The following is a 57,671-nucleotide window of genomic DNA, read 5'->3' on the forward strand; positions in this document are numbered from 1 at the left end:
AAAGTGCATTCAATCGCAACCGGGCATTCCCGGATAACAGGTGCATTGACGGTATTAGCCTGCTCATGCGTCAGATCAACATGGTCAAATTTGCTGAGCTCCTGTCCGGAATGCGCACCAACGTAGGTGACGGCGTCCATTAGTGAACGGCCTGGGATATTAATGACGAAATCACGAACCGCTTTGATCTGGTTGACGGCAAACCCTTTGCTGCTGAAGCCCAGCATCATCATGTCCTTAAGTGAATAAGAAGAGGAGATCGGCGTCACATTCGGCTTACCGTCCGCATCATAAAAGCTTACCAGGATAACCGGGAACCCGTAGTACATTTTCTCATAATCAACAGCTACCTTTTCCATTTGTGCAATCCTCCTGAATATGTATACCGCTATAGAGCGGCTTCTATACAAAGGATAGCGCAAGCCGGAAAGAAGCAAGAGTGACCAGACGCACAGGTCTAATTAGGTTGAACTTAAACATCTCAATAGAGGAAGAAGTGGCGGAGGAGAATTTTGGAACTGGAGGAGCGATAGTGACCGCCTGAAAGCTTTTCGAAGAAAAGCTAGCTACGGAAGCATATGCTGTCTGCGGATTTCAACCGCGAAGAGCGGTCTAATCAAGAAATCTGCAGACAACAGCGGCCGGAAGTCCAAACATTCTCTGGAGTCTCGGCAAAGCCCGAAATAGAGAAAACACAAGTTCAACTATATTAGCTGTTCTCCGATTGCAAAGCCGGACCAGGCTACTTCTCCCCGAACAGCAGACGCTCCTCATCCCGGCTATGAACAGCATTAACAACCAGCAGGGCGTGGAACTGTTGAATCACTTCCGGTGTGAGTCCTTCCTGCGCAAGCCGGGCTTTGGTATCCCTGACAATAATCCGCATTAATTCATGATCACGGGCAAGCCGGATAACTGCGTCCTTAAGGCTCGGCTGCTTCTGTTCCATTTCCTGATAGAAGCCGTCCTCCTCCGCATCGGCGTGGCTGAGAATCCGAGTCTCCCAGTATTCCAGCAGATGCTCGGCTGCCTGACGGGCAACTTCGAATTCTTTTGCCTCAAGCAGCTCCTCTACTTCCTCAGTTTTGCTTATTGCACCGGCCAGACCGCCCTCATGAATGGCATGATGGGCATGCTGCTGGCGTAATGAAGGTCCTCCCATGTCGTTCATCCTCTCCTTAATTTTGAATCAGTATAGCATATTCGCGGGTAGTGAAATCCCCGGTAAGGTATTCCCCGTTCAACATAGAGGGAACTCCCTAGTACGGGCTTCCGGCAGCGAACTAAGAGGGCTATAGCAGCGCTTTTCCCGGTTATGGGGAAGGCTTATTTGACGTTTCAGCAGATCAAGGGAATTCCCGAGGCGCAATAGGTGTTTCCCTAATGGGAACTGCCGGCCTGCAGATCCATAATGGTATTAATTGAATGATTGAATAGATTTGCGCTACCATGTCCTTCATTCTGCAAAGGAGTGTTCGTAACCGATGAAGAAGAAATTCGGCCTTAACTTTTTTAAACCAATTGAGAGCTATTCCGGGAAATGGTCCATTCTTGAAGAGAAAAATAGAGATTGGGAAGATATGTACCGCCAGCGCTGGTCTCACGATAAAGTCGTCCGTACCACACACGGAGTTAACTGTACCGGCTCCTGCAGCTGGAAGGTGTTCGTGAAGAACGGAATTATCACCTGGGAAAATCAGCAGATCGACTATCCTTCCTGCGGGCCGGATATGCCGGAGTTCGAACCCCGCGGCTGTCCGCGCGGAGCTACCTTCTCGTGGTATGAGTACAGCCCGCTGCGTGTGAAATATCCTTATGTACGCGGCAAGCTGTGGCGGCTGTGGCAGGCGGCTCTGCAGGAGCACGGCAACTATATTGATGCCTGGGCAAGTATTGTTGAAGATCCGGAGAAAGCGAGCCAGTATAAAAAAGCGCGCGGCAAAGGCGGACATATCCGCGTAGCCTGGGACGATGTGCTGCATCTGATCTCGGCACAGCTGATCTACACGATCCGCAAATACGGACCGGACCGGATCGCCGGCTTCACGCCGATTCCGGCCATGTCGATGGTCAGCTATGCTTCGGGCGCCCGCTTTATCTCGCTGCTCGGCGGCCAGATGCTGAGCTTCTATGACTGGTATGCCGATCTGCCTCCGGCTTCCCCGCAAATCTGGGGTGAGCAGACGGATGTGCCGGAGTCCTCTGACTGGTACAATTCCGGCTATCTGATCATGTGGGGCTCGAATGTCCCACTGACACGGACACCGGATGCACACTTTATGACTGAGGTCCGCTACAAGGGAACCAAGGTTGTCTCGGTTGCGCCTGACCTGGCGGAGAATGTGAAATTCGCCGACAACTGGCTGGCTCCGAATCCGGGCACGGATGCGGCAATAGCCCAGGCCATGACGCATGTCATTCTAAGTGAATTCTACCAGGAGCGGCAGGAGCCGATGTTCCTGAATTATGCCAAGCAATATACGGATATGCCATTCCTGATTCTGCTTGATCCGCATGAAGATGCCTGGAAGGGCGGACGCTTCCTGCGGGCAAGCGACCTCGGAGACAGCACGCCGCATTCTGACTGGAAGCCGGTCATCTATGATGAGGCAGCCGGTAAAGTGATTGTCCCTAACGGCACGATGGGCCAGCGCTGGGAGGAAGACAAGAAGTGGAACCTGATTCTTGAGAATGAAGACGGCAGTAAGGTTAAGCCGGCCCTCAGTATTGAAGGCCATGGCGAGGAATGGACAGAAATCGTATTCCCGTTCTTCGACAATGCCGGCAACGGCACGTTCCGGCGGGTGATTCCGGCCCGCAAATTGCAGCTTGCTGACGGAACCGAACGTTATGTAGCGACTGTCTATGATCTGATGCTTAGCCAATACGGGATTGCCCGCACGGACAGCCCGCTTAATGCCAAAGACTATTATGATGAAGCATCCCATTATACTCCGGCATGGCAGGAGAGCATTACGACAGTGAAAGCCAGCGTCGTGGTGCAGATCGCCCGCGAATTTGCCCAGAACGCCATTGATACAGGCGGCCGTTCCATGATTATCATGGGCGCAGGTATCAATCACTGGTTCAACAGTGATACCATCTACCGTTCCATATTGAATCTGGTGATCCTGACCGCTTCGCAGGGCGTTAACGGCGGCGGCTGGGCGCATTATGTCGGGCAGGAGAAATGCCGTCCGATTGAAGGCTGGTCAACCGTGGCTTTTGCGAAAGACTGGCAGGGTCCGGCGCGGCAGCAGAATGCGACCTCATTCTTCTACTTTGCAACCGAGCAGTGGCGTTATGAAGAGAGCGGCACCGATTCACTGAAATCTCCGACAGGCGGTGAGCTTGCTTACCAGCATCCGGCTGATTACAACGTACTGGCGGCACGCCTCGGCTGGCTGCCGTCCTTCCCGCAGTTCAACAAGAACAGTCTGCTGTTCGCGGAGGAAGCAGCACAGGAAGGTAAAACGTCCAACAGTGAGATCATCGGCCATGCGCTGGAGGAGATCAAATCACGGAAAACCCGCTTTGCAGTGGAAGATCCGGGCGCACCGGAGAACTTCCCGCGCTCGCTCTTTATCTGGCGTTCCAATCTGATCTCAAGCTCCGCCAAAGGCCAGGAGTACTTCATGAAGCATCTGCTGGGCGCTTCGGACGGACTGCTTGCCGAGCCGAATGAAGAGCAGAAGCCGGAGGAAATCATCTGGCGCGAGGATGTGGAAGGCAAGCTGGATCTGATGGTTGCGATGGACTTCCGGATGACGACCACTCCGCTCTATGCAGATATTGTGCTGCCGGCGGCAACCTGGTACGAGAAAACGGATCTTTCGTCCACGGACATGCATCCGTTCGTTCATCCGTTCAACCCGGCGGTTAATCCGCTGTGGGAATCGCGTTCGGACTGGGATATTTACCGGCAGCTGTCCGAGGTCTTCTCCGAAATGGCGAAAACCCATCTGCCGGGCGTATACAAGGATCTCGTCTCATCGCCGCTCGGACATGACTCGATCAGTGAAATTTCCCAGCCGATGGGTCTGGTTAAAGACTGGGCAAAGGGTGAAGTTGAGGCTATTCCAGGCAAGACGATGCCTAACCTGAGTATTGTAGAGCGTGACTATACCAAAATTCACGATAAATATATATCGCTGGGACCCAATCTGGCCGTCGGAAAGGCCGGCGCGCACGGCGTCAGCTTCTCGGTGGCAGAAGAATATGAGGAATTAAAGAAGCTTAGCGGCGTTTACTTTGATGAATCGATCAAAAACGGCCTGCCGAAGCTGCAGACAGCCCGCCAGGCGGCAGATACGATTCTGCATCTGTCCTCGGCCACCAACGGACGTGTATCCCAGAAGGCCTACGAATCGGCCGAGAAGGATCACGGGGTTCCGCTGAAGGATATTTCAGCAGACCGTGCGGCGGAGAAGATTACCTTCCAGAGCATTACTGCACAGCCGCGAGAGGTCATTCCGACACCGGTGTTCAGCGGCTCGAACAAGCAGGGCCGCCGTTATTCGCCGTTTACTACGAATATCGAACGTCTTGTGCCGTTCCGTACACTGACCGGAAGACAGCATTTCTATATTGATCATGAAATTTTCCTGCAGTACGGGGAATCCCTGCCTGTATTCAAGCCTACACTGCCGCCGATGGTCTTCGGACCGCGTGATAAGGCAATCAAGGGCGGCCAGGATTCACTGGTGCTGAGATATTTGACGCCGCACGGTAAATGGAATATTCACTCCACCTACCAGGATAACCAGCATATGCTGACCCTGTTCCGCGGAGGCCCGACGGTATGGATCAACAATGACGATGCGGCAGCCCATAACATTGCCGATAATGACTGGCTGGAAGTATATAACCGTAACGGGGTTGTTACTGCACGGGCGGTGGTCAGCCACCGGATGCCAAGAGGCACCATGTTCATGTACCATGCCCAGGACAAGCATATTCAAGTACCGGGATCGGAGATTACCGATACCCGCGGCGGAAGCCATAATGCGCCAACCCGGATTCACCTGAAGCCTACCCAGATGGTCGGCGGATACGCACAGCTCAGCTACGGTTTCAACTACTATGGTCCGATCGGCAACCAGCGGGATGTCTACGTAGCCGTACGCAAAATGAAGGAGGTTAACTGGCTTGAAAATTAAAGCGCAAGTTGCAATGGTAATGAATCTGGATAAATGCATCGGCTGTCATACCTGCAGCGTTACCTGCAAGACGACCTGGACCAACCGCAAGGGTGCGGAATACATGTGGTTCAACAACGTGGAGACGAAGCCGGGGATCGGCTATCCGAAGCGCTGGGAGGACCAGGAGCTCTACAAGGGCGGCTGGCAGCTGCGCAAAGGCAAGCTTGAGCTGAAGTCCGGTAACAAGCTGTCCAAGATTGCGCTCGGTAAAATCTTTTATAACCCGGATATGCCGGAAATGAAGGATTACTACGAGCCATGGACCTATAACTACGAGCATCTGACTAATGCAGGCGAACAGAAGCACTCACCGGTGGCACGGGCCCATTCGGCTGTAACCGGCGAGAAGATGGATCTGGAATGGGGCCCGAACTGGGAGGACGATCTGGCCGGGGCACATGTTACCGGCCCGCTTGACCCAAACATCCAGAAGATTGAGGAAGAGATTAAGTTCAACTTCGAGAAGTCGTTCATGATCTACCTGCCCCGCCTCTGTGAACATTGTCTGAATCCGAGCTGCGTTGCTTCTTGTCCTTCAGGAGCGATGTACAAACGGGACGAGGACGGCATTGTCCTGGTTGACCAGGAAGCCTGCCGCGGCTGGAGATACTGCATGACCGGCTGTCCGTACAAGAAGGTCTACTTCAACTGGCAGACCAATAAGGCCGAGAAATGCACCTTCTGCTTCCCGCGTGTGGAGGCAGGGCTGCCGACGGTATGCTCTGAGACCTGTACCGGACGTATCCGCTATCTGGGCGTGCTGCTCTATGACGCTGATAAGGTGCTTGATGCGGCTTCTACACCAAATGAGCAGGATCTGTACAAGGCGCAATGCGACCTGTTCATGAACCCGCATGATCCGGAAGTGATTGCCCAGGCGAGAAAAGACGGTATCTCCGAGGATTGGCTGGAAGCTGCCCAGAATTCTCCGGTCTACAAGCTGGCGATTGAGCACAAGCTGGCCTTCCCGCTGCATCCGGAATACCGGACGCTGCCGATGGTCTGGTATGTACCGCCGCTTAGCCCGATCATGAACTACTTTGAAGGCAAGGATTCACTGAAGAATCCGGATATGATTTTCCCGGCGATTGAAGAAATGCGCACACCGATCCAATATCTGGCTAATATGCTGACAGCTGGCGATACGGAGACGGTAAAAGAAGCCCTGCAGCGGATGGCAATGATGCGCTCATACATGCGCGCCCAGTCATCAGGCCAGGAGTTCGATCTGAGCCGTCTCGACCGTGTCGGCATGACTGCACAGCAGACAGAGGAAATGTACCGGCTGCTGGCGATTGCCAAATATGAGGACCGGTTTGTCATCCCGACCTCACACAAAGAGCAGCATATGAATCCTTACCGTGCACAGGGTTCTGCGGGCTATGGCAACGGAATGGGCGATATGGGCACAGGCTCCGGCTGTGACGGCTGCGGTGCCGCCAGCTCCATCGCTGAAAGCCTGAAGACCGGTAAAGACATGTACGAGGAGAATTTCTACGGGGGGATTTGGCGTGATTGATCTGACCCAATTGTACAGATATAAAGAATCCTTCGGGTATTTCGCCCTGCAGCTCATGTATCCCGAGAAGCTGGATTTTCATCCGGCTTTTCTGGAGGAAGCGTTCAGCCAGGATCATCCCGGCTATGCCCATGTGCACATGTACTGGACACTGATGCAGAACTACAGCCTGGAGGAGATTCAGGAGAGCTACGCGGCCACCTTTGATTTTCAGAAGGACTGCGCTTTGTATATGACTTATTTCAAGTTTGAGGATGCCAAGGAACGGGGACAGATGCTGGCTAAGCTGAAGCTGCTCTATGAAATGTTCGGACTGGAGATGCCGGAAGGGGAGCTGCCTGATTTCCTGCCGCTGATGTGCGAGTTTCTATATGCCGCCGAATGGCTGGACAATCCGGATGCACCGGAGAACTTCCGGATGCTGATAGCGATCCTGGAGGATGGCACATTCCATCTGCTTAAGGCGCTTGAGAAAAGCAACAGTCCCTATTTCCATCTGGTGAAGGGGCTGCGCGTAACATTTAAAGCTTGTGCTGAACAGGAGGCCCTGAGCCAATGAATATGTACGGTCAGTTTTTATGGGTCATTTTCCCTTATATGTGCCTGGTGGTTTTTATATTCGGGCATATCTTCCGGTACCGCAAGGACCAGTTCAACTGGACGGCCAAATCCAGTGAATTTATTGAGAAAAAGCAGCTGAAGTTCGGCAGCATCCTGTTCCACCTCGGGATTATGCCGGTTATTCTCGGCCATATCGGCGGCCTTGCCGTTCCTAAGTCATGGCTGGAGGCAGTCGGCGTCAGTGATCATATGTATCATATCGGAGCTGTGTATATCGGCGGAATCTTCGGTTTTGCTACACTGGCAGGCATGCTGATTCTGACCTCGCGGCGCTTTACGATTAAGAACGTCCGCAGGCTCAGCTCCGCATCTGACCTGATTGTCAATTCGTTGCTTCTGTTCATAGTGTTCATGGGGATGTACTCTACCATTGTTACGAACGCTGTACAGCCGGAATTTGATTACCGTGACACGATTTCCGTCTGGTTCCGCGGACTGTTTATGTTCCGTCCGGACCCGTCCCTGATGACGGATGTACCGTTCTCCTTCAAGCTGCATATCCTGTCGGGCTTTGCCATCTTTGCCTTTTGGCCGTTCACCCGGCTGGTCCATGTCTGGAGTGTTCCGTTGAATTATATAGGCAGAAGTTATATTCTATACAGAAGAAATAAAACGAATTAAAGGAAAGAATAACGGTAGTTCTTTCCCTGTTCAATTAGGAGTGGAAACGATGAGTAACAAGGTGGATTACCAGGGGGAGCTTGACGAGATCCGCATGGCGCTGGGGTATGACTTCATATCCCTGGCGCTTGCTGAACCGGCTGAATACGATTATGTGATCCGTTGGAAATACGCCTCCGGGAATACGAATGAACGTTACAAACGGATCGTTCTGCAATCAGGCAGAGGGATTGCGGGAATTGTGTTCAAGACCGGAAAACCGTTTCTGCTGCCTTCTGTAGAGAATGATGTACAGCCGGACTCCTTATTTACTTTTCCTATTACCAAAATGGAGAATTTAAGCAGTATAGCTGCTGTACCCGTCTGGAGTGATGCCCGTGTAGCCGGTGTGCTGCTGGGCGGATTCCGGGGAGAACGGCAGGTTACCCCGGAGATGGTGCAGGCACTGGAATTTACAGCACGCAGAGGAATCGGAGACTTGAACGGGAAGGAATTGTTGCTGAGTTGATTACACCCGGTAAAGATCTGACCAACCAGCTGATGAGCAGGCTGTTCGAGAACAGCACAGAAGCCATGTTCTTTTTTGACCGGGAAGGCAAGGCGCTCGCGATGAACCCGGCTGCCGAGAGAATTGTCGACCAGGATATTCTGAACCAGCTCAATCAGGGAAATCCCCTGGCATTATGCGGGACTTGCCGGGGCTATACAAGCGAGACGGAGCTGCGCACCTGTCTGAACTGTTATTTTAATACACCTGATACGGATAACTTTACCTCTTATCAGGTTTATCTGGAGACGAGGGATAAGGGGATCGTCCCGTATGCTGCCAGTTTTCATACCATTGATGCCGAGCAGGGAATTCGCGTCTTTATGCTCAGGGATTTAACGAGACAGTTCAAGACCCAGGAGAAGTTCTACCAGAACAAAATGATGAAGCATGTAATCGAAGCCCAGGAGAATGAGCGCAAACGGATCTCCCGGGAGCTGCATGACAGTGTAGCCCAGGAATTAATGAGTGCGGTTATTGACCTGCGGGTGCTTAAGTATATGACTGCTGACGAGCAGCTCCTGCGGAAGGTGAAGCAGACCGAGGTATCCATGACCCGGCTGCTCAGCGATATCCGCAATCTGTCTGTTGAGCTGCGCCCGGCGGCGCTCGATGATTTCGGGCTGGAGGCAGCCTTCCGTTCCCATTTCAAGCGGATGGAGCAGAGCTACGGGCTGATGATTGAGTTCGAATCCCTGCTGTCCGAGAAGCGCTACGGCAGTGAGATTGAAACCGTCGTCTACCGGGTATGCCAGGAGGCCGTGCTGAATGCGCTTAAGTATGCCCAGGTGGATAGTGTTAAGGTTACGTTATCTGAACGGGACAGCTTCCTCCGGCTCCAGGTCGAAGACCAGGGCATCGGCTTTCATCCCGGCGACGAGCCCGCCGGAACCGGTCTTGGCCTCTTTGGCATGCAGGAGCGTGCAGAGCTGGTCGGCGGAACGTTCAGCGTAGAATCGCAGCGGGGCCGGGGGACGAGGATTCTGCTGCTGGTTCCTGCAGGTAAGCTACAAGGGAAGGAAGGTGCGGCTGAATGAAGATCGTTATTGCTGATGACCATGCCATTGTCCGGAGCGGTTTCGCGATGATCCTAAATTTCCAGGATGATATCGAGGTGATCGGTACGGCGGCGGATGGCAGAGAGGCCTATGCGCTGGTAGCCAAGCACCGGCCGGATATCCTGATTATGGATCTCAGCATGCCTCCGGGCGAGAGCGGGCTGATTGCAACCGGAAAGATCAAGGAGGATTATCCGGATACCCGGATTCTGATTCTGACCATGCATGATGACGAGGAATATCTGTTCCATGTGCTGAAGAACGGAGCATCAGGCTATGTGCTCAAAAGTGCTCCGGATGAGGAGCTGCTGCTGGCTATCCGGACTATATATGAAGGCGGAACGTACATCCACCCGAAGATGGCTACCTCACTGGTCCGTGAATTCATCAAAAAGGACAAGAATGTAACGACAGAGGATCTGTTCGAGCTGTTATCCAAGCGGGAGCTGGAGATCCTGCCGCTGATTGCCAAGGGCTACGGCAACAAGGAAATTGCCGAGAAACTGTTCATTTCGGTGAAGACGGTTGAAGCACATAAGGCGAAGATTATGGAGAAGCTGAATCTGAAGAGCCGGCCCGAGCTGGTTGAATATGCTTTGCGTAAAAAAATGCTGGATTTCTGACCGGCGAATGGAGGCGTAGCGGCATGTCTGAGATTGCAGGCCTGCAGTTTTCAACACCCGCCATGCGCATTCTTGAGAATGAACACCGCTATTTATCCTATCTGATGGGAGAATGGCATGCTGCCGTGCTCTGGTTCGAACAGGATAACATCAGTCTGGATGAAGGCAGGTTAAGACTACAAGAGCTGCGCGTGGCGATTATGGATTTTGTGATAACCCTAAAAAAGCATACCGAAAAGGAAGAAGAGCATTTCTTCCCGCTGCTGGGCCAATATATCGGCTTTGATCAGGGCCCGCTCGCCGGGATTCAGGAGGAGCACCGCGAGATTGACGGTTACATCGGGCATTTCCTGCATCATACCGGAGAAGAGGCTCAGCTGCTCTCGGCTGAGGATCTCCGGGCTGCCGCCAGGGATGCAGGGGAAGCATTTGAGGTGCTGACCGTGCATTTTGTCAAAGAAGAAACGGTAGTGTTCCCGATGGCTGAGACCCTGCTGAGTCCCCGTGACCGTGAGCGGCTATCCGGTAAACTGAATACACTGATTACTTGAGATAACAGCTGTTCCTTCCCGGAGCAGCTGTTTTACTGTACGTGTGCGGCAGAGATGCCGCCTTATTTTATTTTCAGGGTTTACCCTGACAGGGACAGGGTACTCCCCTATATCTGATACGGGGGAGCGGCAGATACAATGAGATCAGGAAACTTCACTATATACAATCAGGAGAATAATTGGCGAAAAAGGTGAGAATGAAATGATCAAAAAAATGCAGTTGCCGCTTCAAACACTAAACCTGATCACCGGATTTATGGTATGGGTAATAATCTCTTCCCTCATGCCCTTTATTTCCGAGGATATCAGTATCCCTTCAGGTAAGCTGGCTATGGTTACTGCCATACCGGTGGTTCTCGGCTCGGTCCTGCGGATACCGCTGGGCTATTATGCCAACATTTTCGGGGCGCGCGTCATCTTTATGTGCAGCTTCATCCTGCTGCTGTTCCCGGTCTACTTCATCAGCGAAGCGACCACGATGGCGCATCTGATTATCGGCGGAACCTTCCTTGGGATTGGAGGCGCGGTATTCTCAGTAGGGGTAACCTCGCTGCCCAAATATTATGCCAAGGAAAAGCACGGGCTGGTGAACGGGATCTACGGGATCGGAAATCTCGGGACTGCGGTTACCACGTTCTCAGCTCCCATGGTCGCTGCACAGATTGGCTGGGGCCCTGCGGTGAAGCTGTATCTGATTCTGCTGCTTATCTTCATCGCCCTGAATTTTTTTATCGGGGACCGTCATGAGCCTAAGCTGAAGACACCGATTATCGAACAGATTAAAGGGGTAGCCAAAAATGAGAAGCTCTGGCTGTTCTCGTTGTTCTATTTCATTACCTTTGGTTCCTTTGTGGCGTTTACGATCTATCTGCCGGGCTTTCTGGTGTCCAGCTTTGGGCTGGAAAAGGTTGATGCGGGCATGCGTACAGCCGGATTTATTGCTGTAGCTACCTTCTTCCGCCCAGTCGGCGGCTGGCTGGCTGACAAGTTTCAGCCGCTGTTTCTGCTGATCGGTACCTTCAGTGTCTACACTGTTGCTGCAATTATATTGGCTTTTATGCCTTCTATGGGGCTCTATACCGCCGGGTGTCTGGCTATTGCCGTATGTGCAGGAATCGGAAACGGGGTTATCTTTAAGCTGGTTCCGCTGTATTTTAACAAGCAGGCGGGGATTGCCAACGGAATTGTATCGATGATGGGCGGTCTGGGCGGCTTTTTCCCGCCGATTATGCTGTCGATCATTTATGCGGCAACCGGCCAATATTCTATCGGCTTTATGCTATTATCCCAGGTTGCACTTGCCAGTCTGGTGCTAGTGGTATGGCTGTATTATCAGGACAGGCTGGCGCTTACCTCGGAAGTGTTCAATTCAACCGGCCAGGGCATTATGGTTACAGATATAACAGGACAGATTAAGTCAGTGAATCCTGCCTTTACAAGGCTTACAGGCTTCACTGAGGCTGAAGTGCTCGACAGGCAGCCAAGCGTCCTGAAATCAGGCCGCCAGTCCAAGGATTTCTATAATCTGATGTGGAATGAGATCAGGGAGAAGGGCATGTGGCAGGGAGAAATCTGGAATAAGCGCAAGAATGGCCAGGAGTATCTGCAATGGCTCAATATCAGCGCTGTGAAGGATGAGACAGGCGAAGATGTACGTTATGTAGGCACGTTCAGCGATATTACGAATAAATAACCCGCCGCAGGGCCGGGTTCCAGTATAGCAAGGTTAGGAGCAGATGAAGGTGGAGAAGACTAGAAATCCAGTCAGTGTGTCAGAAGCAGTAGCCAGAGTAATTGCCAAAGCCGGACGTACCGGCACGGAAACTGTACCGCTTGCCGAAAGCTATGGACGCATTCTTGCTGAGCCGCTGACCGCGACGCATGATGTGCCGCATTTCACACGCTCGCCGTATGATGGCTACGCCATCCGGTCAGGTGATTCTGCTGAAGCCTCCGGCGGTAACCGTGTACCATTCACTGTGGTGGATCATATCGGTGCAGGCCAGATATCAGAGGTGCATATAGGCGCATATGAAGCAGTCCGGCTGATGACAGGGGCTGCACTTCCGGCAGGTGCGGATGCGGTAGTTATGTTCGAGCAGACAGCCGAAGACGGTCCGAAGGGCTTTACGATCCGTAAAGCCTTTGCTGCCGGAGAGAACCTGTCCCTGCAAGGCGAGGATATGCAGGCCGGGGAACAGATAATTCCGGCAGGCAGCTTCATCCAGCCCGGCACGATAGCACTGCTGGCCACGTTTGGTTACGCGCAGGTCAAGGTAGCCAGACGTCCGGTTGTCGGCATTCTGTCGACGGGAACAGAACTGCTGGATGTTACTTCTCCGCTCGAACCCGGTAAGATCCGTAACAGTAACGGCCCGATGATTGCTGCCCAGTTAGCCCGGATGGGCATTCCGTTCAAAATGTACGAAACTGCCGCAGATCAGCTGGAGGAAAGTCTTCTGACTGTACAGCAGGCACTAACGGAAACGGATTGTCTGATTACTACCGGCGGGGTATCCGTCGGTGATTATGATTATCTGCCTGAAATCTATTCGCGGATCGGGGCAGAGGTGCTGTTCAACAAAGTGGCGATGCGTCCGGGAAGCGTAACTACGGTTGCTGTCTCGGCGGGTAAATACCTGTTCGGATTGTCGGGTAATCCATCAGCCTGCTTTACCGGCTTCGAGCTGTTTGTCCGGCCGGCACTCCTGCAAATGACCGGAGCGGAGAAAGTGTATCTGCCCTATACAAAGGCAGTGCTTGCTGAGGATTTCTGCAAAGCGAATCCGTTCACCCGGTTTATCCGGGCGGTGTACGACGGCTTCTCGGTGCGGCCGGCCGGATTTAACAAATCCAACGCCGTATCCTCGATCGCACGGGGGAATTCCCTGATTGTGCTTCCCGGAGGAACAAGAGGCTATACCTCGGGAACGGCGGTAGATGTACTGCTGCTGGGTGTTGAAGAAGGAACTGATGAATGGCTTGTGTAAGCATGCAGGAAGGGAGAACCAGACAGATGAGAACATTACCCGTACAAGATCAATTGCGCCGTCCGATCCGCGACTTACGGATCTCCGTAACAGACCGGTGCAATTTCAGGTGCTCCTACTGCATGCCCAAAGAGCTGTTCGGGGATGACTATGCTTTTCTTCCCGCCAGTGAGCTGCTTAGCTTTGACGAAATTCGCCGGCTGAGCATGCTGTTCGTCTCTCTCGGCGTAACCAAAATCCGTCTAACCGGCGGTGAACCGCTTTTGCGGCGTGATCTTCCTGTGCTTGTTGAAGGCCTGCGTGTGATGAACGGGGTGGAGGATATGGGCTTGACCACTAACGGAGTACTGCTGGGACAGCAGGCAGAGCCTTTATACGCAGCAGGACTGCGCAGGCTCAATGTCAGCCTCGATGCACTTGACCCTGACTTGTTCGGGCAAATGAACGGTCGGGGCTTGAAATCCGGGGTTATCCTGAAGAATATCGAACATGCTGTACATACCGGGTTCGAGGTTAAGGTGAATATGGTTGTGCAGCGGGGGGTTAACGAATCGCAGATCGAACCGATGGCGCGATATTTCAAGGAAAAGAAGATCACACTGCGGTTCATTGAGTTCATGGATGTCGGCAATGACAACGGCTGGAGCTTCAAGAAGGTGGTCACCAAAAAGGAAATACTGGAGCGCCTCCAAACCAGCTTCGATATGGAGGCGCTTGGACATCGTTACTTTGGTGAAGTTGCTGAACGTTACCGTTACAAGGACAGCGGGGCAGAGGTCGGATTTATCACTTCTGTCTCGGAATCGTTCTGCTCCTCCTGCACACGGGCCAGATTGTCATCCGACGGTAAATTCTACACCTGCCTGTTTGCTTCCACCGGTCTTGATCTTAGAGCCATGCTCCGCAGCGGAGCAGATGATGACAGCCTGCTGAAGGCTATCCGGACAGTATGGGAGCAGCGGAGCGACCGATACTCCGATGAACGGACAGAGCAGACTGCCCGCAGCAGAACTAAGATCGGTATGTCCTATATAGGAGGCTAGCTTTAACTGTAATCATCCTCTCAATATGATCTATCTATCACAACATGTTACCCGTAATCCCTTGTCCGTAAAACACATTCATAAGACTGGAGACGATTGTACCTATGAACGGAGCTGAGCTGCTGATTCAGATGCTGATCGAAAAAGATGTGGAGACGATATTCGGATACCCGGGCGGTGCGGTACTGCCGTTGTATGATGCGTTATATGATTGTGACAGGATTCAGCATGTTCTGGTCCGTCATGAGCAGGCGGCGGTCCATGCGGCGGACGGCTATGCCAGGGCAACCGGACTTACAGGTGTGGCGCTGGTTACCAGCGGGCCGGGTGCTACCAATGCAGTGACCGGTATTGCTACCGCGTTCATGGATTCAGTACCGCTGATTGTTTTTACCGGTCAGGTGTCAACAGAGCTTATCGGTCTCGACAGCTTTCAGGAAGTGGATATTTACGGGATGACAATGCCGATAACCAAACATAATTATATTGTCAGGGAGGTCGCTGACCTGCCGCGAATTATACATGAAGCCTTTTATGTAGCGGCAACCGGACGGCCCGGACCGGTACTGATTGACCTGCCCAAGAATGTGATGAATGCGGAAGTGCCGGACAGCCGTTATCCTGCTGAGACGATGAATCTGCCGTATATACGCGGTTATCAGCCGGACCATTCTATCGCTCAACCTGATATTCTGCTGGCTGCGGAGCAGCTAAGTAGCGCGAAACGGCCGCTGATCCTGATTGGGGGCGGATGTATGACAGATAATACACCTGCGCTGGTCCGGGCATTTGCGGAGCAGTATCATTTACCGGTGGCCAGTACACTGATGGGGCTGGGCGCTTTCCCTTCCGGTCATCCACAGCATCTGGGCATGGTCGGGATGCATGGCAGTGTGGCTGCCAACCGTGCACTGCAGAGCGCTGATGTTGTGCTGTGCCTCGGCGTCCGGTTCAGTGACCGTGTCACCGGCAACCGTAAAGCCTTTTCACCGGATTCCTACAAAATCCAAGTGGATATTGACAGCTCCGAGCTGAACAAGAACATAGAGATTGACCTTGCCATTACCGGCTCCTGCGGTGAAATGCTTGAACGGCTAACAGGTAACATACATACGGCAGTATTGATGGACTGGGAACGGCAGATTCAGGACTGGCGCGGCCGGTCAGCGAAGGTGAAACGCAAGACAGAGCAGAAGCTTGCCCCTCATGAAGTAATCTCCTGTCTGCAGAATGCCTCAGCCGGCGACGCAATTATCGCTACCGATGTAGGCCAGCATCAGATTTGGACAGCAACGCATTATCAATTTACCCGGCCTCGTTCATTCCTGACTTCAGGAGGACTAGGCACAATGGGGTACGGCCTTCCAGCGGCAATCGGGGCAGCAGTTGCTTATCCGGACCGGCCAGTCGTCTGCATTACAGGGGATGGAAGCATTCAGATGAATATGCAGGAGATGATGACAGCCGTTGATTTGGGCCTGAATGTCAAGGTAGCCATCTTCAAGAACGGCTATCTCGGGATGGTGAGACAGTGGCAGCAGCTGTTTCTAGGCAAGCGATATTCCTCAGTGCGGATCAGCTCACCGGATTTCGTAGCCCTGGCCAAATCCTTCGGCGCACATGGCTTCAGTGCCCGCACACTAGATGAGGCGGAGCAGATTATTGATCTGGCGCTTCATACGGACGGTCTTGTTATCATGGAGTTCGATATTACCGAAGAGACGAATGTGTACCCGATTGTCCCTCCGGGATCAAGTAATCAGGATATGATTGTGGAATAGTCTGTTAATGAAAATATAAAGAAGGCTGCATGTCTATCGAAACACCGATAGACATGCAGCCTTTTCTTTGTTATCGTGCACGTTCTAAAAGTATAGGATTAGCACACCTGCATATAACATGGCCGAAAAGAAGATTTCCGTTATACCGGTACGTTTTGCGGTAATTCCCGTCTTAGGCAGGATAGCTGCCCGCAGCAGCAGAATAAGCAGAGGCACTAACAGCGAGGGGAAGAGCAGCAGGCCTGCCGCTGCAAGCAGCAGATGATAAGCAACTGATACATAATAATAACGGATATTGTTCCGTTCGCGGATAATCGTTTTGACATACAGGGCAGTCCCGGTAAAGTACAGTGCAGATAAGAGGAACAGCTCTGTTGCCGTACGCCAGCTCTCTCCCTGTCCGGCATAGAAGACCGGATAAATGATCAGGGAAAAAGCTATAATCGCTGAAATGTCGTTTACAAGTGCACGTTCATTTTTTCTTTTGGCAAAATAGAGATTGACCGCGAAGAGCGGCAGCAGCGGCAGCACAAACCAGATCAGCTCAGGCTCGGCGATAATCAGATAACCGGCAAACGGAATCAGCAGAAGCCCGTACAGCTTGAGCGGCTTGGCATAGCGCTGGAATCTGCCGGTTTTGACCCCCTGCAGCAGCGGAAAGCTGAACAGATAGATTAGCAGCCAGCAGATGAACAGCGGGATATGTATGGCTTTTCCTGCAGATGAAGCAATGCCGAACAGAAAGGGAAGGATCAGCATCGCCCACGCGCCGTGCTGGTTAGGGATGTATTGTTTCATATAAAGTACTCCTCCGTTTACCGGATTTTCTTCTATTATATAGGTGCGGACAAAACGGCTTGAGTGACCCGGCACACAATACCGCGATCTCACTGATATTTGTTAGAAAATTATCCATTGACATAGATGCCGATCACTCCTTTATCGACGCAGTTCACATCATATGTTATTATGATACCCTGATAACGTGTTAACGAACTAAAGCGTGTATGGACATTTAATATTACTAGGGGGATTAGAGAGATGAGACGCAAGGGAGTATGGGTTTTATTAACAGTAATGATTATAGCGGTGCTTGCAGGCTGCTCCGGATCGGGGAAAGATGATAACAAGCTGGTTATCGGGATTGATGACAAGTTTGCGCCAATGGGCTTCCGTGATGAGAACAATGACATTGTAGGATTTGATATTGATTATGCCAAGGCTGCTGCCGAAAAGATGGGCAAAGAGGTTACCTTCCAGCCGATCGACTGGTCGGCCAAGGAATCCGAGCTTAACAGCGGACGCATCGACATGATCTGGAACGGCTACACTATTACCGATGAGCGTAAGGAAAAGGTACTGTTCACCAAGCCTTACCTGGAAAACAGCCAGGTGGTAGTAGTGCTTGCCGATTCTCCCCTGACTACAATTGCTGATCTGGCCGGCAAGGAGCTTGGACTTCAGAGCCTGTCGTCCGCCGCTGATGCACTGGATGCCAGTCCGGTCAAAGCAAAGGTTGCCGGTGTATCTGAATTCCCGGACAACGTGCTTGCCTTGACTGACCTGAAATCAGGACGTCTTGACGGTGTAGTTATTGATGAAGTTGTAGCCAGATATTACATGTCGATTGAGCAGAATACATATAAGCTGCTGGATGAATCCCTCGCCCCTGAACAATACGGTGTGGGCATTAAGAAGGACAATCAGGCTTTGCTGGATGAACTGCAGAAGGCACTGGATGAGCTGAGCAGTGACGGTACAGCGGCTGAAATTTCTACTAAATGGTTTGGCGAAAATAAAGTATTGAACTAGACAGCTTCCTTAGGAGTCGGTAGACGAAATGAGTATTGATTATATTATCCAGATTGCCGGGCCGATGCTTGAGGGGGCGCGCACAACCGTGCTGCTGTTCCTGATCGTCATCGTTCTGTCCATCCCGCTCGGGATGCTGGTTACACTGATGGCCAAAAGCCGGATTAAACCGCTGTCCTGGCTGGCCCACACTTATATTTATGTTATGCGCGGTACTCCGCTGCTGCTGCAGCTGCTGTTTTTCTGCTTTGGACTGCCGCAGATCCCGGTCATCGGCGAGTATCTGGTTATGGACCGTTTTGTCGCAGCTGCCCTCGGCTTTATCCTGAACTATGGAGCCTATTTCGCAGAAATATTCCGCGGCGGACTGCTGTCCATTGATAAAGGACAGCATGAGGCGGCCAAGGTGCTCGGACTCAGCAAATTTCAGACCTTGCGCAAGGTCATTCTGGCCCAAATGTTCCGGGTTGCCCTGCCGGCAGTGGCGAATGAGTCAATTACACTCGTTAAAGATACAGCACTGCTCTACGCTGTAGCCGTACCGGAGCTGCTGAATTATGCCAAGACTGCAGTAAACCGGGATTTTACAGTGACTCCGTTTGTTGTAGCAGGAATCATCTATTTGCTGATGACACTCGTGCTGACGCTGTTCTTCAAGCTGCTTGAGAAACGTTTCAAATTTGAGTAGAAGGGCTGTCCGATTATGAGCAGTATTATTGAAGTAAAAAAACTACAGAAATCCTTCGGCAGTCTGGATGTGCTGAAGCAGATTACCTTTGAAGTCAACCCGGGAGAAGTTGTGGCTGTAATCGGACCATCCGGCTCCGGTAAAAGCACCATGCTGCGCAGTCTTGTACACCTCGAAGAAATCACCGGGGGCAGCATCCTCATACATGGCAAAACGCTGGCGGAAAACGGAAAATATGCCGGAAATACAGTCATCAGAGACATTACTGCAACAATGGGCATGGTGTTCCAGCATTTCAATCTCTTTCCTCATCTGACGGTACGGGGAAATCTGGAGCTCGCGCCAAGAACACTCAAGCGGGAGAGCAGCCAGATTATTGCTGCCAGAAGCATGGAGCTGCTGACCAAGGTCGGTCTGGCTGACAAGGCGGATGTATATCCGTCCATGCTGTCAGGCGGACAGAAGCAGCGGGTGGCTATCGCCAGGGCACTGATGCTGAATCCGGATATCCTGCTGTTTGATGAGCCGACCTCGGCGCTTGACCCTGAGCTGACCGGCGAGGTGCTGCGGGTCATCCGCCAGCTGGCCGAGGAGAATATGACGATGATCATCGTGACCCATGAGATGAGCTTTGCCCGTGATGTGGCGGACCGTGTATTCTTTATGGACAACGGGGAGATCGCCGAATCCGGCACACCGGAGCAGATCTTCGGCAGCCCGCGGCTGGAACGGACCCGGACTTTTTTGAATCAGGAGTAGTAATAAGCGGTACTAAGAGAGTGCATAGCGCAGGCTATGCACTTTTATTTGTCATTTTCTGCATGAATGAGCATGCATTGTTTTGACAGCGGGGACCGGGAGTGAGAAAATGTATTTTCGGGACAACGGTGACAGGACAGGAATACCGTAACTGAGCCGCTGCAGAAATTTGTTTTTGGAGGTATAACATGAATCAGCGTTTTCGTATTACCCGTTCAATGCAGGAGGACACTGTTGTACAGGCGATCACCCTGGAGGAATGCAAACAGTATTTTGCCGGGAGAGCTGACTTTTTTTATTCGCCAACCTTTAGTGTTATAGGACCGGAGAGCACTATGACCATTGAGGGCGATTTCTTTATGTGGAAGCATGGTGAGGCGGAAATTCCTTTCCGGCTGTATTCAGGAGACCTTTATGTGGCGGTAGCTGCTGAGGCTGTCGTTCCTTTGATGATTGAGATTGCCACTGATCTTGAGGCGGATATAGTAGAAGGGTAGACAGTGTAGTGCACCATTAACATTCTTATACAACAGAAGGAGATTAATATGCAGCTGATAGAACCGCATCATATACAGTCGCGGATTAATGAATTATCCGGACAGGATCTGTATCTTCATCTTGAGCTTACAACAGGAGCCTATGCTAACCACCTGGACAGCAGCCGCCATCCGGCATCCGCATTTATCAGTAATGCCGTCATCCGCTATACTCAGGGCTCCATCTCCGGCACAGGCCCGTACCGGGTCGGATTAAAGACCGGTCAAGGCTGGATTTATGCCGAAGGGCTTACTCATATAGATGAGCTGGATACGAAGCGTCTTATTCTGGCCGGACATGACAGCATGGGTAAGCTGGTTGTTGCTCTGCAGCTGAGTCTGGAGGCGTTCTGATGATAATGGAGGAGAAGACAATCATGAATACTAATCTAAGTGTTCAGCACATATTGGCTGTGCTCCCGCATCCGGATGATGAGTCCTTTGTTGCAGCGGGAACATTGGCTAAATACATAGCTGAAGGCGCACAGGTTACCTTTGCCTGCCTGACTCTTGGTGAAATGGGCCGTAACATGGGGATTCCGCCTTTTGCCAACCGGGTGACTCTGCCTGCTATCCGCAAAGTTGAATTAGAAGATTCCTGCCGCGCTATTGGTATCCAGGACCTCAGAATGCTCGGTTTCCATGACAAGATGATAGAATTCGAGGATCGGGAGCTGCTGGACGGGGCTATTATGGCATTGCTGCAGGAGCTGAATCCGGATATTGTGATTACATTCTATCCCGGCTACAGTGTACATCCTGACCATGATGCAACCGGGGCAGCTGTTGTCCGGACTATAGGCCAGCTTGCGGAGGAAGAACGGCCGGTTGTGCTCTGCAGCGCATTCTCCAGCAATCATGAGCAGATGATCGGCAGAGCAGATGTAACGGTAGACGTTACTGCGTTCCTGGCTTCTAAGATGGCTTCTATTCAGGCTCACCGTTCACAGTTCCAGGCAGCTGAGCTTGTGGGCAACCGGGTCCTGACCCAGGAGGAAATCATCAGCCGTTACGGCACTGAGCAGTTTTGGACTTACCGGTTCAGCTAAGCTTATCTGGATGCCGGCAGGCTGGGAGTCTTGGGCTCGAATTGGCTCCATGGAATAAGGTTCTCCATGACAATAGCCAGTATCACGCCAACGACCAGACCGTTGGAGGCGACCGGAGTCAGCAGCGGAGGGAAGTCGGCAAAGGCAGCTGCGGGAATATTCATAATTCCGATTCCGGTCAATACCGGCAGGGCGACCCGGTAGATTGTTTTGGAATTTAGTGCGGTCCGGCCCAGGGTGTTCAGCGCCGTGCCGAACATCTGCAGGTAAGCGACAAACAGCACTGCGCTGCCGACAGACATTGGAAGCAGCGCCAGCCAGCTGCTCAAGCCCGGAATGATGCCGACCAGCATAAGCAGGGCTGCCCCGATGATCAGAGCTGACCGGCGCAGCACTCTCGTATTCTCCAGAAATCCGATAGAGGAGGCGAATGTGCCGAACGGAATCAGACCGAAGCAGGCACCGGCAACCGAAAACAGATTAGTGAACAGCAGCGAGCGGACATACTGCTTCTCAGTAGCCTGCTGCTGGTACAGCTTATCTGCGGCCAGCAGGCTGGTTAATGTATTGGTCATGTTAACAAGCCCGGCAAGCAGGCCGACAATGACGATGCCAGGCTCAAAGGACGGCTTGCCCCAGGGCAGCCATTGCCAGACAGCCGCCGTACTTACTGCTTCGGCACTTCCAGTGCTCCCTGGGCTGCCGAAACAGATGACGTAGGCAATCCAGCCGGCTATGATGCCAAGCAGCAGGGAGAATTGGCTGAGCTTGCCTTTGGCCTTCAAATGGATGAAGGATACGAACAGAATGATGACGAGCGACAGTCCGGCGAGCTGTAAGTCCCATTTGCCGCCGGTGCTGTAGCCGATCATACCTTTAAAAAAGGTATTGGCCAGCTGAAAGGTGAGCAGCAGCAGATAGATACCCATCACGACCGGGTTGAACAGCCGCTGCAGCAGTTTAAGAAAGCCCAGTAGTGCAAGCAGACTTCCGGTTATGCCGGCCAGCAGAAAACCGCCGGTCAGGCTCGCTGCCACGGATGCAGGATTCATGCCCATTGCCGGAGCAGAAGAGATAATTCCCAGCACCAGCCCCCACCAAATGCCAGCCGGACCATCCATCAGGGCATAGCGGTGTCCCCATAAGGCTTGGACCATACATAGCAGGCCGGTCAGAATAAAGGAACGCTGCATAGAAGCGGTAATGTCGCCTGCAGTCATTCCCAGCGCATGGCCCACTGACAGAGGGACCAGCACGGTATTGGTAAACAAAAAGAAAAGCCATTGCACGCCTGCGGGCAATAAGCTCAGGTGGTCTTTGAACTTGTTCCATTGCATGATCTTTACCAGCTTTCTGCGTAAGTTTACATAAGCATGGTATCATGGAGTGAGCTATATGAATAATATTATAAAAATAGAAAAAGTATATGATAATCATATACTTTCGTTTTATTAAGGAGCTGAGTCTATGGATATCAGGCAGCTGCGGTATTTCATAACCCTTGCGGAGGAACGTCAGGTAACCTCTGCGGCGCTGAAGCTGCACATGTCCCAGCCTCCGCTGAGCCAGCAGCTGAAGCTGATGGAGACGGAGCTTGGTGTGCAGCTGTTTCACCGGAACGGCCGTCAGCTGGAGCTGACGGCTTCCGGGAGAACGCTATATGAGCATGCCCTGACGATTACCCGTCTGATGGATGAAGCGAAGGCAGAAACGCGTGAGAGCGGACAGGGTATCCGCGGCAGGCTGGCAATCGGGGTGAATACCTTGTCCGATTCCCGTCTGCCCGGCGCGCTCAGCCGGTTCCGCAATAAGTTCCCGAAGGTAACGTTCAAAATCCAGCAAAATGAAACCAATACACTGATACAGCTGGTCCGTGATAAGCTGCTTGATCTGGCAATTGTCCGTCTGCCAATTGATCTGGAGGATTTTGACTGCCTGATGCTTGGGGATGAACCGCTATATTTCGTTACTGGTAATACAGTCGCGGATACGATGACCTTGCCGGAGGAAAGCGTATCTTACGAGGACATTACCGGATACCCGCTGCTCCTTCCGAGTACTGAAGGATTAGGCCTGTATAACCTGATCCTGGAGCATTTCCGCTCCCGGGGACTGTCCCCGCGCATTATTGGAGAATGCTCTGACATCGGAATGCTTATCGGGCTGGTAGCTTCCGGGTTCGGTGCTTCCATTTTGCCGGAGACCTCACTAAGCAGACATGCCAGCCGGAGCATCCGCTATTACCGGATTGATGACCCGCATGCGGTATCCAGCTCTGCTGTTATCTGGCTGAAACGGCCGTTCCTGAGCAAGGCAGCTGTCAACTTTATCGGGACCCTGCGCGCAGGCGCTGCCGGTTCAGAAGGATCAGCAGAAATGCAATAGTTGCAAGAATAATGGCAAGGAGCCGTAAGCCGCCGGAGCTGAGCTGCCCCCCCATAACCAGGCCTGTCAGCAGGGAAGACAGGATGGTCCCGAAATACCTTGAGGTATTGAATACACCGGAGGCAACACCGATCATTTCTGGCGGTGAGCTTTGAAACAGAGCGGCCTGCAGTCCCACGCCGCTGAGCCCGCTGCTTAGGCCGAAAGCAGCCAGAGCTATACATATGCCTGCAGCCGGGGAGTCTTCATTCATCATTACCAGCCATAGAGAACCGAACGTCATCAGGGAAGCAGACAGCATTAGAGCTGGTCCCGGCCCTGAGCGGTCTACCCAGCGTCCGGCAACCGGGGCAGCCAGGAGTGAGCATAAGCCGAGGCTTAGCATAAAAAGGCCTGTCTGGATGACACTGACTCCCCTTACCGTCTGCAGATAAGAGGGAACTCCGAAGAACAGCGCATAGAACAGTACATTAACCAGCATGTACTCTATATTGACCCGGGTCATTGCGGGATAACGGGCAAAGGTGCGCAGGGGAATGAAGGGGGAAGCCGATTTCAGCTCATTCCATACAAAAACGGTAAGCAACCCCAGTCCGCCTATTACCGCAAGGATCTGCCATAATGCTGCGGTTCCGAAAGATTCAAAGGACAGTACACCGAGGAGCAGGGATGTCAGCCCGGCTGCAAAAAGGAGGATTCCCTTAACGTCCATGATTTCCAGCCATTTAGTAAACGGCAGGTCTTTAAGCAATGAAGCCTCCGGATGATCCTCAGGAATACTCCGCCAGGCCAATACAAAGCCGGCAGCTGTAAAAGGAAGGTTGACCCAAAAAACAGCTTCCCAATCCCACAAGGCTATAATAACGCCCCCGACAAAAGGTCCGACTGCCGCAGCGCCTGACAAAAAGACGGACAGCACAGACAAGGCAGCAGCCTGATTCTCCTTAATATGTATCCGCACAATAGCCATTCCGACTGCAACCATCATACTTGTCCCGACGGACTGGATAATACGGAAAACAATCAGCCAGCCAAATCCCGGCGAGAAGGGGGCCAGCATGGAGGCTGCAAATGCAACAACAAGCCCCGCGAGGAAAATGCGGCGGCGGCCAAACAGGTCGCTGGCTTTGCCCATAACCGGCTGGGCGATACTGCTGGCAATGTAAAAGGCAAACACTACCCAGGATACAGAAGTATAATCAAGCTGATAGACCTCCTGCAGTCTGGTTAATGCAATTGAGATCATAGAAGAATTCAGCGGATTCAGCAGGACTCCCAGTCCAATTGCAATCAGTAACCACCTGCTGTTAACCTTCATATTAAAGTCCTCCTCTTAATTAATGTATAGTCATCGTATCTGAAATCCAATATTTACTCCAATGCATTTTGTGTTATGATTTCAGTGACTGAAAGGAATGAAGGGAGGCGCTATGGAGCTTCTACAACTGCAATATTTTGTAACGGTAGCCCGGTTAGAGCATGTTACTGAGGCTGCGCAGAGCCTGCATGTTACGCAATCCTCGCTGAGCAGAACCATTGCCCGGCTGGAGGAGGACCTTGGTGTTCCGCTTTTTGACCGGAACGGCAGGCGGTTGAAGCTGAATGAATATGGCAGCAGATTTTTACAGCGTGCGGAGCGTGCTTTATTTGAACTAAACCAGGGCAGGCAGGAGCTGCAATCCCTTGCAAGCCTCGAACCGGATACGCTGGAGCTCGCTGTGACCGCGGCGAGTACGCTCCCTAATATTCTTCGGGTCTTTCGTCAAAAGCGCCCGGACATTCGTTTTCATGTCCAGATGCTGACAACCCGGGAGATGACCGACTGCCTGCAGAGGGGCGAAGTGGATTTCTGCCTGTCTTCACCAGCCTTTGAAGCGGAGGAGATTGAGACACGGATTGTATATATTGACCCGCTTCTGGTTGCAGTACCGAAGGGGCACCGGCTGGCAGAGCGGTCTGTCATCGGCTTGGCGGAACTGAAGGATGAACCTTTTGTCGGCGTCAAAAAAGGTTACGGAACCCGGGATCTGGCTGATTCCGTATGCGGCGCAGAGGGATTTACACCGCATTATGTGTATGAAGGAGATGAGCCGTCGAGGCTGATTCAGCTGGTGGAAGCGGAAATCGGCATTGCGTTTATTCCCGGAACGGCACAGGATGTACGCGGAGCGGTTAGCTATCTTCAGGTAGATAACGGCAGTCTCGTGAGAGAAATCGCTCTCCTGTGGAATAAAGGAAGATATCTTTCGCCGGCAGCCTGCGATTTTCGTGAAGTTGTAACCGGTTATTTTGCCGGATTGCAGTAGGCGTATAATCTTGAGAGATTTATTATTAATATTTAGCAGGTGGTGCAGACAGTGGACAAGACAGTGGATCAGCAAATATATGTCCGTTTCCCCGAGAAAGCCGATGCTGCGGCTCTAACGGATATTTACAGGCGTAACCGGGCATTTTTCGAGAAATATTCTCCCAGCGCCATTGATGAATTTTATACTGAGGAGTATCAGCTTCAGCTTATTGTGAACAGCAAGTCAGACCGTGAGACAGACCGGAGGTATGACTTCGTAATTTGCCGGCGGGAGGATGGCAGAGTGATCGGCAGTGTCGGCCTGTCTTTTGTAATGAGAGGCGCTTTACAGAGCTGCATGATCGGCTATAGCCTGGATCAGGATTACAACGGCAGGGGGTATATGACCGAGGCAGTGAACATTGTTGTGCAATACGCCTTTGAGGAGTTGAAATTTCACCGGATTACGGGGGAGGCTTCCCCTAAGAATCCCGGTTCAATCCGTGTTCTGGAGAAAGCAGGCTTCCACAAGGAAGGCATCGCTGTCCGCAATGTCAGAATTAACGGCGTGTGGGAGGACCATCAGGTGCTGGCGATACTCAATCCTGCAGATTAGATCAGAACCGGATTTCCTCCGGCAGTTAATGGTACAATAGCTATGTCTGCTGTAACAAACACCAACCGGAGGGATGCTTAATATGAGCGGGTTAAATCAAGAGTATATCGTTATTTCAGGGGCAAGGGAAAATAACCTCAAAAATGTTTCGCTAAGCATCCCCAAACGGAAAATCACTATTTTTACCGGTGTCTCCGGCTCCGGCAAGTCTTCGATTGTCTTTGATACGATTGCCGCGGAATCCTCACGGCTGCTGAATGAGAACTTCAGTATGTTCGTGCGTACCTTTCTGCCCAAATTTCCGCAGCCGGATACGGACGCGATTGAGAACCTCAGTATGGCAGTTATCGTGGATCAAAAGCGTCTGGGTGGAGGCTCCCATTCCACTATGGGGACGGTTACGGATATTTCTCCTATCCTGCGCCTGCTGTTCTCACGGGTCGGCCAGCCGCATATCGGACCGGCGAATATGTTCTCCTTCAACGATCCGCAGGGCATGTGTCCTGAATGCAGCGGGATTGGCAGAAGATTAGGAGTCGATATGGACAAGGCGCTAGATCTGTCGAAGTCTTTGAACGATGGAGCAATACTGTTGCCGGACTATTCGGTAGGCGGCTGGGAGTTTAACATGATTGTCCAGGCCGGAGATTTTGACCTTGATAAGAAGCTGAGTGACTATACGGAAGCGGAGCTGGATCAGCTGCTCTACGCCAAGGCAAGAAAAGTAAAGATGGATTTTGCGGGTAAGGCCACCAATATTACTGTAGAGGGCGTCCTTGAAAAATTCACCGGTAAATATATCAGGCAGGATGTCAAAATGAAGTCTGAACGCACCCAAAAGATGGTAGCCCCCTTCATTACGGAAGGAAAATGCCCGAGCTGTCATGGGGCAAGACTGAGCCAGGCGGCACTGGGCTGCAGAATCAACGGCAGCAACATTGCGGAACTGTCTGCAATGGAGGTTGGCCGTCTGAGCCGCGTTATTCAGGAGATCAGTGATCCGGCAGCAGCGCCTGCCGTCAAATCGCTGAACGAACGGCTGCAGCATCTGGTGGACATCGGGCTTGATTATCTGACGCTGGACCGAGAGACGGACACCCTGTCCGGCGGAGAATCCCAGCGGGTCAAGATGGTGAAGCATCTCAGCGGAAGTCTGGTGGATGTTACTTATATCTTTGATGAGCCGAGTGTCGGACTGCATCCCCGGGATGTTCACCGGCTGAACGAGCTGCTGCAGAAGCTGCGCGATAAAGGGAACACGGTGATTGTGGTCGAGCATGATCCCGATGTCATCAAGGTGGCGGATCATATCGTGGATGTCGGTCCGCAGGCAGGGAGCCGAGGCGGAAATATTGTGTTCGAGGGCAGCTACAGGGGACTGCTGGAGTCCGGCACTTTGACAGGTACACATCTGAAGCGCCCGCTGCAATTGAAGCAGCAATTCCGGCAGGCAAGCGGAAAGCTGCCGGTTAAGGATGCCTCGCTGCATAATCTGCAGAATGTCTCTGTGGATATACCTGCTGGAGTGTTAACGGTGGTTACCGGAGTTGCCGGGTCAGGTAAAAGCACATTGATTAACGATGTATTTCTAAGCCTGCATCCGGAGGCTATTGTGATTGACCAGTCATCAATCGGTGTATCCACCCGCTCCAATCCGGCAACCTATACCGGGATCATGGATGATGTGCGCAAAGCGTTTGCTTCAGCCAATAAGGTCAGTCCCGGCTTGTTCAGCTTCAATTCCAAGGGAGCCTGCGAGAACTGCCAGGGGCTCGGTGTTGTGTACGCCGACATGGGTATTCTGGATACCGTGAAGCTGCCTTGCGAGGTATGCGGGGGCAGACGGTTCAAAGAAGAGGTCCTTGCCTACACGCTGAACGGCCGCTCGATTGCTGAAGTGCTTGAGATGACTGTGGAGCAGGCACTGGAGTTCTTTGAACTGAAGGAGGTACGGCGGAAGCTGCAGGCGCTTAGCGATGTCGGGCTGACCTATATTACGTTAGGCCAGCCGCTCAGCACCCTCTCAGGCGGTGAATGCCAGCGTATTAAGCTGGCCAGTGAATTGCACAAGCAGGGAAGCATCTATGTGATGGACGAGCCGACGACCGGGCTGCATATGTCTGACATCGGCCATCTGCAGGAGATGCTTGACCGGCTGGTGGATGCCGGCAATACCGTGATCGTAATTGAGCACAATCTGGAGGTTATCAGCCAGGCTGACTGGATAATCGACCTGGGGCCGGACGGCGGAAGCCGGGGCGGACAGATTGTGTACGAAGGTACACCTGACCGGATTGCGGAAGCCGCAGAGTCCATTACAGGTAAGTACTTGAATTAAGATAAACTGGATAGCCCGGTCTGAACCGCCTGTTCCGCTGGCGGCTCGGACCGGGCTATTTTGTGCCAGGCGGAGGCTTCTTTAGGGAATATATTGAACATCCTTAAGAAACTACCAGAAGGGCTTCTGTTCCCGCCTTAGGTAAAGCGCTGGGCAGCCGATAGATCTCCCCTCACAAAAGCTAACCTCAGTCAGTCGGTTCACAGTCAAATCCGTTTTAAGTGTACTTTGTACAATTAAAACAGGGGAATTTAGTCATTTTAAGGAGATAACTGTATTCTGTACATCTATTTCCCTCGAAAAAGCCGGTTTCGGGCATTTTTGGCAAATATAAATGTATAGAGTGCAGTTAAAACCTGCAGCGGACCTAATTAGCCAGGTCTAATTGCAGAATATATAGTGAAAATATTCACAAATTGATCTCCAGATCATTGCAAATCCGGATGAACATGTATTATGATAATGACAGCACATAACAGAAATACATTTATAAAAGTCGGAGGATTTGTTATATGGCAGCACAGCGCTTGAATAGCATGGATGTAAAAAAAATAAACCGGAACGCCATATACCGTTACCTGTATTATAATCCTTCGACCTCCATTCAGGAAATTGCTTCGGCAGTGAACCTGAGTCTTCCGACGGTTACCCAGAATCTCAAAGAGCTGCAGGAGCGTGAGCTGATCATAGAGACAGGGTTGTTTGAATCCACCGGCGGACGGAAGGCAAAGGCCATGGCCTGCAACAGCACGGCTAAATACAGCATCGGGCTGGATGTGACCCGGAACCATGTCGGAATGGTTGCCATTGATCTGAGCGGGAGGATCGTGAGGAATGTCCGTCACCAGTATCCTTTTGCCAATACCGGAACGTACTTTCAGGGAGTGGGCAGGCTGGTGGAGGAATTTGTGGCAGAGTGCGGCATTGAACCGGGCACAATCCTCGGTGTCGGCATTGCCCTTCCAGCCATTCTTGAGGCTGGCCGCCAGACAGTCAGCTACGCTACGGTCATAGACTTCAAAGGCGGAAATGTCCGTCAGTTTGCAGAGTATATTCCTTACGAATGCGTTTTGAGCAACGACGCCAATGCAGCGGGCTTCGCCGAATTATGGGGAGAACAGGATCTCAATAATGTCGTCTACCTCTCGCTGAACAATAGTGTCGGCGGCTCGATCATCGTCGATAACCAGATTTATGCCGGCCAGAATCACCGCAGCGGTGAATTCGGGCATATGACAATTGTACCCGGCGGCCTTACCTGTTATTGCGGGCAGAAGGGCTGCGTCGATGCATACTGCTCGGCCCGCATCCTCTCAGACAGCACAAAGGGGAGTATCTCTGAATTTTTCCGGCTGCTGCGCGCCGCTCATGAGCCGCAGATGAAGCTCTGGGAGGAATACCTTGCCTATTTGGCTGTGGCAATCAACAATCTGCGGATGCTCTACGATTGCGATGTCATTCTGGGCGGTTATGCCGGTGCGTACATGGAAGAATACATCGATAGCCTGCAGGAACTTGTTGCGCTTAAGAACACCTTTGAAGCAGACGGCTCCTACCTGCGGGTCTGCAAATACAAGCTGGAGGCTACAGCGGTAGGCGCTGCACTGGAGCTTGTTGCCGGGTTTATCGACAGCATCTGATATGAGGTAAATGAGCCATTGTCTAAAATACAGGTTGCACTGATAGAAGTCCTGACGATAGCGGATGGGTGCCGGAAGAAAGGTACGGTCCGCTGCGGTTGGGGCTTTTTTGTGTCTGTTTTGAGGATGCTGTGAATCCGCTTACAAATTATTTTGATATTCTGTTGACTTCAAGGCAATTCTGATTATAATCTTCTTTAGGGCGTTTTATAAAAGTATATTAATAAAGATGGGGGATATGAAAACCGTATCTCAACATGCATTTCAACATGTATCTCAATAATGGAGGGAAGGGAATGGAACAAGAGATTAAGCTTAGGGTGTCGCAGATTGAAAAGTCCTTTCCGGGGGTCAAGGCATTAGACAAAATTGATTTTACGGTGAAAAAAGGATCGGTGCATGTGCTCTGCGGCGAGAACGGCGCGGGCAAATCCACCCTGATGAAGATCATCAACGGCATTCACCAGCCGGACGGCGGGCAGATCTTCATAGACGAGCAGCCCGTCAGGATTGGCAATCCCATTCAGGCGCGTAACCTGGGCATCTCGATGATTTTTCAGGAATTGAATGTTGTGCCGGAGATGACGGTCGAGGAGAATCTGTTTCTGGGAAATCTGCCGGGAAAACGGTTCGGTAACGTGGACTGGAAGGAGGTCAGACGGCGGACCACGGAACTGCTGAAGGCTGAGAATCTACCGTATTCACCAACGACACTGCTTAAGGATCTGACGGTATCAGATATTCAGATGCTGGAGATTATGAAGGCGATTTCGTACAAATCTGACATCATTATTATGGATGAGCCGACCTCCGCGATCACCCATGAGGAAGTGGAGAAGCTGTTCATCAAGATCAGGGAGCTTAAGGCACGGGGCGTCTGCATCATTTATATCTCCCACAAGCTGGACGAAATCTTTCAGATTGCCGATGAGATCACGGTGTTCCGCGACGGAACGGTTGTCGAGAGCCATCCTAAGGAGGAGCTGGATATTGAAACGGTCATTTCGCTCATGGTGGGACGCAAGCTTACGAATACATACCCGAAGGAAGCTGTGGAGATCGGTGATACGCTGCTGAAGGTCGAGAAGCTGTGCGGTGCCGGAGGATATAAGGATGTCAGCTTCTATGTGCGAAAAGGGGAAATGATCGGCTTCGCCGGACTGGTGGGAGCAGGCAGAACCGAAGTTATGCGCTCACTGTTCGGGCTTGATCCTATTCTTTCCGGACAGGTGTACATGAAGGGGCAAGAGGTTAATATCCGCAGTGTTGAGCAGAGCATCAGAAACGGCATGGTCATGTTATCCGAGGACAGGCGGCGGTACGGGATCATTCCGATGCGGTCGGTCAGAGAGAATACCACATTATCTTCGCTGCAAAAAGTATTCTTCCGCTTCCGCTATCAACGAAAGAACGAGCATTCGCTAGTGTCAGAAATGTTCAGCAAGATGCGGGTGAAAACACCGTCCATGGAGACTGTCATTGCATCGCTCAGCGGGGGCAACCAGCAGAAGGTGGTGCTCGCCAAATGGATGCTGCTCAATCCTGACGTACTGATTCTGGATGAACCCACACGCGGCATCGACGTAGGAGCCAAATACGAAATTTACAAGCTGATGACTGAGCTGGTGAAGGAAGGCAAAGTGGTTATCATGGTTTCCTCCGAGCTGCCTGAGTTAATCGGGATGTGCGACCGGATCTACGTAATGGCTAAAGGGACGATAACCGGGGAGCTCAGCAGACAAGAGTTCACCCAGGAGCAGATTATGAAGTATGCCACCGGAACAACTACATCTTAATGAGGTGAAAGAAATTGAAAGAGATCAATTGGAGCCAATTCTGGAGCACCTTTAAAAAAACGTACAGCATTTATCTGGTGCTGCTGGCCTTGTTTATTGTTTGTTCTTTTGCTAATCCGAACTTTTTATCGGTTAACAATCTGACCAATATCTCCACGCAGCTTGCGGTTACCACCATTCTGGCCTTCGGCCAGACGCTGCTGATTATCAGCGGGATGCTCGATTTATCACAGGGCTCCGTACTGGCGCTTTCCGGCGTTTTTGCAGTATCTGCCTATAAAGCTACCGGTTCATTCACAGTCGCTATCATTACCGGCATAATGACCGGTATTGTCTGCAACATCCTCAATGCCGTTATGGTCAGCACCTTCAAGACACCTCCGTTTATCGCTACGCTTGCTATGCTGACTATGGCCCGCGGGGTAGCCCTACTCTTTACAAAAGGCCAGAACATTCTGCAGCTGGGCGATTTCACTGTACTAGGCCAAGGCTCCATCGGCTTTGTCCCGATTCCCGTTATCTTCCTGATTATCTTCGCGGTTATTACCTGGTACATCCTGCGGCATACCAAGTTCGGGCGTTCGCTTTTCGCCGTGGGCGGCAATGAAGAAGCCGCAGTAGCCTCAGGCATTAACGTGCATAAGGTCAAATATACCGCCTTTATCATCAACGGGATTTTTGTAGGCATGGCCGGCATTCTCTTTATGTCCCGGGTCAACGCGGGGCTTCCCAACGGCGCAATCAATTATGAGTTCACAGCGCTGACCGCAGCGATCATCGGGGGCACCAGCTTCTCCGGGGGCATCGGTTCGGCGGGCGGCACACTGGCCGGTGCGTTTATTGTCGGCTTCCTTGATAACATTATGAACCTGACCAATGTTGACTCCTATATGCAGCAGATTATCCGCGGCGCCATTATCGCCTTGGCAGTGATCTACGACATCCGCTCCAAAAACCGCAGAACCAAAAGCACACTGGGCCGGATTGAAGACAAGGGTAGCCGCAGGAAAGGGAAAGGGAAAGGCATTACAGAAAGCCATAAATGAATACCGGATTAAACAGCGATGCTGTTTAAAATAAATAAAAGGGGAAGACATATGAAAAAAACGCTATTAACTATGGTTTCAATGCTGCTTGTAACGGGAATGCTGGCAGGCTGCGGAAATTCGGATAAGGTAAACTCTGCGAACGGCGGAGAAAAGGCGAACAGCGGTGATAAGGTCTATAAAATTGCTTATATTGCCCGTGCCCAGTCCGATTCGTTCGCTGCCTGGCTGGCTAATGCGGTGAAGGAGGAAGCGAAGAAGTATCCGGACATCAAGCTGGAGGTCTTCGACGGCCAGGCTAACGATGATAAGGAAAATTCCATGATCGAGAATGCGATTACCAATAAATTTGACCTGGTCATCGTCCAGCCGAACAACGGTGAAGCACAACGGCCTTATGTTGAAAAAGTTATCAAAGACGGCAAATTCGCGATCACAACGAACGCGCGGATTACCGGAATTGAAGGCGCTTCCTCTGTGGACGCCGATCCGTACGAGCAAGCAGGCGTGAACGCCCGCGCCGCACTGGACCAGATCCCGCAAAATGCCAAGGTTGTCGTCCTGAACGGACCCTCCGGCAACTTCCATGCCGACAAGCGCAGAGAAAGCTGGCAGAAGGAGTTTTTTGACAAACGTCCCGATGTACAGATCGTAGGTGAGCAGATAGCCAATTGGAACAAGGACGAAGCGATGAAATATATGGAGGACTGGGTGCAGGCGAACGACAAGATCGATGCGGTAATCTCCATGAACGACAACATGGCGGCAGGCGCCGTCGAAGCGGTGAAGGACAACAGCAAATTTGACGGTATGCTGGCCTATGGGGTGGATGGGACACTCGAGGCTTTCCAGCTCATTAAGGAAGGCAAAATGACCTCAACCTGCCTGCAGAACGCTTTTGAACTGGCCGAGAAGCTTCTGGATACGAGCAGCAAGCTGCTGACCGGAGCGGAAAAGCAGGTGGATACAGATATCGGCAACCCGCTTATAACCAAGGATAACGTAGACGAATATATCGCATTGCTTGAGAAAGCCGAAGCGCTGAAGTAACAGGCTAATTACGGGAGGAGATACCATAATGAAGAACAGAGCCTTTTATATGACCGAACTAAAGAAAATGGAAATGAGAGAAATAGAGCTGCCGGTGCCAGCTGATGGCGAGGTTATTGTCAAACTGGAATATGTTGGGATTTGCGGTTCGGATGTGCATTATCTGGAGCATGGCCGGATTGGAGATTTTGTGGTTGAGGGAGATTTCATCCTGGGTCATGAATGCGCAGGCAGGGTGGTTGAGCTTGGCCCCGGGGTGAAGCATCTCAAGATCGGAGACCGGGTAGCGCTGGAGCCTGGAATTACCTGCGGCCAATGCGAGTTCTGCAGGAGCGGTAAATATAATCTGTGTCCTGATGTCAAATTCCTGGCAACTCCCCCTTACCACGGCTGTCTGATGGATTATATCGCATTCCCGGAAAATATGGCGTTTAAGCTGCCGGACAACGTGTCATCGGAAGAAGGAGCACTGGTTGAACCGCTTTCTGTGGGATTGCATGCAGCAGCGCAAGGCGGCATCCGGCTTGGTGACCGTGTCGTAATTCTGGGCGCAGGCTGTATCGGGCTTGTCACACTGCTGGCCTGCAAAGCCTTCGGGGCTACGGATATCGTCGTGGTGGACATTATCGGGAAACGGCTGGAAGCGGCCAAGCGCCTGGGTGCCACACAGGTTATCAATGCAAGAGAGGAGGATGTGCTCCAGGTAATCGCTGAACTGACAGATGGAGCAGGCATGGATAAAGTGATCGAAACGGCCGGCAGTGAGCATACGGTCAAACAGACGCCTTACCTCGTCAAACGGGGCGGCAGTATAGTACTTGTTGGCCTTGCGGCCAAGGATATCATAGACTTTGATTTCATGCAGATTATGTTCAAGGAGGCGGATATAAAGTCGGTCTTTCGCTACCGCAACCTCTATCCTGCCGCGATCGGCGCGATTTCAGGCGGAAAAATCGATGTCAAAGGCATCGTTACACACGAGTTCAGCTTCGAGGAGTCTCAAAAGGCGTTCGACTATGTAATCGATAACAAAGAAGAAGTGGTTAAGGCCGTGATCAAGATGGGATAATCCCGCACCTGTTCTAATACCTGAAAGCTCAGCCGCCAAACAGACGGTCTGGGCTTTTTGTGCTGAGCAGAATTATGTGCTTGCCCTTTATGGAGATTATTTAGAAAAAAATAAAATAACATTGACATTTTTCTCTGGGTTAAATATATTGTACCTAAGAATAAAAGTTTCTTTAGGGAAACAAATGTTGTATAAAGAAAGAAAGTTAACAATTATAAAGAAAGTTGTCCATGTGGAGACAGGAGACGATACTGTGATTGAGATCAACAATTTAAACGTGGATTATTTCGGCAATCCGGTGCTGGAGAGCATAGATCTGAACATCCCTTTGGGTTATTCAGTCGGCATCATCGGGCCAAACGGCGCGGGTAAATCAACCTTTATCAAGGCGCTGCTGGAGGTTGTCAAAAAACGGAGCGGCTCCGTAAAGATAGAGGGGGCGGACATATCCGGCTGGAAAAGGCGTATTGCCTATGTCCCTCAAAAAAATGATATTGACCTGACCTTTCCGATCACGGTACGCAACACAGTGCTGACCGGAACTTATCCGGGCTTAAAGCTGTTCCGGCGTCCAGGCAAGAAAGAAATGGAGACCGCGGAACGTTGTATGGCTATGGTGGATATCAGTGATCTGGCGAACAGGCAGATCAGTAATCTGTCGGGGGGCCAGCTGCAGCGGGTCTTTATAGCCAGGGCGCTCGCCCAGCAGGCAGAGCTCTTTTTTCTGGATGAACCGTTCGTCGGGATTGATCTGGTCAGTGAGACCATCATCGTCAAGCTGCTGAAGCAGCTCCGTGAAGAAGGCAAGACAGTACTGGTTGTGCATCATGACCTTCATGAGGTCGAGGACTATTTTGACAAAATTATTATTCTCAACAAAAAACTGATTGCTTTTGGAGATGTGAAAGACACCTTTACAACTGAGAATATCCGCAGCGCGTATGGGGCTTCCCTTGGCAATGTCATTATCAAAGGGGCAGGTGACGGCCATGATTAATGCTCTATCGGGCTGGCTGGATATTCCGGTCTATGCTCTTAATGCCGGGTTGTCTGCGGTGATTCTGGGTATTGTGTCGGGGGTGCTGGGCAGCTTTATCGTACTCCGCAAAATGTCGCTGATGGGTGACGCCTTATCCCATGCTGTCCTTCCCGGAGTGGCACTGTCGTATATTCTGGGGATCAACATTCTGCTGGGCGCATCTCTGTTCGGCCTGCTGGCAGCCATTCTGATTCAATTTATAACCAGCCGCAGCAATATTAAAAGCGATACCTCAATCGGCATCATTCTCAGCTCCTTTTTTGCACTCGGCATTGTCCTGATTACCTTTGCAAGAAGCGGCCTGGACCTGACTCACATTCTGTTCGGCAATATTCTTGCAGTTCCGCAGTCGGAGCTGACCCAGTCCTTTATCATCATGCTGGTGGTTATCGCAATTATTACCCTGCTGTACAAAGAGCTGCTGATCAGCTCCTTTGACCCGGTGGTCGCCAAGGCCTATGGACTGAGAACAGGCTTTTATCATTATCTGCTGATGACACTCCTGTCGGTAGTGACGGTATCCTCCTTATCTCAGGTCGGGATTGTCCTGGTTATTGCGATGCTGGTCATACCGGCAGCCACCTCGTATTTATGGACGAAGACGCTGTTTCACATGATTGTGCTGGCTTCGGCAGCCGGGGCGGTATCCGGGATAGCGGGTGTAATCCTTAGCTTCCGTTATAACCTGCCTACTAGCGCCACAATTGTCCTGACCGGAATGGCACTGTTTGTGATCTCCTTTATTTTATCGCCTAAAAACAATTTCCTGGGGAAAGGATTGAAAACCAAATGAAAAAAATACTGCTGCTTCCGCTGTCCTTGCTGCTTCTGCTGCTTGCCGCCTGCTCTAATTCAAATACTAATACTGCCACTGGGGGAGGGGGGGAGGATAAGCTGCAGATTGTAGCGACTTATTCTATCATCGCGGATATGGCAAGAAATATTGCCGGTGATAAAGCGGAGGTTTACAGTCTTGTACCTGTCGGAACGGACCCTCATATGTATGATCCGCTGCCTGCTGACTCCGGCAAGGTTTCGGGAGCAGACCTGATCTTCTATAACGGCTTGAATCTGGAGACAGGCAAGGGCTGGTTCCAGGATCTGCTTGCTGTGACGAACAAAACAGAGGTTTCGTTTGCACTGACGGATGAGGTGGCACCAATCTATCTGACGGAAAAAGGCAAAGAAACGCAGGTTGATCCCCACGCCTGGCTCGATCTGCAGAACGGAGTCCGTTATGCCGAGGTCCTTACCACACGGCTGATCGCAGCCGACCCGGATAACGAAGAATACTATCTCAGCAATCAGGAGGCTTATGTACAAGAGCTGAATGAGCTGGATCAGTATGCAAAGGAGGCTGTACAGCAGATTCCGCAGGATAAGCGTATTCTGGTGACAAGTGAAGGGGCGTTTAAATATTTTTCAAAGGCATACGGGCTGGAATCCGCCTTCATCTGGGAGATCAATACCGACAGTCAGGGAACACCGGAGCAAATGAAGCGGATTATCGGAATTATTGAAGACAACAGTATTCCTGCACTGTTCCTGGAGACAAGTGTCAATCCGAAAACCATGGAGACGATTTCCGCCGAAACAGGAGTTCCTGTTCACTCCAAGATCTTTACGGATTCATTAGCCAAGGAAGGTGAAGAAGGAGATACCTACCTGGGTATGATGAAGTGGAATATCGATAAAGTGGTTGAAGGCTTATCAGGACAATAATCAGAAGATGATGCTATAACAGCCAAGAAGACCGTGCTGCCTGCTGTGCGGTCTTCTTGGCTGTGGGTATGTGCTCATGTAATTACAATGTTGGAGTAACCCGCAACAATATTTTGTGCACCGGTGCTGGTGTCTGTCCATACGCCGATGTAGCCGCCGGGCGGTACAGATATAATGTCGATATAATCTCCTATAACTGTTACAGGTGTCGGGCTGCCTGCATTAGGACTAAAAGAAGTATTGGTAATCCGTGTATTGGTAAAGTTCTGCCCGCCGTTAATGGAGCGGGCTACGTATACATCCAACAGGAAGCCGTCAATCTGATTGCTGTAATAAATAATATTGACTACGCCAAGCAGAGGATCTACATCTATTGCCGGGAAGAAATTCTGGGAACCTGCAGGTGCCCCCGTAATACTTAGCGGATCGGACCAGGTCGTTCCCGTATCGTCAGAAAAGGACATCAGGATATCGGAATATCCTTGGCGGAAATCCTGCCATACGGCATAAGCACGGCCGCTGAACTGCCCGCTGGAGCGGTCGGTGGATACGTTGGCAAAGGTCAGCACCCGAAAAGCGTAACCTGTAACAGGGAGCACAGTCGGTACGGGGGTAACCAGTGACACGAGCACTGCATTGCCGAAGGAAGAACCGCCATCTCTAGAAAGTCTGACCATGAACCGGGAGGGGAGATTCGTAGTAATCCATGCCCCGTACACATTGCCGGTCAAATCAAATGCGACATCAGGCCGCTCTACCTGATCGGCTATACTGGAAAGAACAATAGGCTGGTTCCAGGTGATCCCGCCATCCTGTGAGCGGCTAAAAAAGGCTGTAGAGCTTCCTCCATTATCTACATTAAACTGGTGATTATAGGATACATAGATATTGCCAAGATAGGGACTTGATTGGCCGACATCAATAATTACATTCGTTTCATCATTATTGATATAAGTACCATAGCCGCTGTTTACGATAACGGGGGACCCGAAGCTGGTACCGTTATCGACAGATTTGTAAATGACGGTAGTCCCATCTGTTTCACCCGGAAAGCAATGGGAGGTTACTACAAAGGTATTAGGAAAACCATAGGCGACTACCGGGGCTTCAGCACCGGTAAAGCCCGGGGGCAAAGGAAGCGATTGATTAGACCAATTTGCTCCTCCATCCAAAGACCGGTATAAGCCAATCAAAGGCACACCTGAAGTATTATCCACTGCGACTGCAATCATCACTTGGGGCAGCAGAAGATTTACGGCAATGGAGGGTTCGAATTTAGGAAAGACGCCGCTTGTAACTGCAAAATTAAAATTTGTCATACACACACTCCTTCCTTCGCTTTTTCATAGTTACATCCTATGTACTTAGCCGGATTCTGATTATAGGTTTGCAGACATTCATGATATTCCGCATATTCACCAAGTCTTCTGACTCAATCAGCCGGTGATAGCAGGAATAGAATGATAGAAAACAGGAAGGGAGTGAATGAAGATGCCATATTCATCGGGAATCATTACGAATACCCGTGTGACCGGAACAGCAGCCAGTTACATCGTGGTAAGTACACGTAATCTGAGCAGTGCGGCGGCAACCATACTGGTTGAGATTTTTGCAGTTCCTGTGACAACCTTTACGCTGACCCCGATTTATGTCTCCAGCTATAATGTGCCAGCATTGTCTTCCGATATCAGGGAATTTTATATTGCCGGTAATGTAGCCTACGAAGTTCAGATAGACAATACCGATTCCTTATCTGTGGTTGCCTTCTCATCCTACGGTCTGGACGAGTCAGGGAACCTGGTGATTGAACAGCGGGTACTGCAGTCAGAGTTTACAGAAATACCTGCTTTCTCGCTGCCGATCTAGCAAAGGCTTTAAGTTTCGCTTACAGCGGATACGGTCTTGCATTCGCAACGGTTGCCTTTTTTGCGGCATCCATGAGAGTCCTCCCTTTGCGGGGGATTTTTGGCATGCTCAAAGGGCTATTCACACAGGCAATCCGCCAATTCCGCAATAAACTAATAATAAAGCTGTTCAAAAAGGGGGCGGAAGGATTGGCGGATGTTGGAGTTGTAATGCCGGTGTATATCCAGAACCCGGATTTCCTGCGGCAGGCGCTGGATTCAGTGCTGAAACAGACCTTCAGCGGATTCCGGCTGGTCATTGTCATTGACGGGGCACCGGAGATGGAGGCGCTGGTTAGCCGTTGTTCTGCCGGCGACCCGCGGGTATTCATTATCTCTTATCCGGAAAATGCTGGAGTGGCACACGCGCTGAATACCGGGTTTGATGTTCTGCTTGGAGATAACGAAATTCGCTATTTGACCTGGGTATCCAGCGACAATGTCTATGATCCCGCCTTTCTGGAGGTGCTGCGTGCAGCACTCGTTAAGGGCCCGCCTGAGCTCGGTCTTGTCTATAGCTCGTTCAGAAGCATAGATAATGACGGAGTCCAGCTGGACAATGAGCATAAGCTGGCGGCATTGCGGCAGTATCAGGGACAGCCCAAGGCTAAACTGCTTGATTCTTCAATTATCGGTGTTTCATTCATGTATAAGACAGAGCCTGCACGACAAGCAGGCGGCTATCGTATGCAGCCCGTGGAGGATTATGATTACTGGCTGCGGCTGGAGGAGCACTGCGATATCCGGTTTCTGCCGATAGAGCTGATGGATTACCGGGTTCAGTCATCACACAGCGTCTCTGCCCAGTTAACCAGTAAGGAGAATCACCGCAGATGGCGGTATACCTTTCATCTTACCCGGCTGCAGGCCCGCGGCCGCCGCGGGATTCCGCCTGTCTTGACTATACTGTACGTCGTGCAGGCGCCTGATCCGCATCATGACTATGCACTCGAGAATATATATGAACAGACATTCAGCAATTATATATTCCGGATTATCGATGTGTCCGCTGATAATCAGGCCTCCGCAGCATTAGCCGGAATCAGCCATCCTATAACCGAATTTGCCTGGCTGCCGGGCGCTTCGGTTCAGCATGCGTTATACCGGATGCTGCTGGGAGTTAGCACGCCCTATACACTGCTGTTCGGCCCGGAGCTGTTTATTTCTTATATGGATATTGAGTACCTGATGGCAGGTCTTATAAAAAATGGTGAAACCTCCATCTCCAATTACTATACGCCGGACCATTCGAGAATCGGTTACCGCAGCAGGGGGGTCCCTTCAGTCAAACAGTCGCTGACCAATGAGCTGTTTAAAACGGACGCGCTGCAGGAGCTGTATCAGCTGAATATGCTGCATAATTCTGCGGGAAATGAGGGATAGCGATGAAGATATTATTCACATTCTACAATCCCAGCGGGGGAATGGAGACCTTAAACAGGGTACGCTGTGAAGCTCTGGCTGCGCGAGGTATTGAATGTCATCTGCTATACACCCATCCGGGTGAAGGGCAGAGGAACATCCGGAATATCCCCGTCCATATCATCCGCAGTGATGAAGCACTCGCTAATCTGCTGGCAGCCCATGCCTTCGATCTGATTATCGTATGCACAGACATTGAACTGGCCGTAAGAATCCGCGGGCATGGGTATTCCGGCCTGCTCGTATTTGAATTGCAGGGGCTTGGAAGGATTGAGGAAGCCCGGGCGGTTATCGCTGATTTCTCGGGAAGAATCAGGCAATATACCGATGCTCTTCTATACCCTGAGACGGCCCATTTGCGGCAGCTGCTCCGGGAGCATCTGCCGGATATGCCGCATTACTGCTTCGATGACCCTGTGGGGCTTGTTAACTTTGAGTACACTGCCTACCCGCCGCGGAAGTATCCCGTGCTTGCCTGGGTGGGCCGGCTGCAGCCGAATAAGAACTGGCGGGAATTTCTGCAGATCGGACTTGAGCTGTTGAAGGTCCGGCCAGAATTGTATTTGTGGATGTTCCAGGATGATACGCTGTTTGACCCTGATGAGAAAGCAGCCTTCGAGCAATTTGTAGCAGAGACGGGAATCGCTTCCCGGCTGATAATGTATTCTAACGTTGCGCATGAACATATGGCTGATTATTTAAGCATCATCGGAGACTCCGGAGGGCTGCTGTGCTCGACCTCGGTTCTGGAGGGCTTCGGTTATGCGGTAGCGGAAGCCATGCTGTGCCGCTGCCCGGTTCTGTCTACAGACTCTGACGGGATACGCAGGCTGGTTATGCATAATCAGACAGGTAAAATATACAGGCTGGGCTCAATCTCCGAAGCGGCTGCAGCCGCTGCCTCCCTGATGCTTGACCAGCCGCTGAGAGCTTCAATCCGCAGGAAGGGGGAGCAGCATATCCGCCGCAACCTGAACCCGGAGCTGTATGTGACCCGGTTTTTGCAGATGTATTCCACGCTGTCCAAGAGGAATAAACTGTAGGATTCCTGAATATAAAGACTGAAATTCCCCCTCCCTCCAGGCTGATGCTTAGAGCAGGGGGTTGTTTGGTTATTAATAGCTATCACATAATGTTATTGACCGGAGCCGCAAGGATATCTACAATTTAATATACCGGACAAGACAGGGCATCATATGCAGCAGAAAGGGGCTCTCAAGACAATGGACTGGAGCAGCATTATTACACTAATCGTTTCTATTATTACACTACTTAATATCCTGTTGGCCGGAGTTGTCGTTTTCATCGAGCGCAGGGATATCGGGTCCACCTGGGCCTGGCTGATGGTCCTGTTTTTCATCCCTGTAGGGGGATTTATCTTCTATGTGTTTTTCGGAAGACAGCTCAAGAAGCGGAACTTCTATGAGCTCAGCGCAGAAGAAAGGATCTACCTGCAATCGGCCATTGATGAGCAGGTGATGACCGTTGATTATCAGGGGGGGCTGACCGCCAAGTATGCGGATTTGCTTAAGATGAATTTGCGCTCCTCGAACGCGCTTATTACATCCGACAACGAAATTGAGATTTTCGATGACGGTGAAGCCAAATTCAATGCGATGTTTCAGGATATCCGTAATGCCAAGAAGGAAATCAATGTACAGTATTATATTATTCAGCCGGATGACCTTGGCCGCAGGCTGAGGGAAGAGCTGACTGCCAAAGCAAAAGCAGGAGTCAAGGTGAGACTGCTCTATGATGAGATCGGCTCGCGCCAGACCTCACGGGCTTTTTTCAAGGATCTGATAGATCACGGGGGCAAGGTGGAGGTGTTCTTCCCGTCCCTGTTCAGGCTGATTAATCTGCGGATTAATAACCGTAATCACCGCAAGCTGTGTATTATTGACGGCGAAATCGCCTATATCGGCGGGTTCAATGTCGGTGACGAATACCTTGGACTGGACAAGAAAATGGGCTACTGGCGCGATACGCATTTCCGGATGAAGGGCGGCGCGGTTAATCAGATTCTTGGCAGGTTCCTGCTGGACTGGAATAAGGCTGCGCCCCGGGGCGAAGAGGAGTCTGAGCAGCTCCCTCTCCCGATGGAGAAGCATACAGGCAGCAGTGTGGTGCAGATTATCTCCAGCGGGCCCAATTCCCAGACAGAGCACCTGAAGAATATGTATCTGAAGCTGATCGGCTCGGCCAAGAAAAGTGTTTATATTCAGACGCCGTACTTTATACCCGACGCCAGCTTTATGGATGCCTGCAAAATAGCGCTGCTCTCCGGGGTGGATGTGCGGATTATGATCCCGAACAAGCCTGACCATATGTTCGTCTATCCGGCTACACTGTCTCATGCCGGTGAGCTGCTGCCCTATGGAGTCAAAATCCTTCAGTATGAGAAGGGCTTCATGCATGCCAAAACCATAGTTGTAGACCAGGAAATCGCCTCAGTCGGCACTACGAACATTGATACCCGCAGCTTCCGCCTGAATTTCGAGGTCAATGCACTTGTATGCGATGAAGGCATTGCCGGCGAGCTTCACGAGCTGTTTCTGAAGGACAGCATGTCCTGTACCGAGCTTACACTGGAACGCTATGAAGCACGGCCGAGGATGATGAAGTTTAAAGAGGCGGTTGCGAGGCTGCTGTCTCCGATTCTATAAGCATAGCAAAAGGGTGTCCCGTCTTGGGACACCCTTTAAATTTGCGTACAGCTAACCCTTATGAGGCTTGTTCAAACTGGCTGTTGTAGAGCTCGGCATAGAAGCCGTTCTTCGCAAGCAGCTCATGATGATTGCCGCTTTCCAGTATGTCGCCGTCCTTCAGCACCAGAATGACATCGGCGTTCTTGATGGTTGAGAGCCTGTGGGCGATGACGAACGAGGTTCTGCCTTCCATCAGCTGGTCCATCGCCTGCTGGATCAGCAGCTCTGTACGGGTATCAACGGAGCTGGTTGCCTCATCGAGGATAAGCATCGGCGCATCCTTGAGCATTGCCCGGGCAATCGTCAGCTGCTGCTTCTGGCCAGCCGAGAGATTAACCTTGTCGTTCAATACCGTATCATAGCCCTTGCTCAAAGTCTGAATGAAATGATGCAGCCCGACAGAACGGCAGGCTTCTTCCATTTCAGCATCGGTCACGCCAGTTTTGTTATAGATGAGATTTTCTCTTACCGTGCCTTCAAACATCCAGGTATCCTGCAGCACCATACAGAAAAGATCGTGAAGGTTCTCTCTGGTCAAGCTGCTAATTGGAGTGCCGTCGATGTTAATCTCCCCGCCGGTCAGCTCATTGAAGCGGATCAGGAGGTTAATCAGTGTCGTTTTACCGGCACCGGTCGGGCCAACAATCGCAATCTTCTGGCCCGGATGCACCTCGGTGGAGAAGTCCTTAATCACCAGCTTATCGGTTTCCTCATAGGCGAACTGCACATGCTCAAAGACTACATGGCCTTCAGCAGCGGTCAGCCTGGTGTCCTTGTGCTCCTCATTATCCATTTCTGCGGCATCCAGAAATTCAAATACGCGTTTGCTGGCAGCAGAAGCTGCCTGCAGGTTCTGTGCGGCCTGGGCCATTTGCGCCAGCGGCTGGGTGAAGAACCGGACATATAGAATGAAGGCGACAATCACACCGAAGGAGATTGAGCCGTTGATCGCCAGGACAGCACCGACGACACAGACAGCCACATAACCGAGATTCCCGATAAAGGTCATCAGCGGCATCATCAGGCCGGAAAGGAACTGCGCTTTGAAGGCGCTCTGCTTCAGTGACTGGTTCAGAGAATCAAAGGCTCCGCGCATCTGCGCCTCACCGTTGTAGGCTTTTACTACAGTATGGCCGGTATAGACCTCCTCGACATGCCCGTTGATCTTCCCGAGGTATTCCTGCTGGCTCTGGAAGTATTTCTGTGATTTCTTCATGATTACCGCCATCAGGCCGAAGCCGATTGCAGTAGCAGCAATGGCGGTGAAGGTCATGAGCACATTCGTCTTGAACATCATGACCATCGAGCCGACGAACAGGGCTACAGCAGTAACCAGCGTGCCCACACTCTGGTTCAGCGCCTGTCCGATCGTATCCACGTCATTTGTAACCCGGGACAGAATATCACCTGTTGTCGATTTATTATAGTAGGAGATCGGCAGACGGTTCATTTTGTGTGACAGGTCTTTTCTCAGGCTTTTGGATACCTTTTGTGTAACCATTGACATGATAAGTCCTTGTCCCAGAGACAGAACCGCACTGAGTGCATAGATGAATATCAGGAAAAATCCGATTGAGGCTATAGCATCCAGATCGATGCCGGCCGCGATACCTGCAGTGATCAGATCTGTCAGCTCAGAGAGCTGGTCCGGCCCGAGCAATGTAAGAATCGTACCTGCGGCAGCGCTGATAACCGCGATAAGAATGACGGGAATATAAGACCGGCAATATTGGAGCAGCCGGCTCCAGGTGCTTGGCTGGTCTGATTTCTTGTTCATTAGGCAAGCTCCTCCTTCGACAGCTGTGAATAAGCAATTTCCTGATAAATGCTGCAGGATTCCATCAGTTCATCATGGGTTCCCATGCCGGCGATTTGTCCGGCCTCCAGGACGATGATCTTGTCCGCATCCTTTATCGTGCCAATCCGCTGAGCAACAATCAGCATTGTGGTGCCGCTTGATTCCTTCTTCAGCTCACTGCGCAGCTTGCGGTCTGTCTTGTAATCAAGCGCCGAGAAAGAGTCGTCAAAAATCAGAATTTCCGGACGGCGGGCAATGGCCCGTGCAATGGATAAACGCTGCTTCTGTCCGCCGGAGAGGTTGGTTCCGCCCTGGGCAATATGCGCATCGTAGCTGCCGTCCATTTTCTCAACAAAATCAGCAGCCTGCGAAGTATAAACGGCATCAACGACATCAGAATTCAGATCACGCCCGTTATCGCCGAAGGCAATATTGGAGGTTACGGTACCGCCGAACAGGACTGCTTTTTGTGAAACATAGCCCATTTTGTTACGCAGTGCACTCTGTTCATATTGATTGACATTAATGCCGCCGACGAGGACTTCTCCTGAGGTAGCATCAAAGAAGCGCGGAATCAGGTTGACGACGGTGCTCTTGCCGCAGCCTGTTGAACCGATAAACGCTACGGTTTCACCTTTGGCGGCTGTAAAGCTGATGTCCTTCAGCACATAATCCTCGGCATCCGGGTATTTAAAGCTGACATTACGGAATTCCACTTCACCGGCATGTCTGGAAGGGGAGGAGGTAAGCTGGCCGTCAGTCAGGCTCGGGCGTGTATCCAGCACCTCATTAATCCGCTTGGCTGAGACATGTGCACGCGGCATTAGGATAAAGATGATAATCAGCATCATGAAGGCCATGACGACCTGCATGGCATAGGAGGAGAAGACGATCATGTCGGAGAACAGTCCCATTTTGGCGCCGGGACCGGCATTCTGGATCATCACCGCACCGATCCAGTATATCGCCAGGCTCAGACCGCTCATGATCAGAGTAATGCTCGGCATCATTGCCGACAACACATTGTTCGCGAATAGATTGGTCCGTGTCAGCTCGTTGTTCGCCTCACCGAATTTGTCCTCCTGATATTTCTCGGCGTTGTAAGCGCGAATGACACGAAGTCCGGTCAGATTCTCTCTGGCTACCCGGTTCAGATTGTCTGTCAGCACCTGCAGCTTCTGGAATTTTGGCAGCACCAGCACTACACAAATACCGACGATGACGATCAGCACGCCGACAGCAGTGCCTGTAGCCAGCGACCACTCCCAGCTCTTGCCGGTAATCTTGAGAATCGCCCATACAGCAAGCAGCGGAGCCTTAATCAGCAGCTGCAGCCCGATGACAATCAGCATCTGTACCTGAGTGATGTCATTCGTTGAACGGGTTATTAGGCTTGCTGTGGAAAAGCTGTTGATTTCCTCCATGGAGAAGGACTGGACCTTGTTGAATAGTTTGGAACGGAGTCTGGCAGAGAAATTAGCGGCAATTTTGGCCGCGATTCCGGCAACAATAATGGAGGTGGCGAGACTGCCCAGCGCACAGAGCAGCATCCAGCCGCCGGTAGCCATTATTTCACTCATTTCACTTCCGGGCGTTTGGATCAGCCGGGTAATATCGCTCATATAATCGGGCAGCTCCAGATCGAGCCATACCTGGGTAACGATGAACAGGACACTGACGATGAACAGGCCCCATTCTTTCGCTTCCAGGTTCTTAAGCAGTTTAATCATAAGCGTTACTCCTTTATGTGATGTTGCTAGTAGCATAACGGAGGAAGATAAACTGAACATTAACTTTTCTGAATACAAGCAGAAACGGCTTAACCATATTTAGCTTAGAACATAATTATTCAAGAATAAGCCCTGAAGAACCGTAACGGTTCTTCAGGGCTTCAGTCAGGCTGCAGCAGGCAGGGTTACAGTAAATGCAGTGCCTTGGGATAATATGCTGTCACAGGTGATGGTGCCGCCATGCAGGTTGACGATTGTGCTGACAATCGTTAACCCGAGGCCGTTGCCGGCGGTAGAGTGGGACGTATCCTGCTGGTAGAATTTATCGAATACCTTCGGCAGGGCCTCCGCAGAGATTCCGGCTCCATTGTCCCGGAAGGTAACAATGATGCCTGAAGGCTGTTTTTTCATGTGAATCGAAATTTCTCCGCCCTCCGGAGTGAACTTAGTCGCATTGTCCAGCAGGTTGAGCCAGACCTGGTTCAGCAGCTCTTTATTGCCCTCCAGCTCATAATCATGAATATCCGCATTCAGGGTAAGCTGTTTTTTTTCAAACTTGGCGGCAAGCAGCAGGACGCACTGACGGATCTGCTCCCCGGCATTGAACCGCCTTTTGTCGGTCAGGATGCTCTGTGTCTCAATTTTGCTTAACTCCAGGACGTTCGAGGCAAGCGCTGCCAGCCGGGCTGATTCCTCAATGACGATATCGAGATATTCATCCCGCTCCTCCTTGGGAAGGTCGTCGTGCTTAAGCATTTCGGCAAAGCCCTTTATGGATACAATCGGGGTTTTGAATTCATGCGAGAAGTTATTCACAAAGTCAGTACGCAGAATTTCAATCCCGCCCAGCTCCTCAGCCATCCGGTTGAAGTTCTCGGACAGAATCCGGAATTCAGGCGGACTTGTAAGCTGGAGGCGCATGGAGAAGTCTCCGCTGGCCAGCCGGTCTGTAGCATCGATAAAGGTACGGATGGATCTGACCATTTTACGGCTGCTGAACGCAGATATGGCTGTGCCGATAATGATGCAGGAGATCAATATCAAAAGGGGCACAAGCGTCCCGTCCATAATAATCTGCTCATTGATCAGTCCAAACACATCGGCAAGGTAGAACAGAAGTCCAGTTACAATCACTGTGACCAGGAAGATGAGGAAGACCGCAAAGGAGAAGATAAGCGGCAGACTGAGCCTGCTGCCCAGGCGTTTGCCTATTTTACTGCCTAATTTGCTCAAAGCCTCTTCACCGCCTTGTATCCGAGACCGCGCACAGATATGAGCTCAAACTCGGGGTACGCTTCAAAACGCTTCCGCAGCCGGTTAATATGCACATTCACAGTCGTATCTGCACTCTCATTGTCCATGCCCCAGATTTCGTCCATCAGCTGGATGCGTGTGAAAATCCGGTCGGGATAGGACAGCAGCTTGTAGAGCAGGTAAAATTCCTTTTGCGGCAGGGTCTGCCGTTCGTCATCGCGGGTCACGGTAAGCGACTCATAATCCAGAATGACCTTACCGACCGTGAGCCTGCGGGCAGTGGCAATCTGAGAACGGCGCAGCAGTGCCTGAATCCGCAGCAGCATTTCCTCCGTATCGACCGGCTTGGTCATATAATCATCGGTGCCCAGCCGGAAACCTTTTTTCTTATCTTCAGGAAGATGCTTGGCAGTCGCCATCAGAATCGGGATCTGGCTGTCGGCTGCCCTGACCTCTGAGGCAAAGGCATAGCCGTCCATATTGGGCATCATAATATCCAGAATAATCAGATCAATGTGCTGCTGCTCCAGTACATCCAGTGCTTTCTGGCCATCCTCGGCTGTAAAGACGTTGTAGCCTTCTCGCTTCAATACTGCTTCAAGCAGTCTTCTGACATGCTTATCATCTTCCGCCACAAGTATGCTGATCATGTTCTCACTCCGCATCTAGGTTTGATTGCTTCAGTGAAATAGTATCATCTTTGAATCAGACCTAACAAGCTGCTGCATAAAAATCAGCAATGCGCCTAAACCTATAGGGGTCAAATACTAGGTTCAAAGGAGATGCGTGCATTATGGTTAAACAGACCAAGGCTACACCGGTAACGAAGGATAAGCCGGGAAAAAAAGATTCGGATGTCCTGCGGGCAGGCAAGCGTGAGCCGGAGTTTGCAGAAGAGCTTACAAGCAGTGATGTTGAATCTGCCTTCAAAAATCCGGTAACCGGCGAAGAACGTATGTACTAGGAATGTTAAAAAAACAGCTGCAGGCCAGGACGCTGCTACTTCGGGTCCGGGGCTGTAGCTGTTTTGTATAAACCGGAATCGGCAAAGGGTGTCACTGAATCTCTTCTGCACTCAGATGCTCAATCAACATCCCGGCAAAGCGGCGGGCCATCCGGATGTCCTTCAGACCGGCTTCCTCTTCCTTTCCGGCAGACCGGCATATTTTCTGCAGCAGGGCGATCATTGAGGTGAATATAAACTGGGCGATCTCCAGCGGAGCAGGGTCCTTCCGCAGCGAATGGTCATTCATCCCTGTCTCCAGCGCGTGCAATAGAAAATGCTGTTCCTTTTCACGGCTAATAAACGCTTCATACTTAGCTTTAAGAGCCGGGTCCGTTTCATAGGCCTCATAATGCAGATCAAACAGCAGAATGAACCGGATGTAACCCGGATAAGCAGCAGCATATTCAATCCATGCATTCAGCATTAAGATAAGCTGTTCTTTGCCGCTCATGCCGGCAGAAGACGCTTTATGAATAGATCCGGTCATATTCTCCAGAATTTCCACCTGTACCTCAAAGACCAGCTCATCCATTGTCTGAAAATGCTTATAAAAGGTCACCCTGCTTATCCCTGCAAGGCTGCATATATCTTTAACGTTAACTTTGAGAAAGCTTTCTTTGATAAAAAGCTCCTTTGCTGCTGCAATCAGGTCTTCACGGTTTTTGTTTTTGAGATTCATATGCCAGTTGTCAGTCATGGGCAGCCGTCCGTTCCTGTTTAATTATTGGTGCGCGAGCGGTTAAGAAGAGTGCAGACATCAGAATTATTGCTCCTAAAATGTAAGGCATATAGATGTGCCAGTCAAACAGCTGACCTGCAATAACCGGACCGAGAATACTTCCGATGCTTGTATATGTCGTGGTCAAGCCGGCCGCATAGCCCTGGCGGTCCCCGGCAGAGTTGGCGATAAGAGTACTTAATGTCGGCCTCATAAAAGCGTTAAAGGCAAAGAACAGGCCTGATACCAGCAGCAGGTACACCAGATTCACCTTAACAATCATAAGCAGCAGGGCGGCGGCTGTCATAACGAGTGAGATACGGATGAGCTTCATTTCGCCGAGCTTCTTGATGAACCGGTCAAGCAGCCACACCTGGACTACGATGCCAATCACAGCACCGACGGTGATAAGAATAGATATTTGTGCTGCATCATAGCCGTACTTCTGTTCTACAAACAGCGCATATACCGTTTCATAGTTCATCAAGCCAAAGGTGATGATCAGGATGAGCAGCAGGTACCCGAAATAAGAGGTTCGGAAGGAGCTCATAAGCATGCTGCGGATAGAATCCCGTGAGCCAGCCGGCTTAGCTTCTGTGCGCAAGGATTGGGGAAGTGTTTCAGGCATAAAGAAGCTGAGCAGCATCGCTATAAAGCCTAATCCTCCGGCAAAAAAATATGGAATCCGAATTCCGAGCTCTGCAATCAGCCCGCCTAGTCCCGGGCCAAGGACCATTCCCAGATTCATAGCAGCCCCCAGATACCCCATTCCTTTGGCACGGGTGTCCGGAGTGGTGATGTCGGCAACATAAGCCATATTAGCCGGAACCATAATACCGACTCCAATTCCGCCGATAAACCTGGCGATGTACAGAAGGGTCAGCGTGTCTCCGACAGCGAACATGAGATCGGACACAACAGTCAGCAGCAGCCCGGCAATCAGCATAGGCTTGCGGCCAAGACGGTCAGAAAGCTGGCCGCCAATTGGGGAGAATATAAATTGTGCCGCCCCAAAGGCGGCGATGAGATAGCCGGCAGCTGCTCCTGCAGCGTTGAACTGCTTCAGATATTCGGGAAGAATAGGGATGACCATACCTTGGCCCAGCAAAGCGATAAAGAGATTCAGCATTAAAATAAATAGCGGAAATTTGGCAGACTTGGATAAGCTGCTCATGTAGGAGCCTCCCTTGGTTTACACGGTGATACTATTAACATAGTGTAAACCATAGTAAAGTATAAACCGGGAATTTTCAAGATAGAAATTGGCGGTTAGGATGAATGGGGATTATAACAGGCCTGATCAGGGTAAACATTGTTAATTCATATGCAACCCAAAATACATGAACGGAGGCTGACAAATGACACAACCGAACAGTAACACCGGAGCAGCAATTCTCGGAATGGGTACGGCTCTGCCGCTGTATTCGATTGCACAGGCGGATGTAGCCGAGCTGATCGCCTCGTCACTGCAGGACAAGCCGGAGCTGGCCCGCTTCGCCAGGAGGGTATTCAGATCCTGTGGTGTGGAGAACCGGTATACCTGTGATGACAGCTATATCGGCACAGCGGAATCCTGCCGTTACTTGCCATCCGGAGACAGTACGGATATTCCTACAACGGAAGAGCGGATGATCAAATATCAGCAGGAAGCGCCTCCCTTGGCTCTTGAAGCTGCCAAAAGATCGCTGCAGGACGCGGATCAGTCTCCAGGAGATATCACCCATCTGATTACTGTCAGCTGTACAGGACAATACCTGCCGGGGCTTGATGTGATGCTGATTCAAGAGCTGGGCCTGTCTCCGCGTGTGAACCGCCTTCCGTTACTATTTCAGGGCTGTGCGGCCGGACTAAAGGCAATCCAGATGGCCCGTGATGTTGTACTTGGGGCTCCCGGCTCCAGAGTGCTTGTTGTCTGCGTTGAGCTGTGTACGCTTCATTTTCAGCCGGTGAAGGAACGGGAAGCATTGTTTGCCGCGTCATTCTTCGGTGATGCTTCTGCTGCCTGTGTAATAGGTGAGCCGGAGGCACGCCACAAGCATTGTCTCAGTCTGGGCAAAGGCTATTCCGTGCTTCTCCCGGATTCTACAGCGGATATGACCTGGGAGGTAGGCAATACCGGCTTCGACCTCTACTTATCCCCGCGGATTCCGAAGCTGCTGGGAACCCATCTGGAATCGGAGCTCGGTCTGCTCCTTGGAGGGAACCCGCTTCCGGATCTTTGGGCTATACATCCCGGCGGACGCGGGATCGTTGATTCTGTCCAGGGGGTTATGAGCCTTAGCGATGAACAGACCCGTTACAGCCGGGAGATCTTAAGAACAGCCGGTAATCTGTCTTCCGCCACCATTCTCTTTGTGCTTGAATCTATGCGCCGGGACATGCAGGCCCGGAATGAGACAGCGAAGGAAGGAGTTGCCATGGCCTTCGGACCGGGACTGACCGCTGAGCTTATGTCCTTCACCTATGTTCCTGCTTATACACCGTCTTATCAGGAGGCAGGCCATGCCATTTTTTAGAGCTTTATCTGTCAGGGCCAAGGAAGATGAACTGATGGATGATTTCTCCATGGGCGGGGAGGAGCTTCGTGAAGCCCTGAAGCACTTGCGGCGGCTAAACCGGATATTTGCAGCACCCGGTCCGACGAAGGACGGGGTGGAGAAGCTCTGGCAGGCCATCGGGCGTCCGGATAAGCTGACAATTCTGGATGTTGGCGCCGGCTCTGGTGATGTGAATGTGAAGCTGCTGCAATGGGCGGATAAGCTGGGAATTAACCTGAGGATTACGCTGGTCGATATGACAGAGGAGGCCTGCGAGGAAGCCAGAAAGCTATTCCTTGATGAGCCGCGGGTAAATGTGATGCGGGCAGATCTGCAGGAGCTTACCGATGCCTCAGCGGATATTGTAACTGGCTCGCAGTTCGTGCATCATTTTGACGGGGAGCAGCTGGTGGATATGGTGGCACACATGCGGAGAGCGTCCAGATACGGTGTAGTTATCAATGATATTCACCGGCATGCTGTATCCTATACGGCAGTGTGGGTGATGACCCGGATAATCTCGCGTAACCGGTACATCCGGCATGACGGGCCGCTGTCGGTTGCCAAGGGCTTCAAGAGCGAAGACTGGCAGGAGCTGAAGCATAAGCTTCAGGCAGATGCAATGACCTATACCTGGAAGCCGCTGTTCCGTTATTCAGTGGTAATTCCTAAGCAGGTGAGCAGCCAATGATACAGGAGATAGATGTTATTATAGCCGGAGCGGGTATTGCCGGCAGCAGCAGTGCCCTTCAGCTGGCGCGTCAGGGGCATCGTACCCTTCTGCTGGACCGCCAGGCATTTCCCCGGCACAAAACCTGCGGGGAGTTCATGTCCCCGGAGACAAAGGAAATGCTTGAGGTGCTGGGCATCAATCTTGGAAGCCGTACACCTGCCCCGGGTATTATGCATAACGCCTGCATCATTCTCCCCCACGGCGGGGAGATCAGTGCACCGCTGCCGGGAAATGCAACGGGAATCAGCCGTTATGAGCTGGACCGGATTCTACATGAGAAAGCACAATCGGCCGGGGCCGAAATTGTAACTAAAGCCGTAGTCACCGGTATCCGTAAGCTTGACAATTATCAGTACGAGGTAGATACACGGCAGGGGGAAGGTAAAGTTACCTACCGTGCCCGAGCTGTTATCGGAGCCTACGGAACCAAGAAGCCGCGAGGTGTGGCCTCCGCCGCACAAGGAACCAGAGGTGAGACGGTCTATATCGGAATCAAATCCCATTACAGCGGGATAACCATTCCTGAACAGGTAGAGCTGTACTTCTGTGAGGGCGGTTACATCGGATTATCGCCGATCGAGGAGGGGAAGGTGAATGTTGCGGCACTGCTGACCCTGGACTCCGTTCAGGGAAGCGGCAAATCGGTTCTGGAAATATTGCAGACTGCAGCCCGGTCGAACCGCCGGCTGCACGATAGGCTGGCAGAGGGAACCCCTGTACCGGAAACTCAGGTCTCTATCGCCCCGTTACACTTGTCGGACACACCTGAACCTTGGTCGGAATTTCCGCATGTCGGTGATGCTATGCTGATGATCCCGCCGCTCTGCGGTGACGGAATGTCGATCGCCTTACGCTCCTCCCTTATCTGCTCAGGCTGGACGGACCGGTATCTCAAAGGAAGGATCAGCTATGACGAATGGCAGACGGGGTATTCAGCAGAAGCGGATAAAGAGTTCACCCGGCTGCTTAAGCGGGCCCGGAGAATTCAAAAGCTGGCCTTTGCGAGAACCAACCGTCTCTATCCCGGACTGGCCCGGATGTTCCCGGGACTGGCCAGGTATGTTGTCACAGCGACACGGTTGTCTGAAACCGGGATGGTCCGGTAAAGAGTAGCCTTACAGCTTCATTAAGCCGCCCCAAAGGGCGGTTTTTGCATTGTATAGGAAATGATACAATGCAAAAAAAATGTGGATAACTCCGATGAAAAATAAAGGAGGAGTGGATGTGAAGAATCAGGAGACATGGAAGAAATGACCTGATACCAATCCCCAGTTTGCCCTCATGGTGGCCTAATGTATTCGTTTTTTCGCATACATTAGGCCAGTTTGCCCTCATGGTGGCCAAATGTATTCGTTTTTTCGCATACATTTGGCCAGTTTACCCTCATGGTGGCCAAATGTATTCGTTTTTTCGTATACATCTGGCCAGTTTACCCTCATGGTGGCAGAATGTATTCGTTTTTTCGTATACATTAGGACAGGGTATGTGCCTATATTCGCTATCTCAATACAGCTGCCAGAAGTCAGCAAATTAGGTTCTTAAGTACTCTATATATAGATCCACCCTTCGGGTGGATTTGTTCTTGTCTTTTATTCAACATACACAATAATAAATTATTATATATAAATACAAATATATTGAATAACGATAAAACACATGTTATTATACTGGCAACAGTAATGAAGTGAGGTGAACAGGCCGCAATGTTCAGACCAGACAGGAATTCATACATACAAGTGCTGCATTTCGGCTATCATCAGGCCATGAGCTGCATTTTCCCTGTGGCGATTTTCGGAACCCTGGCGCTTTCCGGCACGATGAATCTCCCGTTTATCCACCGCTATGATGCCATTCTGCTCGTCCTGCTTACCGTCCAGTACCTGATGTACCGCAGCGGACTGGAGACTGTTGACGAGATTAAGGTCATCTGTGTATTTCACATCATCGGTCTGCTGCTGGAAATATATAAGGTTAGGATGGGGTCCTGGGCTTACCCTGAGCCGGCCTTCAGCAAAATATTTGGTGTGCCGCTGTACAGCGGATTTATGTATGCGAGTGTCGCAAGCTTCATGTGCCAGATCTGGCGCAGGCTGAGAATGGATATGACCGGCTGGCCGGGACTGATTCCGGCAGGGCTATTAGGCGGAGCAATCTATCTGAACTTCTTTACCCACCATTACATAGCGGATTTCCGCTGGTGGCTGACCGGGCTTGTGCTGATCGTATTCTGGCGGACCTGGATCATTTACCGTGTACGCAGTGTTACCTACCGCATGCCGCTGACACTTGCTTTTGTAATCGTGGGCTTTTTTATCTGGCTGGCCGAGAATATTGCAACGTTCTTTAACGCGTGGAAGTACCCGGATCAGGATCAGGCCTGGCAGATGGTCGGCTTCGGCAAAATCAGCTCCTGGTTTCTGCTGGTTATCATCAGTGTGATTATCGTTGCCCAGCTAAAACATGTGAAAGAAGGCAGGAACAGTTAAAAGCCTGCACATTAAGTGCAGGCTGGTATAACCATGTTCCATTCATGTTAATTCAAAGTGACGTTCACATTAAGGCTCTCATCCCGGATATCACCGACGATTTCCTCCAGCAGATCTTCCATGGTAACAATTCCGGTAATGGCACCTGAAGGGTCTGTTACAGCTGCCATGTGAACCCGGGTCTGCTGCATCCGCAGAAGCACATCCCGCAGGTTCTTGCTGGCCGGAAACTTCGGAATATCGTGAATGTAGGACTGCCAGTTCGTTGCTCTTCCGGCAGCAACGCTGGTAAGCATTTCTTTGGTGTTCACATACCCTGTGAACCGCCCTGTTCCATCAGCAGCGACTACGGGATAACGGGTATAATCATGTTCGCCCAGAACCTGAATCAGCTGCTCTACAGACATTCCGGCCTGAAGTGTAATTACGTTAGATACCGGAACAATTATTTCGCCGAGCGTCCGTTCATCAAAGGCAAAGATGTTATTGAGATAGACCAGCTCCGTTTTGTTAATCTCGCCGCTTTCGTAGCTCTGGTCAACAATCCACTTCAGCTCCTCCTCGGAATGGACCGTTTCATGGCCGGCCGGCTTCACGCCGAAGATACGGAGCAGCAGCCGGGCGGAGCCATTGAGTGCTGTAATGAACGGGTACGTGATTTTACCGAACCAGAACAATGGCGGAGCCAGCAGCAGTGTCATTCTCTCGGCATACTGGATGGCAAGGGTCTTGGGTGCAAGCTCGCCGATAACCACATGCAGGAAGGTAATAATTGACAATGCGATCATATAAGAGAGCAGGGTGGATAATGCCGCCGGCACTCCCATCTGGTCAAACAGCGGATGAAGAATCCGTTCAACCGTCGGTTCACCCAATGCCCCGAGCACCAGCGCGGTGATTGTGATACCGAGCTGGCAGGCAGACAAGTAGTAGTCGAGATCATGTGCCACTTTTTTGGCGGTTATTGCTTTTTTGTTGCCTTCACTGA

The 57,671-nt window shown here is 51.3% G+C and carries 52 protein-coding genes (2 of these 52 cut by a window edge); 39 read left to right on the plus strand and 13 right to left on the minus strand.

The annotated features are described in order from the left end of the window. Together BN3772_RS25575 and BN3772_RS25580 are read right to left on the minus strand one after the other, a co-directional pair. On the minus strand, positions 1–359 hold the 5' portion of the coding sequence (locus tag BN3772_RS25575; protein ID WP_042203150.1) for a flavin reductase family protein. It extends 178 nt beyond the left edge of the window; only the first 359 of its 537 coding nucleotides appear in the window; it begins with the start codon at positions 357–359; its stop codon lies off the left edge, out of view. 383 nt (positions 360–742) lie between these two features. Beyond that, the gene (locus BN3772_RS25580; RefSeq protein WP_042203151.1) at positions 743–1,162 is read right to left on the minus strand and encodes a hemerythrin domain-containing protein; all 420 of its coding nucleotides are present in this window, start codon (positions 1,160–1,162) and stop codon (positions 743–745) included. Positions 1,163–1,484: 322 nt separating this feature from the next. Between BN3772_RS25580 and BN3772_RS25585 the strand changes: the two genes are divergently transcribed. The 12 genes from BN3772_RS25585 (at position 1,485) to ilvB (ending at position 16,555) form a co-directional block, all read left to right on the plus strand. After that, a complete protein-coding gene (locus BN3772_RS25585) occupies positions 1,485–5,159 on the plus strand; it encodes a nitrate reductase subunit alpha (protein ID WP_042203152.1) in 3,675 nt (1,224 codons plus the stop codon). After that, positions 5,149–6,720, plus strand: a complete 1,572-nt coding sequence (narH, locus tag BN3772_RS25590) for a nitrate reductase subunit beta (RefSeq protein ID WP_042203153.1) — start codon at positions 5,149–5,151, stop codon at positions 6,718–6,720. The genes BN3772_RS25585 and narH overlap by 11 nt, the downstream gene beginning before the upstream one ends. Beyond that, positions 6,713–7,279 carry a nitrate reductase molybdenum cofactor assembly chaperone gene (gene narJ / locus BN3772_RS25595; protein WP_042203154.1) on the plus strand — a complete coding sequence of 189 codons (567 nt, stop codon included), beginning with the start codon at positions 6,713–6,715 and terminating at the stop codon, positions 7,277–7,279. The genes narH and narJ overlap by 8 nt, the downstream gene beginning before the upstream one ends. After that, positions 7,276–7,962 carry a respiratory nitrate reductase subunit gamma gene (narI, locus tag BN3772_RS25600; RefSeq protein ID WP_042176787.1) on the plus strand — a complete coding sequence of 229 codons (687 nt, stop codon included), beginning with the start codon at positions 7,276–7,278 and terminating at the stop codon, positions 7,960–7,962. The genes narJ and narI overlap by 4 nt, the downstream gene beginning before the upstream one ends. A gap of 49 nt (positions 7,963–8,011) precedes the next feature. Continuing rightward, complete coding sequence (locus BN3772_RS25605) at positions 8,012–8,470, plus strand: GAF domain-containing protein (protein WP_042203155.1); 459 nt, start codon at positions 8,012–8,014, stop codon at positions 8,468–8,470. Between the two features lie 32 nt (positions 8,471–8,502). Next, a complete protein-coding gene (locus BN3772_RS25610; RefSeq protein WP_042203253.1) occupies positions 8,503–9,546 on the plus strand; it encodes a sensor histidine kinase in 1,044 nt (347 codons plus the stop codon). Then, positions 9,543–10,190 (plus strand): response regulator transcription factor, encoded by a 648-nt coding sequence (locus BN3772_RS25615; RefSeq protein WP_042176792.1) that lies wholly within the window; start codon positions 9,543–9,545, stop codon positions 10,188–10,190. Before BN3772_RS25610 ends, BN3772_RS25615 begins: the two co-directional genes overlap by 4 nt. A gap of 23 nt (positions 10,191–10,213) precedes the next feature. Then, positions 10,214–10,741 (plus strand): hemerythrin domain-containing protein, encoded by a 528-nt coding sequence (locus tag BN3772_RS25620; RefSeq protein WP_042203156.1) that lies wholly within the window; start codon positions 10,214–10,216, stop codon positions 10,739–10,741. A 202-nt stretch (positions 10,742–10,943) separates the two neighbouring features. Beyond that, positions 10,944–12,434 (plus strand): nitrate/nitrite transporter, encoded by a 1,491-nt coding sequence (locus BN3772_RS25625; protein WP_042203157.1) that lies wholly within the window; start codon positions 10,944–10,946, stop codon positions 12,432–12,434. A gap of 43 nt (positions 12,435–12,477) precedes the next feature. Beyond that, positions 12,478–13,731: a molybdopterin molybdotransferase MoeA gene (locus BN3772_RS25630; RefSeq protein ID WP_042203158.1), complete on the plus strand. Its 1,254-nt coding sequence runs from the start codon at positions 12,478–12,480 to the stop codon at positions 13,729–13,731. Positions 13,732–13,757: 26 nt separating this feature from the next. Next, positions 13,758–14,774 (plus strand): GTP 3',8-cyclase MoaA, encoded by a 1,017-nt coding sequence (gene moaA, locus BN3772_RS25635; RefSeq protein WP_042203254.1) that lies wholly within the window; start codon positions 13,758–13,760, stop codon positions 14,772–14,774. A 104-nt stretch (positions 14,775–14,878) separates the two neighbouring features. Beyond that, positions 14,879–16,555, plus strand: a complete 1,677-nt coding sequence (gene ilvB / locus BN3772_RS25640; protein ID WP_042203159.1) for a biosynthetic-type acetolactate synthase large subunit — start codon at positions 14,879–14,881, stop codon at positions 16,553–16,555. An 84-nt stretch (positions 16,556–16,639) separates the two neighbouring features. Here ilvB and BN3772_RS25645 read toward each other — a convergent pair whose 3' ends face one another. Beyond that, a complete protein-coding gene (locus BN3772_RS25645) occupies positions 16,640–17,353 on the minus strand; it encodes a YwiC-like family protein (protein WP_052380694.1) in 714 nt (237 codons plus the stop codon). A 243-nt stretch (positions 17,354–17,596) separates the two neighbouring features. Between BN3772_RS25645 and BN3772_RS25650 the strand changes: the two genes are divergently transcribed. The 6 genes from BN3772_RS25650 (at position 17,597) to bshB2 (ending at position 21,399) form a co-directional block, all read left to right on the plus strand. After that, the gene (locus tag BN3772_RS25650; protein ID WP_042203160.1) at positions 17,597–18,367 is read left to right on the plus strand and encodes an amino acid ABC transporter substrate-binding protein; all 771 of its coding nucleotides are present in this window, start codon (positions 17,597–17,599) and stop codon (positions 18,365–18,367) included. A 28-nt stretch (positions 18,368–18,395) separates the two neighbouring features. Beyond that, the gene (locus BN3772_RS25655) at positions 18,396–19,055 is read left to right on the plus strand and encodes an amino acid ABC transporter permease (protein ID WP_042203161.1); all 660 of its coding nucleotides are present in this window, start codon (positions 18,396–18,398) and stop codon (positions 19,053–19,055) included. A 15-nt stretch (positions 19,056–19,070) separates the two neighbouring features. Then, positions 19,071–19,814, plus strand: a complete 744-nt coding sequence (locus tag BN3772_RS25660) for an amino acid ABC transporter ATP-binding protein (RefSeq protein ID WP_425280464.1) — start codon at positions 19,071–19,073, stop codon at positions 19,812–19,814. A gap of 188 nt (positions 19,815–20,002) precedes the next feature. Continuing rightward, complete coding sequence (locus tag BN3772_RS25665; RefSeq protein WP_042203164.1) at positions 20,003–20,311, plus strand: hypothetical protein; 309 nt, start codon at positions 20,003–20,005, stop codon at positions 20,309–20,311. A 48-nt stretch (positions 20,312–20,359) separates the two neighbouring features. Then, the gene (locus BN3772_RS25670) at positions 20,360–20,704 is read left to right on the plus strand and encodes a YojF family protein (RefSeq protein WP_042203165.1); all 345 of its coding nucleotides are present in this window, start codon (positions 20,360–20,362) and stop codon (positions 20,702–20,704) included. 23 nt (positions 20,705–20,727) lie between these two features. After that, entirely contained in the window at positions 20,728–21,399 is a 672-nt protein-coding gene (gene bshB2, locus BN3772_RS25675) for a bacillithiol biosynthesis deacetylase BshB2 (protein WP_042203257.1), read from the plus strand. A 2-nt stretch (positions 21,400–21,401) separates the two neighbouring features. Here the strand turns inward: bshB2 and BN3772_RS25680 are convergent, their stop codons facing one another. Beyond that, entirely contained in the window at positions 21,402–22,736 is a 1,335-nt protein-coding gene (locus BN3772_RS25680; protein ID WP_042203166.1) for a uracil/xanthine transporter, read from the minus strand. A 130-nt stretch (positions 22,737–22,866) separates the two neighbouring features. On the opposite strand from BN3772_RS25680, the gene BN3772_RS25685 reads away from it, so the two are divergent. After that, positions 22,867–23,784 (plus strand): LysR family transcriptional regulator, encoded by a 918-nt coding sequence (locus BN3772_RS25685; protein WP_042203168.1) that lies wholly within the window; start codon positions 22,867–22,869, stop codon positions 23,782–23,784. Here BN3772_RS25685 and BN3772_RS25690 read toward each other — a convergent pair. Further along, positions 23,726–25,102, minus strand: a complete 1,377-nt coding sequence (locus tag BN3772_RS25690) for an MFS transporter (protein WP_042203169.1) — start codon at positions 25,100–25,102, stop codon at positions 23,726–23,728. The genes BN3772_RS25685 and BN3772_RS25690 overlap by 59 nt on opposite strands. A gap of 112 nt (positions 25,103–25,214) precedes the next feature. Between BN3772_RS25690 and BN3772_RS25695 the strand changes: the two genes are divergently transcribed. From BN3772_RS25695 to BN3772_RS25745, 11 genes are all read left to right on the plus strand, one after another. Then, entirely contained in the window at positions 25,215–26,090 is an 876-nt protein-coding gene (locus tag BN3772_RS25695; RefSeq protein ID WP_042203170.1) for a LysR family transcriptional regulator, read from the plus strand. A 51-nt stretch (positions 26,091–26,141) separates the two neighbouring features. Then, entirely contained in the window at positions 26,142–26,687 is a 546-nt protein-coding gene (locus tag BN3772_RS25700; protein WP_086074758.1) for a GNAT family N-acetyltransferase, read from the plus strand. A gap of 82 nt (positions 26,688–26,769) precedes the next feature. Further along, positions 26,770–29,025: an ATP-binding cassette domain-containing protein gene (locus tag BN3772_RS25705; protein WP_042203171.1), complete on the plus strand. Its 2,256-nt coding sequence runs from the start codon at positions 26,770–26,772 to the stop codon at positions 29,023–29,025. Between the two features lie 512 nt (positions 29,026–29,537). Beyond that, entirely contained in the window at positions 29,538–30,665 is a 1,128-nt protein-coding gene (locus tag BN3772_RS25710; RefSeq protein WP_042203172.1) for an ROK family transcriptional regulator, read from the plus strand. A gap of 296 nt (positions 30,666–30,961) precedes the next feature. Continuing rightward, complete coding sequence (locus tag BN3772_RS25715) at positions 30,962–32,461, plus strand: sugar ABC transporter ATP-binding protein (protein ID WP_042203173.1); 1,500 nt, start codon at positions 30,962–30,964, stop codon at positions 32,459–32,461. A gap of 14 nt (positions 32,462–32,475) precedes the next feature. Further along, positions 32,476–33,507 (plus strand): ABC transporter permease, encoded by a 1,032-nt coding sequence (locus BN3772_RS25720; RefSeq protein WP_042203174.1) that lies wholly within the window; start codon positions 32,476–32,478, stop codon positions 33,505–33,507. Positions 33,508–33,558: 51 nt separating this feature from the next. Next, positions 33,559–34,557 carry a sugar ABC transporter substrate-binding protein gene (locus tag BN3772_RS25725; RefSeq protein ID WP_042203175.1) on the plus strand — a complete coding sequence of 333 codons (999 nt, stop codon included), beginning with the start codon at positions 33,559–33,561 and terminating at the stop codon, positions 34,555–34,557. Between the two features lie 28 nt (positions 34,558–34,585). Beyond that, positions 34,586–35,626, plus strand: coding sequence for an NAD(P)-dependent alcohol dehydrogenase (locus tag BN3772_RS25730; RefSeq protein ID WP_042203176.1), 1,041 nt, complete (start codon positions 34,586–34,588; stop codon positions 35,624–35,626). A 256-nt stretch (positions 35,627–35,882) separates the two neighbouring features. After that, positions 35,883–36,623, plus strand: a complete 741-nt coding sequence (locus BN3772_RS25735; protein ID WP_280114399.1) for a metal ABC transporter ATP-binding protein — start codon at positions 35,883–35,885, stop codon at positions 36,621–36,623. Further along, a complete protein-coding gene (locus tag BN3772_RS25740) occupies positions 36,616–37,458 on the plus strand; it encodes a metal ABC transporter permease (RefSeq protein WP_042203178.1) in 843 nt (280 codons plus the stop codon). Before BN3772_RS25735 ends, BN3772_RS25740 begins: the two co-directional genes overlap by 8 nt. Further along, positions 37,455–38,387: a metal ABC transporter substrate-binding protein gene (locus BN3772_RS25745; RefSeq protein ID WP_042203179.1), complete on the plus strand. Its 933-nt coding sequence runs from the start codon at positions 37,455–37,457 to the stop codon at positions 38,385–38,387. The genes BN3772_RS25740 and BN3772_RS25745 overlap by 4 nt, the downstream gene beginning before the upstream one ends. Positions 38,388–38,461: 74 nt before the next feature. Here BN3772_RS25745 and BN3772_RS25750 read toward each other — a convergent pair whose 3' ends face one another. Further along, complete coding sequence (locus BN3772_RS25750; RefSeq protein ID WP_042203180.1) at positions 38,462–39,706, minus strand: sialidase family protein; 1,245 nt, start codon at positions 39,704–39,706, stop codon at positions 38,462–38,464. 166 nt (positions 39,707–39,872) lie between these two features. Here BN3772_RS25750 and BN3772_RS25755 point away from each other — a divergent pair, with 166 nt between their 5' ends. The 4 genes from BN3772_RS25755 (at position 39,873) to cls (ending at position 44,379) form a co-directional block, all read left to right on the plus strand. Continuing rightward, on the plus strand, positions 39,873–40,253 hold the full coding sequence (locus tag BN3772_RS25755; RefSeq protein WP_052380695.1) for a hypothetical protein: 381 nt from the start codon (positions 39,873–39,875) through the stop codon (positions 40,251–40,253). A gap of 188 nt (positions 40,254–40,441) precedes the next feature. Next, on the plus strand, positions 40,442–41,674 hold the full coding sequence (locus tag BN3772_RS25760) for a glycosyltransferase family 2 protein (protein WP_042203260.1): 1,233 nt from the start codon (positions 40,442–40,444) through the stop codon (positions 41,672–41,674). Positions 41,675–41,676: 2 nt separating this feature from the next. After that, positions 41,677–42,756, plus strand: coding sequence for a glycosyltransferase family 4 protein (locus tag BN3772_RS25765; protein WP_042203181.1), 1,080 nt, complete (start codon positions 41,677–41,679; stop codon positions 42,754–42,756). A 180-nt stretch (positions 42,757–42,936) separates the two neighbouring features. Further along, on the plus strand, positions 42,937–44,379 hold the full coding sequence (cls, locus tag BN3772_RS25770) for a cardiolipin synthase (protein ID WP_042203182.1): 1,443 nt from the start codon (positions 42,937–42,939) through the stop codon (positions 44,377–44,379). 58 nt (positions 44,380–44,437) lie between these two features. Here the strand turns inward: cls and BN3772_RS25775 are convergent, their stop codons facing one another. The 4 genes from BN3772_RS25775 to BN3772_RS25790 form a co-directional block, all read right to left on the minus strand. Further along, positions 44,438–46,198, minus strand: coding sequence for an ABC transporter ATP-binding protein (locus BN3772_RS25775; RefSeq protein WP_042203183.1), 1,761 nt, complete (start codon positions 46,196–46,198; stop codon positions 44,438–44,440). Beyond that, entirely contained in the window at positions 46,198–47,949 is a 1,752-nt protein-coding gene (locus BN3772_RS25780) for an ABC transporter ATP-binding protein (RefSeq protein WP_042203184.1), read from the minus strand. The genes BN3772_RS25775 and BN3772_RS25780 overlap by 1 nt, the downstream gene beginning before the upstream one ends. 165 nt (positions 47,950–48,114) lie before the next feature. Further along, a complete protein-coding gene (locus BN3772_RS25785; RefSeq protein ID WP_209443708.1) occupies positions 48,115–49,182 on the minus strand; it encodes a sensor histidine kinase in 1,068 nt (355 codons plus the stop codon). After that, a complete protein-coding gene (locus BN3772_RS25790; RefSeq protein ID WP_042203185.1) occupies positions 49,179–49,853 on the minus strand; it encodes a response regulator transcription factor in 675 nt (224 codons plus the stop codon). The genes BN3772_RS25785 and BN3772_RS25790 overlap by 4 nt, the downstream gene beginning before the upstream one ends. 143 nt (positions 49,854–49,996) lie before the next feature. Between BN3772_RS25790 and BN3772_RS30780 the strand changes: the two genes are divergently transcribed. Beyond that, on the plus strand, positions 49,997–50,167 hold the full coding sequence (locus BN3772_RS30780) for a hypothetical protein (protein ID WP_157643654.1): 171 nt from the start codon (positions 49,997–49,999) through the stop codon (positions 50,165–50,167). Between the two features lie 91 nt (positions 50,168–50,258). Here the strand turns inward: BN3772_RS30780 and BN3772_RS25795 are convergent, their stop codons facing one another. Then, positions 50,259–50,906, minus strand: a complete 648-nt coding sequence (locus BN3772_RS25795; protein ID WP_042203186.1) for a TetR/AcrR family transcriptional regulator — start codon at positions 50,904–50,906, stop codon at positions 50,259–50,261. Beyond that, entirely contained in the window at positions 50,899–52,101 is a 1,203-nt protein-coding gene (locus tag BN3772_RS25800; RefSeq protein ID WP_042203187.1) for an MFS transporter, read from the minus strand. Before BN3772_RS25800 ends, BN3772_RS25795 begins: the two co-directional genes overlap by 8 nt. 184 nt (positions 52,102–52,285) lie before the next feature. On the opposite strand from BN3772_RS25800, the gene BN3772_RS25805 reads away from it, so the two are divergent. The 4 genes from BN3772_RS25805 (at position 52,286) to BN3772_RS25820 (ending at position 56,683) form a co-directional block, all read left to right on the plus strand. Continuing rightward, complete coding sequence (locus BN3772_RS25805; RefSeq protein WP_042203188.1) at positions 52,286–53,443, plus strand: type III polyketide synthase; 1,158 nt, start codon at positions 52,286–52,288, stop codon at positions 53,441–53,443. Next, a complete protein-coding gene (locus tag BN3772_RS25810) occupies positions 53,430–54,155 on the plus strand; it encodes a methyltransferase domain-containing protein (RefSeq protein ID WP_042203189.1) in 726 nt (241 codons plus the stop codon). Before BN3772_RS25805 ends, BN3772_RS25810 begins: the two co-directional genes overlap by 14 nt. Further along, positions 54,152–55,303, plus strand: coding sequence for an NAD(P)/FAD-dependent oxidoreductase (locus tag BN3772_RS25815; RefSeq protein ID WP_042203190.1), 1,152 nt, complete (start codon positions 54,152–54,154; stop codon positions 55,301–55,303). Before BN3772_RS25810 ends, BN3772_RS25815 begins: the two co-directional genes overlap by 4 nt. A 597-nt stretch (positions 55,304–55,900) precedes the next feature. After that, positions 55,901–56,683, plus strand: a complete 783-nt coding sequence (locus BN3772_RS25820; RefSeq protein WP_042203191.1) for a DUF817 domain-containing protein — start codon at positions 55,901–55,903, stop codon at positions 56,681–56,683. Between the two features lie 47 nt (positions 56,684–56,730). On the opposite strand, the gene BN3772_RS25825 is transcribed toward BN3772_RS25820, so the two are convergent. Continuing rightward, on the minus strand, positions 56,731–57,671 hold the 3' portion of the coding sequence (locus BN3772_RS25825; protein ID WP_042203192.1) for a hemolysin family protein. The gene runs 121 nt beyond the window's last position; 941 of the gene's 1,062 nt are visible here — the last part of the coding sequence; the start codon falls outside the window, past its right edge; its stop codon occupies positions 56,731–56,733.

The organism is Paenibacillus camerounensis (assembly GCF_000723885.1).
GTDB classification, from domain to species: Bacteria; Bacillota; Bacilli; order Paenibacillales; family Paenibacillaceae; genus Paenibacillus_AQ; species Paenibacillus_AQ camerounensis.

Bases quoted from the DNA above. Each gene is read 5' to 3' on its own strand.
- BN3772_RS25705 (WP_042203171.1), top strand. From the start codon at position 26,770: ATGAGCGGGTTAAATCAAGAGTATATCGTTATTTCAGGGGCAAGGGAA.
- BN3772_RS25755 (WP_052380695.1), top strand. From the start codon at position 39,873: ATGAAGATGCCATATTCATCGGGAATCATTACGAATACCCGTGTGACC.
- BN3772_RS25815 (WP_042203190.1), top strand. From the start codon at position 54,152: ATGATACAGGAGATAGATGTTATTATAGCCGGAGCGGGTATTGCCGGC.
- BN3772_RS25690 (WP_042203169.1), bottom strand. From the start codon at position 25,102: ATGAAGGTTAACAGCAGGTGGTTACTGATTGCAATTGGACTGGGAGTC.
- BN3772_RS25680 (WP_042203166.1), bottom strand. From the start codon at position 22,736: ATGCAATGGAACAAGTTCAAAGACCACCTGAGCTTATTGCCCGCAGGC.
- BN3772_RS25800 (WP_042203187.1), bottom strand. From the start codon at position 52,101: ATGAGCAGCTTATCCAAGTCTGCCAAATTTCCGCTATTTATTTTAATG.
- cls (WP_042203182.1), top strand. From the start codon at position 42,937: ATGGACTGGAGCAGCATTATTACACTAATCGTTTCTATTATTACACTA.
- BN3772_RS25710 (WP_042203172.1), top strand. From the start codon at position 29,538: ATGGCAGCACAGCGCTTGAATAGCATGGATGTAAAAAAAATAAACCGG.
- BN3772_RS30780 (WP_157643654.1), top strand. From the start codon at position 49,997: ATGGTTAAACAGACCAAGGCTACACCGGTAACGAAGGATAAGCCGGGA.
- BN3772_RS25765 (WP_042203181.1), top strand. From the start codon at position 41,677: ATGAAGATATTATTCACATTCTACAATCCCAGCGGGGGAATGGAGACC.
- BN3772_RS25745 (WP_042203179.1), top strand. From the start codon at position 37,455: ATGAAAAAAATACTGCTGCTTCCGCTGTCCTTGCTGCTTCTGCTGCTT.
- BN3772_RS25740 (WP_042203178.1), top strand. From the start codon at position 36,616: ATGATTAATGCTCTATCGGGCTGGCTGGATATTCCGGTCTATGCTCTT.
- BN3772_RS25660 (WP_425280464.1), top strand. From the start codon at position 19,071: ATGAGCAGTATTATTGAAGTAAAAAAACTACAGAAATCCTTCGGCAGT.
- BN3772_RS25665 (WP_042203164.1), top strand. From the start codon at position 20,003: ATGAATCAGCGTTTTCGTATTACCCGTTCAATGCAGGAGGACACTGTT.
- moaA (WP_042203254.1), top strand. From the start codon at position 13,758: ATGAGAACATTACCCGTACAAGATCAATTGCGCCGTCCGATCCGCGAC.
- BN3772_RS25730 (WP_042203176.1), top strand. From the start codon at position 34,586: ATGAAGAACAGAGCCTTTTATATGACCGAACTAAAGAAAATGGAAATG.
- BN3772_RS25605 (WP_042203155.1), top strand. From the start codon at position 8,012: ATGAGTAACAAGGTGGATTACCAGGGGGAGCTTGACGAGATCCGCATG.
- BN3772_RS25695 (WP_042203170.1), top strand. From the start codon at position 25,215: ATGGAGCTTCTACAACTGCAATATTTTGTAACGGTAGCCCGGTTAGAG.
- BN3772_RS25790 (WP_042203185.1), bottom strand. From the start codon at position 49,853: ATGATCAGCATACTTGTGGCGGAAGATGATAAGCATGTCAGAAGACTG.
- BN3772_RS25655 (WP_042203161.1), top strand. From the start codon at position 18,396: ATGAGTATTGATTATATTATCCAGATTGCCGGGCCGATGCTTGAGGGG.
- BN3772_RS25810 (WP_042203189.1), top strand. From the start codon at position 53,430: ATGCCATTTTTTAGAGCTTTATCTGTCAGGGCCAAGGAAGATGAACTG.
- bshB2 (WP_042203257.1), top strand. From the start codon at position 20,728: ATGAATACTAATCTAAGTGTTCAGCACATATTGGCTGTGCTCCCGCAT.
- BN3772_RS25645 (WP_052380694.1), bottom strand. From the start codon at position 17,353: ATGAAACAATACATCCCTAACCAGCACGGCGCGTGGGCGATGCTGATC.
- BN3772_RS25615 (WP_042176792.1), top strand. From the start codon at position 9,543: ATGAAGATCGTTATTGCTGATGACCATGCCATTGTCCGGAGCGGTTTC.
- BN3772_RS25775 (WP_042203183.1), bottom strand. From the start codon at position 46,198: ATGAACAAGAAATCAGACCAGCCAAGCACCTGGAGCCGGCTGCTCCAA.
- BN3772_RS25805 (WP_042203188.1), top strand. From the start codon at position 52,286: ATGACACAACCGAACAGTAACACCGGAGCAGCAATTCTCGGAATGGGT.
- BN3772_RS25780 (WP_042203184.1), bottom strand. From the start codon at position 47,949: ATGATTAAACTGCTTAAGAACCTGGAAGCGAAAGAATGGGGCCTGTTC.
- BN3772_RS25620 (WP_042203156.1), top strand. From the start codon at position 10,214: ATGTCTGAGATTGCAGGCCTGCAGTTTTCAACACCCGCCATGCGCATT.
- BN3772_RS25580 (WP_042203151.1), bottom strand. From the start codon at position 1,162: ATGGGAGGACCTTCATTACGCCAGCAGCATGCCCATCATGCCATTCAT.
- BN3772_RS25725 (WP_042203175.1), top strand. From the start codon at position 33,559: ATGAAAAAAACGCTATTAACTATGGTTTCAATGCTGCTTGTAACGGGA.
- BN3772_RS25650 (WP_042203160.1), top strand. From the start codon at position 17,597: ATGAGACGCAAGGGAGTATGGGTTTTATTAACAGTAATGATTATAGCG.
- BN3772_RS25630 (WP_042203158.1), top strand. From the start codon at position 12,478: ATGAAGGTGGAGAAGACTAGAAATCCAGTCAGTGTGTCAGAAGCAGTA.
- BN3772_RS25585 (WP_042203152.1), top strand. From the start codon at position 1,485: ATGAAGAAGAAATTCGGCCTTAACTTTTTTAAACCAATTGAGAGCTAT.
- BN3772_RS25610 (WP_042203253.1), top strand. From the start codon at position 8,503: ATGAGCAGGCTGTTCGAGAACAGCACAGAAGCCATGTTCTTTTTTGAC.
- BN3772_RS25625 (WP_042203157.1), top strand. From the start codon at position 10,944: ATGATCAAAAAAATGCAGTTGCCGCTTCAAACACTAAACCTGATCACC.
- narI (WP_042176787.1), top strand. From the start codon at position 7,276: ATGAATATGTACGGTCAGTTTTTATGGGTCATTTTCCCTTATATGTGC.
- BN3772_RS25715 (WP_042203173.1), top strand. From the start codon at position 30,962: ATGGAACAAGAGATTAAGCTTAGGGTGTCGCAGATTGAAAAGTCCTTT.
- BN3772_RS25670 (WP_042203165.1), top strand. From the start codon at position 20,360: ATGCAGCTGATAGAACCGCATCATATACAGTCGCGGATTAATGAATTA.
- BN3772_RS25685 (WP_042203168.1), top strand. From the start codon at position 22,867: ATGGATATCAGGCAGCTGCGGTATTTCATAACCCTTGCGGAGGAACGT.
- BN3772_RS25750 (WP_042203180.1), bottom strand. From the start codon at position 39,706: ATGACAAATTTTAATTTTGCAGTTACAAGCGGCGTCTTTCCTAAATTC.
- ilvB (WP_042203159.1), top strand. From the start codon at position 14,879: ATGAACGGAGCTGAGCTGCTGATTCAGATGCTGATCGAAAAAGATGTG.
- BN3772_RS25795 (WP_042203186.1), bottom strand. From the start codon at position 50,906: ATGACTGACAACTGGCATATGAATCTCAAAAACAAAAACCGTGAAGAC.
- BN3772_RS25820 (WP_042203191.1), top strand. From the start codon at position 55,901: ATGTTCAGACCAGACAGGAATTCATACATACAAGTGCTGCATTTCGGC.